Genomic DNA, 57,671 nt, shown 5'->3' on the forward strand with positions numbered 1-57,671 from the left:
AGGCTCTCCACGGCCTGCTGGGCCAGCGCGAAGAGTCGGGCGCCGAGGCGGTAGCGCTGGTCGGACTGGCGGTACACCAGCCCGTGTTCGTGCAGGGTGCGCAGCAGGCGCAGCGCCGTCGACTTGTGCACGCCGAGGCGCTCGGCGACCCTGCCGAGGTCGGCGGGCCCCTCGGCGAGCAGCGGCAGGATGCTCAACGCACGGTCCACGGTCTGGCTCATGGGGCGTCCACCTCCCGGACGGGGCTGTCGGGGCCCTCGGGGCCGGCGGACGCGGTGCCGGGCACGGGAGGCGTGCCCGTCCAGCCCGGCGCGAGGTGCAGGGCGGCCCATCCGGCGGCGTCGAGTGCGGCCAGCCGGTCGGCCTGGGCGCGGGTGGGCGGGGCGGCGAGGTCACCGGGGACGGTCAGGACGGCGGCGGCCGTCAGGTGCCCGTGCCGGACCCGGTCCCGCACCGGCAGACCGCGCAGGGTGGCCGAGAGGAACCCGGCGGCGAAGGCGTCTCCGGCGCCCACCGGGGCCACCACGTCCACACGCAGGGCCGGCACGAAGGTGACGGTGTCCGGCGGCGGGGGCACCCCCGCGCCTTCGGTGTCTTGGGTGCTCTTGGCGCCTTCGGTGTCTTGGGTGTCCTTGGCGCCTTCGGCGCCTTCCGGGTGGTGGAAGACGGTGACGCCGGTGGAGCCCTGCTTGACGACGAGGACACCGGGCTCGGGGAGTGCGGCGCGGACGGCGTCGGGGCCGCCCGTGACGCCCCACAGCGCATGCGCCTCGTCGTCGCCGACGAAGACGACGTCACAGCGGCGGGCCAGGTCACGCAGCACGTCACCGGGGTCGTCGCCGGCGCGCCACAGGCCCACGCGGTGGTTGACGTCGAAGGAGAGCAGCGGACGGTGCACCCGATCCCGGTCGGTGTCCCGGCCGACGTCCCGGCCGGTCAGATCACGCAGCAGGGCACGGCAGTCCGGGGAGAGGGCGGCGGTGATCCCGGTGAGGTGCAGGACCCGGCCGGAGCGCAGCACGTCGGCGGGCATGTTCGCGCACGACATGGCGGAGGCGGCCGACCCGGCACGGTAGTAGACGACTTCGGAGGCCGCTGCCGCGGGCAGCACCGCGGAGGCGTCCGTCGCACCGCCCGCGGCGGCATCCGTCGCACCCCCCGGGGCGGCATCGGATGCGCCACCCGCCGCGTACCCGTCCACCGGCTCCCTCGCGGACTCCTGCGCGGACCCCTCTGCGGGCTCCTGCGCGGGCTCCTGCGCCGGCTGGAGGACCCGTTCGCCCGCGGTCCTGAAGTAGATGCCGGTGGGGCGCTGCGGGTCGCGCTGGACCGCGCGGGTGTCGACGCCGTAGGAGCCGATCGTGTCGACCAGGTACTCCCCGAACCCGTCCGCACCGACCCGGCTCACCCAGGCGACGCGGTGCCCGGCGGCGGCGAGTCCGCAGGCGACGTTCGACTCGGCTCCGCCGATGGCGCGCTCGAAGGACGGCACGTCGGCGAGGCGGCCTGGCCTGGAGGGCAGGAAGGTGACCATGGACTCGCCGAGGGTGACCACGTCGAACCGGTCGGCGTCCGCGCCGGTGGCGGCCGGGCGGCCCGCCGTGGCTCGCGGGTGGCCCTGCGCTGCTCCGGAGCCCGGCCCGGGTCGGGCGCCCTGCCCCGCTCGGGGGCCCTGCTCCGGTCGTCGGTGGTCGGCCGGCGGTGCCGGTCGGGACGGGACGGTGCCGGGCTCACCCGTGTCCACGGGGTCGGGGACCGCGGCTGTGGAGGCGGTCACGGGGATCGGGCTCCTTGCTGGTCGGCTGGTTGACGGCTGGGGGCGGCCCAGCGGCGCCGGCGGGTCGTACGGCTCCGTTGACCCGGCGTGCCTGGGATGTTAGACAGCTGTAAGCGACATACGCAACGCATGTTGCACATAATGCAACAGTCAGGAGGGTCCATGGCGTCCGACCGCCCCGCAGACCGTGCCGCAGACCGTCCCACCGGCCGACCCGACCCGGCGGCCCGCAAGGATGCGGGCCAGGCGCACCCGACCGGCCCGGCACGGGCGGCCGACCTCGCCGCCCCGGTCACCGCGGCCGCCGCCCGGCTGGCAGAGGAGCGCGTGGACCACCGCTTCCGCGGTCTGCCGCCGGACGCCGAGGGCCTGACCGTCGGCGAGCTCGCGGCGCAGCGCCGGAACCTCTTCACGGGCGGCTTCACCACCCCCGTCCTGACCCTTTCCGCGGAGCGCCTGGAGCACAACCTGGCGCTCATGGAGACGTACTCCACGCGGCACGGCCTGTCGTTCGCACCGCACGGCAAGACCTCGATGGCGCCGCAGCTCTTCGCCCGCCAGATCCAGCACGGCGCATGGGGCATGTCGCTCGCCGTGCCGCACCAGGTGCGGGTGGCCCGCGCCTTCGGCGTGCCGCGCGTCTTCCTCGCCAACGAGCTGGTCGACGCGGCGGCGCTGACCTGGCTCTCCGCCGAGCTGGCCGCCGACCCCGGGTTCCGTTTCATCTGCTACGTCGACTCGGTACGGGGCGTGCAGCTGATGGACGCCGCGCTCCGGCGTACCCCCGCGGCGCTGGACGGCACCGCACGTCCCGTGGACGTCGTCGTCGAGCTGGGCGCCGGCGAGGGGGCGCGCACCGGCGCCCGCACGGAGGCGGACTGCATGGCGATCGCGGACGCGGTGGCCGCCGTCGAAACGCTGCGCCTCGTGGGCGTCGCCGGCTACGAGGGCGAGGTGCCGGGCGCCTCACCGGAGCGGGTGCGGGCCTGGTTGCGCCGGCTCACCGCACTGGCCGCCGACCTCGACCGGGCGAGGCGGTTCGCGGACGGCGCCGGCCGCGTGGCGGGACCCGACGAGATCGTGGTCAGCGCGGGCGGCAGCGCCTGGTTCGACGCCGTGGCGGACGTCTTCGGGGAGATCGGCGAACTGTCCCTGCCGGTACTCAAGCTGCTCCGATCCGGCGCCTACGTGTCGCACGACGACGGCCACTACCAGGACGTGACGCCCTTCAACCGGGTCCCCGAGGAGGGCGCGCTGCACCCGGCGTTCCGGCTGTGGGCACAGGTGGTGTCGCGCCCCGCGGCCGACCAGGCGTTCCTGAACGCGGGCAAGCGGGACGCCGCGTACGACCTGGACCTGCCGATGGTGCAGGTGGTGCGGGACGCAGGCGGAGGCGAGCAGCGGGCGGCGTCCGGCATCACGGTGCACAAGCTGTCCGACCAGCACGCGTGGCTGCGGACCGGCGGGGCGGGGTCCGGCTCCGCCGAGCTCCAGGTCGGGGACTGGGTCGGCATGGGGTTGTCGCACCCCTGCACGTCGTTCGACAAGTGGCAGCTGATTCCGCTGGTCGCGGCGGACGGGACCGTTACGGACTACATCCGCACGTTCTTCTGAACTGCGGCTCACGCCGCTCCCCGTCTGGTGGGGCGTGCCGAACGCGTCGGCGGCCGGTGGGCCGGGCACGGCAGGTACTGCCCCTCCGGGACGGTGCCGACCCGACGGTCACGTCGTGGCTGATCGCGCAGTTCCCCGCGCCCCTATGGGTGCGCCGGGGCGCGCCCGGTCCAGGGATGGCGCCGAAGGCGCCTGCTGAGGGGCGCGGGGAACTGCGCGGGCAACCGCCACCCGCCGCTGGTCCGGCAACGACGCAAACAACCCCTCCGGGACGGAAAAGGCGCAGGTACAGCCCATGGACCTAGTCATCCACGACACGCTCGTCGTCGACGGCACCGGAACCACCCCGTACCGGGCCGACGTCGGCCTGACCGGTGGTCGGATCACCGAGATCCGGCGCGCGGGGGAACCGCGCATCTCCGGCCGTCGTGCACTGAACGCGGCCGGCCTCGCCCTGGCGCCCGGTTTCATCGACATGCACGCGCACAGCGACCTCGCCCTGCTGCGTGACCCTGACCACCGGGCCAAGGTGGCCCAGGGCGTCACCCTCGAAGTCATCGGCCAGGACGGCCTGTCGTACGCGCCGGTCGACGACCGCACCCTCGCCGAGGTCGGCCGGGCGATCGCCGGCTGGAACGGCGACGTTCGCAGCGACCCGGCGATCGACCCGACCTGGCGCTCGGTCGGCGCGTACCTGGACCGCCTCGACCACGGCTTCGACGGCGCCGGCATCGCCGTCAACGCCGCGTACCTGATCCCGCAGGGCACCGTCCGGATGCTCGCCGTCGGCTGGGAGGACCGCCCGTGCACCCCGGACGAGCTGGCGCACATGCGGCGCCTGGTCGCCGACGGGATGCGCGAGGGCGCGGTCGGCATGTCGTCAGGGCTGACCTACACCCCCGGCATGTACGCCGAGGACGCCGAGCTGACCGAACTGTGCCGCGTCGTCGCCCGGTACGGCGGCTACTACTGCCCGCACCACCGCTCGTACGGCGCAGGCGCCCTGGAGGCGTACGAGGAGATGGTGGCCCTCACGCGCACCGCCGGCTGCCCGCTCCACCTCGCCCACGCCACCATGAACTTCGACGTGAACGAGGGCCGCGCCCCCGACCTGCTCGCGCTCCTCGACGGAGCCCTGGCCGACGGCGCCGACATCACCCTGGACACCTATCCGTACACCCCGGGCAGCACCACGCTCGCCGCGATGCTGCCGAGCTGGGCGAGCGCGGGCGGCCCCGAGGCGGTCCTGGAGCGGCTGCGGGACGACGCCGTGGCCGAGCGGATCCGCCACCACATGGAGGTGCTCGGCTCGGACGGCTGCCACGGCGTGCCGATCGACTGGGACACCATCGAGATCTCGGGCGTGCAGGACCCGGCACTCGCCGGACACGTCGGGCGGACCGTACGGCAGTCGGCGGCCGACCACGGCGAGCCACCCTGGGCGACGGCACGCCGGCTGCTGCTGGACGACCGGCTCGGCCCGACGATCCTCCAGCACGTCGGGCACGAGGAGAACGTGCGGCAGATCATGCGGCACCCGGTGCACACCGGCGGCTCGGACGGCATCCTCCAGGGCGCGAAGCCGCATCCGCGCGCCTACGGCACCTTCCCCAGGTATCTCGGGCACTACGTGCGCGAGTTGGGCGTCCTCAGCCTTCAGGAGTGCGTCGCCCACCTCACCGCACGTGCCGCCGCCCGGCTCGGCCTGCCCGACCGCGGTCTGGTGCGCCCCGGATACCGCGCCGACCTGGTGCTCTTCGACCCGGAGACGGTCGCGGCCGGCGCCACGTTCGACGCGCCGCGCACGCCCCCCGTCGGCATCCCCCACGTGCTGATCGACGGGCGTTTCGTGATCGAAGACGGGGAGCGCACGGACGTGCTGGCGGGGCGGTCGGTGCGCGGCGCCGCCTTCACGGGCACAGGTGTGCACCGGGCGTAACACCCGTGTTAGGCGGGCCGGTTCATGATGGTGCCATCCGAACCACAAGAGAGGATGCGCCATGAACAAGCGGACTCTGGCCCTGGCCGGAGCCACCGTGCTGTGCGCGGGCGGGATCGCCTTCGCCGCGACAGCGAGCGCCTCGACCCACGGCGCCAGCCCGGTAGCGTCGTCCCAGGGCTCCTCGGACTCCGGTAAGGGCTCCAAGGGCGAGAAGGGCCCGGACCTTTCGGACCTGCCGAAGGTGCTGCACAGCGAGCAGGTGATGCAGGACCCGAAGACCGGCAAGATCACCACGAAGGACGAGCAGACCGGCAAGGTGACCTCGGCGTCCGGCTCCAGCGTCACGGTGAAGAGCGCGGACGGCACCACCTGGGTCTGGAAGCTGACGAAGGACACCTCCATCACCACGGAGAAGTCCGCCAAGGCGAAGGCGTCCGACGTGAAGACCGGCGACTCCGTGCTGATCGCCGGCGACCGCGCCGGCGACACCCGGACGGCCCGCACCCTGAGCGACCCGGCGACGTCGATCACCAAGGGCGTCGGCGAGAAGCTCCGGAAGCGGTTCGGCTCGGACCTCGACAAGAAGGACCTGGACGACCTGCGGAACAAGTTCCGCAAGGAGTTCGGCGGCCTGCCGAAGCTGAAGGACCGCCCGGGCATGTCCGGCATGTTCGGCGGCGGCACCTCGTCGTCCGACGGTTCCGCCGGTTCGGGCGCGACGGACACGGCCGCGGGCGTCTGACGCACGCTCGGGGGTGCCTGACGCACGCCTGGGGACGCCTGACGCAGGCTGCTGCGCCTGGGGATGCCTGACACACGCGGTCGGGCATCCCCGCGGCGGGGCCGGCTTCCTACCCGCACAAGGGCGAGCTGACCCGCACGCCGTCGAATGAGCCGCCCTCACCGGGAACCCATGGTCACCGGGACCCCATGGGCAGGGAGACCGACATCTCCAGCCCACCGTCCTCCCGGGCCCGTGCCGTGCACGTCCCCCCGTGCGCCGCGGCGATCGCCGCCACGATCGACAACCCGAGCCCCACCCCCGTGGGCGGCTTCGCACCGCCCGCCGATCCCGCCGCGCGGGCCGGCGACCCTGACGACGAGCCGGCCCGCGCGGCCACCCCGGACTCGGGTGGCACCCTGACACCCTCCGCATGTCCGGGTGCCGCCCGAACCCCCGACGCACTCCCCGTACCGGCCCCCGTTTCCCCTTTCTCCCGCGCCACGGAAACGTCCGGACCCGCCGTCGGCGCCGAAACCGGCGCAGCCGCGGTCACCGCACCCGCGGTGCCCCGCCCCGAGTCGCCGCGTGGCTCCCCGCCGTACCCCGAGCGTGCGGGGGCCACGCGGTCCGGCGCCAGCCGCCGGAACGGCTGGAAGAGCTCCGCGACCCTCTCCTGCGGGAGCTGCCGCCCGGAATTGCTCACCAGCAGCGTGACCGACCGGGTGTCACCGCCGCTCGTCACGCCGGTCTCGACGCTGATCCACCCGTCGTCGACGTTGTGCCGCGCCGCGTTCTGCACCAGGTTCACGGCGAGCCGTTCGACGAGCACGGCGTCGCCGAGCAGCGTGGCGGGCGCAAGGCTGCGTCGCACGCTCAGGCCACGGTCACGTATCTCCGTCTCGGCACCGGCCAGCGCCCCCTCCACCGCGGCGGCCAGGTCGACGTCCTGGCGCCGCGCCACACCGGACTGGCTGCGGGCGAGCGTCAGCAGGCTCTCGATCACGTGCTCATGGCGCTCGGTGGCGGCCCGCAGCCGCACGGCCATGTTCTTCAGCGACTCCTGCGTGGGATTGGCCAGCGCCACGTCGATGGCGGCGCGTTGCACCGTCAGCGGGGTGCGCAACTCGTGCGAGGCGTTCGCGGCGAACCGCCGTTGCGCCTCGAACGCGGCCGACAGCCGCGCCAGCATGCCGTCGAAGGTGTCGGCGAGATCCTTCAGCTCCCCGGCCGGCCCCTCGAGATCGATCCGCTCGTCCAGGTTGTGCGTGGACAGCCGCCGGGCCGTGGCGGTGATCTCGCGCAGCGGCCGCAGCGCCCGCCCCGCCAGCAGCCAGCCGAGCACGACCGCGATCAACGTCGTGATGCCCAACGCGACGGCGGACTGGGTGAGCAGCTCGTGCAGGGCGTTGGCCCGCTCGGTCTGCTGCGCCTCCCGGATGGCCTGCAAGGGCGACTCCAGGTCGAGCCCCGAGCCCATGCCGAGCCCCTCCCGGAGCCGTTCCAACCGGTCGGCGTCCGGCAGCCGGGCGGCCGGGGCCCGGCTGATCTGCTGGGCCACCAGGCCGTAGGTGATGGCGAGCAGCACGGTGCCGGCGATCAGGAACAGCCCGCCGTAGACCGCGGTCAGCCGCAGTCGCAACGAGCCGGGCATCCGCAGCCGCTCGGCCAACCGCCCAGCCCAGCCGAGCGACGACGCACCGAGCGGCGCGACTCCGGGCGGCGCAGCTCCGGGCGGCGGGGCCCCGGTCACCGCACGCGGTACCCCGCGCCCGTGACCGTCTCGATCAGCTCCGGCTCCCCCAGCTTGCGGCGCAGCCGTGACAGGGTGGTCCGTACCGTGTTGGTGAAGGGGTCGGTGTGCGCGTCCCATACCCGTTCCAGCAGCTCCTCACTGGTGACGACCGCACCGCGCGCGCCGAGCAGGACCTGCAACATCCCGAACTCCTTGCCGGTGAGCGCGAGGGCGCGCCCGGCGCGCGAGGCGGTACGGCGAGCGGTGTCCACGGTGACGTCGCCATGGGTGAGCACCGGAGGCAGCGCGGGCTGCGCCCGGCGGCCCAGCGCCTGGATGCGTGCCACCAGTTCGGCGAAGGCGAACGGCTTGGGCAGGTAGTCGTCGGCGCCCAGGTTCAGCCCCGCCACACGGTCGTCGATGGTCGACGCGGCGGTGAGCATCAGCACCTTGGTGTGCCCTCCCGCCGCGCCGGAGCCGCCGGCGGCCGATCCCCACTCCGCCACCAGCGCGCGGCACACGTCGTCGCCGTGCACGACGGGCAGGTCGCGGTCCAGGACGACGACCTCGTAGCGGTTGACGGCGATCATCTCCAGCGCCTGCGCGCCGTCCTGCGCCTCGTCGACCGCGAAGCCCTGCTCCCGCAGTCCCTGCGCCACGATCTCCAACAGCTCCACGCTGTCCTCGACGACGAGCACCCGCACGGCGACTTCCCCCACCTCTCCGGCTCTCCGCTCACCCGCCTGACGGCCCGTGAACCCCGACAGCCTGGCACGGCACCCATAACGGGGGCGTTACAGCCGGACGTTCTCACCGCACCCCACGCGGCCGGAACTGCACGCTGATACGGGGTCCGGCCGCCCGCACGCTCTTGGGAACGGCGTGCTCCCACGTCCGCTGGCAGGAGCCGCCCATCACGATCAGATCGCCGTGCCCGAGCGGTCGCCGCAGGGAGCTCCCGCCGCGGCGCGGCCGGAGCAGCAGATCGCGTGGCGTCCCCAGGGAGAGGATCGCGACCATGGTGTCCTCCTTGTCCCCGGTGGGGGCACCTCCCACGCCCTTCAGGCGGTGGGGGACGATGCGGTCGCCGTGCCAGGCGACGCTGTCGCGACCGTCCCGGTACAGGCACAGCCCCGCCGTGACGAACGGCTCTCCCAGCTGGTCGGCGTAGTGCCGGGTGAGCGCCGCCCGCGCGTCGTCCAGCACCGGATCGGGCAGCGGATCCCCGTCGTCGTAGAAGGCGAGGAGACGGGGCACGGCCACCGTGTTCTCGTACATCCTGCGGCGCTCGGCGCGCCACGGCACGTCCCGGGCGAGCCGCTCGAACAGCGCGTCGGCGCCGGTCAGCCAGCCCGGCAACAGGTCGATCCAGGCGCCGTCACCGAGCACGGTGCGGCGTATGGCGCCCAGCGAGCCGAGCCGGGCGTGATCGTCCTGATCGAAGAGCGAGCCCTGGAGGTGCACCGACATGACTCCAGCGTCGCACATCTTCGAACACATGAGCTAACAGGGGCCTCCGGGCTGCCGAGAAAGACTCGAGAACCCGAGGGCGGGAGAGCCGGAGTGCCGTGTTCTGGTTCGTCGGTCGCGTCGGTTACGCCAACGAGGGTTGGTATTCGGCCACAATCCGGGCCGCCTTCCGATCCTGTTCGCTCGGGCGGCCTACAGTCGGCGACGGCGTGCGGGGTGGCCGCTTCGCCGGCGGCATGCGTCAGGCCCCACTAGCCGCGCCAGGGACCTCCAGGGAACTCCGAGGAGTGGAATGGACCCGATCGCTCGGTCGGCAGGGACCGCTCTGGTGGGCGCGATGGCCACGGACGCCTGGCACCAGGCACGGGCCGCGACGGTGGCCGTGTGGCGCCGCACCCGCCCCGATCGCGCCGACCACATCGCGGCCGAGCTGGAGAGCCTGCGCACCCAGGTGCTGACCGCCCGGGAGCATCACGATCCCGACACCGAGCAGGCCCTGGCGGGCGCCTGGCGGCTGCATCTGCAACAGCTCGTCGACGCCCACCCCGCCTTCGCCGACGAGCTACGCCGCCTCCTCGACGACCACCTGAACCCCGCCCTCGCGGCCCACGAACGCACCCGCCACGAGCAGGCCCGGCGCGACGGGGCTCCGTACGGCGGCGCACCGTACGGCGGTATGCCGTACGCCGGCGGGCGGCACGACGGTGCGCAGTACCGCGGAATCCAGTACGAGCAGGCCTAGCCGGCGAGCAGGCCCGGCCCGACCGGGCGACGCCCACGCCCCTGCACACCCGGCACCACCCGACACCCGACACCCGGCACCCGGCACCCGGCACCCGGCACCCGAACGGGCGTACGCATGGCGGCTCACGAAGCCGGCGCAGCGCGGGCGCGTGACCGGCGCCGATTCACCTCGGCCACACACCAGCCCATCCGTGACATGGCACACAAGACGGAGCGCACCTCGTTACGCGCCCGTAAAGTTGCGGTATGCAGGTGATCCAATCCACGAAACTCGCCAATGTCTGCTACGAGATCCGGGGCCCGGTTCTCGAAGAGGCGATGCGTCTGGAGGCGGCGGGTCACCGGATCCTCAAGCTCAACACGGGCAATCCGGCGGCCTTCGGCTTCGAGTGCCCGCCGGAGATCCTGGAGGACATCCTCCGCAACCTCGGCGACGCGCACGGCTACGGCGACGCGAAGGGCCTGCTCGCGGCCCGCCGTGCGGTGGTCATGCACCACCAGACACTCGGCGTCGAGACCGACGTCGAGCATGTCTTCATCGGCAACGGCGTCTCCGAGCTGATCGTGATGGCCATGCAGGGCCTGCTCGACGACGGCGACGAGGTGCTGGTCCCGGCCCCGGACTACCCCCTGTGGACGGCCGCCGTCTCCCTGTCCGGCGGCACCGCGGTGCACTACCGCTGTGACGAGCAGTCCGACTGGATGCCCGACCTCGCCGACATTGAGCGCAAGGTCACCGACCGCACCAAGGCGCTGGTGATCATCAACCCGAACAACCCGACCGGTGCGGTCTACGACGAGGAGATGCTGCGCGGGCTCACCGACATAGCCCGCCGGCACAACCTCCTGGTCTGCTCCGACGAGATCTACGACAAGATCCTCTACGACGGCGCCACCCACACCCCCACCGCGGCCGTCGCGCCCGACCTGCTCACGCTCACGTTCAACGGCATGTCGAAGGCCTACCGCGTGGCCGGCTTCCGGGTCGGCTGGCTCGTCATCTCCGGCCCGAAGGCGCACGCCGACTCGTACATAGAGGGTCTGACCATCCTGGCCAACATGCGCCTGTGCGCGAACATGCCGGGCCAGCACGGCGTGGTCGCGGCGCTCAGCGGACGGCAGTCGATCCAGGACCTGGTGCTGCCCGGCGGCCGGCTCAAGGAGCAGCGCGACACCGCGTACGAGTTGCTGACACAGATCCCCGGCGTCACCTGCGTGAAGCCGAAGGGGGCGCTCTACCTCTTCCCTCGTCTCGAGCCCAAGGCGTTCAAGATCAAGGACGACCGGCAGATGGTGCTGGACCTGCTGCGCACCGAGAAGATCATGGTGGTGCACGGCACCGGTTTCAACTGGCCCGAGCCCGACCACTTCCGCGTGGTCACCCTGCCGACGGCGGCGGACCTCACGGACGCGGTGACACGGATCGGCACGTTCCTCGACGGCTACGGGCAGGCATAACGAAACCACCGCCTCCGACCAGAGGGAAACGCCCGCTACAGGGAGGCGCCCACTAGAGAGACGCGGCCACCTGGGGCTGCGCGTCCTCGGTGGTACGGCCACCGGCCGCATGGAGGTCCATGCACTCCGCGGCCAGGATCGCCGCGGCCGTGTCCGCTCGGGACGCCGCCACCACCAGCGCGCGCCCGGCCAGGTCGTGCGCGCGGCGGTGCAGCGCGACGATCCGGGCCTGAGGTTCGTCCTCACCCGTGACGTCGGCGCCGGCGTCCATGCCGTCGACCGATGGCAGGGTCGCCCGAGCCACCGGCCCGCCGGAGCGCAACCGGGACACCTGGGCGACCAACCGCCGACCCGCCGCGTCCAGCTCCGCGGCCGGGGCCACGGCACGGATCTCATCGATGACGGCGAGCAGCGCGGCCAGATGGCCGGCCAGCTGGATGTCCAGCTCCTCCTCGCGCGTGCGATGCGGAAAGTCGGCGCGGGCACCGGCGACCGTGTGCACCGACTTGTGGCGGATCGGCTCGTACATGGGGGCTCCCGTGCCTAGACAGGAAACCATCCTAGCTTAGATTTCGTCTAAACCTGAGTCTGCACCAAGGAAGGGTCGCCGTCTCCGACGGGGCCCGGGACGGTGCACCACACGGTCCATCCCGTCCGCCCCGAGCCCTTCACGTCGGTGCCGCCCCCTCAGCCCAGGCGCTTGACCAAGGCCTCGTGCTGGTCCCACAGCTCGCTCGGCGTGTGGGCGCCGTACGTGTCGAGGTGGTCGGAGATGAGGGCCGCCTCCCGGCGCCAGGCCTCCGAGTCGACGGTGAGCAGGAGGTCGAGGTCCGGACCGGAGAGATCCAGACCGTCCGTGTCCAGGGCCTCCTTGGTCGGCAGCACGCCGATCGGGGTGCGGACGCCGTCGGCCTGACCGTCGAGCCGCTCCACGATCCACTTCAGCACTCGGCTGTTCTCACCGAAGCCCGGCCAGACGTACGCGCCCTCGTCGTTCTTCCGGAACCAGTTGACGTAGTAGATCTTCGGCAGCCGGGACTCGTCGCCCTCCCGCTCGACGGAGGAGCGGCCGACATCGATCCAGTGGGCCATGTAGTCGCCCATGTGGTAGCCGCAGAAGGGCAGCATCGCGAACGGGTCGCGGCGCAGTTCGCCGACCGTGCCCTCGGCCGCCGCGGTCTTCTCGGAAGCCACGTTCGCGCCCAGGAACACGCCGTGCGCCCAGTCGAAGGACTCGGTGACCAGCGGCACGGCGGTGGCGCGCCGGCCACCGAAGAGGATCGCCGAGATCGGCACGCCCTTCGGGTCCTCCCACTCCGGCGCGATGATCGGGCACTGGGCGGCGGGCGTGGTGAAGCGGGCGTTCGGATGGGCGGCCGGGGTGTCGGAGGCCGGCGTCCAGTCGTTGCCCCTCCAGTCGGTCAGATGCGCCGGGGGCTCCTCGGTCATGCCCTCCCACCACACGTCGCCGTCGTCGGTCAGAGCGACGTTCGTGAAGATTGAATTACCCCAGAGGGTCTTCATCGCGTTGGCGTTGGTGTGCTCGCCGGTACCGGGGGCGACGCCGAAGAACCCGGCCTCCGGGTTGATGGCGTAGAGCCGACCGTCGTCACCGAACCGCATCCAGGCGATGTCGTCACCGATGGTCTCGACCGTCCAACCCGGAACACTCGGTTCCAGCATGGCGAGATTGGTCTTGCCACAGGCCGACGGGAATGCGGCGGCCACGTATGTGGCGCCCGCCCGTCGCCCACCACCACCCTCGACCGAGGACCTGCGGTCCGCCGCCTCGTCTCGGGGCGGCGTCAGCTTGAGGATCAGCATGTGCTCGGCAAGCCACCCCTCGTCGCGCGCCATCACCGAAGCGATCCGCAGGGCGTAGCACTTCTTGCCGAGCAGCGCGTTGCCGCCGTAGCCGGAGCCGTACGACCAGATCTCGCGGTCCTCGGGGAAGTGCGAGATGTACTTGGTGGGGTTGCAGGGCCAGGGCACGTCCGACTCACCGCCGGCAAGCGGGGCGCCAACGGTGTGCACGGCTTTGACAAAGGCACCGTCGGCACCGAGCGCGTCCAGCACCGGCCGCCCCATCCGGGTCATGGTCCGCATGGAGACCGCCACATAGGCGGAGTCGGTGATCTCCACGCCCATCGCGGAGAGCGGCGAGCCGAGCGGCCCCATGCAGAACGGCACCACGTACATCGTCCGCCCGCGCATGGCCCCCCGGAAGAGGCCTCCCTGGCCGCCGCTTCCCTGGAAGACGTCCCGCATCTGAGCGGGATCCATCCAGTGGTTGGTGGGCCCCGCGTCCTCCTCGCGCTCCGAGCAGATGAACGTGCGGTCCTCGACGCGGGCGACGTCCCGGGGGTCGGAGGCCGCGTAGTAAGAGTGCGGGCGTTTGACGGGGTCGAGCCTCTTGAACGTGCCTTTCTCGACCAGTTCCTCACACAGGCGCTGGTACTCGGCCTCGGAGCCGTCGCACCAGACCACCCGGTCCGGCTGGGTCAGTGCGGCGATCTCGTCGACCCAGGCGGTGAGGCCGCGGTGGCCGGTCGGGGGTGTGGCGGAGGCGGTGCCGGGACGGGCGGAGGAAGCCGGAGTGGGCTCGGGGGTCCGGACGGTGTCCGAGGTACGGGAACCCGTACCGGAGAGCACAGCATCGCGCGCCACGATTGCTCCTAAATGAGGGTTGTGTGAGTGATGGCCCTGCCGTCAAAGCCGCGGCCCGGATCCCGGCTGCTCGTGCCGCACATGCCCCGCACGAGCATGCACACCCCCGCACGATCGCTCATCTGGACCCGACCGCTCTCATCTGATCCTGCGCCGTGATCGCCCATCTGTCCAGAGGGCCTCACACATGAGCACCGTGACCCTGACCACGCCCCACCGGCATCCACCCTCCACACCCACCCCCCCGGCACAGCCTTGGCCTCCCCCTGACACTCACTTGATCCACGACTTACGGAGGCGTAGGTACCATGCCGTGCATGACTGCGCCCGTCCCCGACGCATCCACCGACCCGGCCAGCGCCGACTCCGAGACGTCCTCTGCCCAGGTGTCGGCGCCCTCGCTGCCGCAGCAGATGGCCCAGCTGCCCCAGCAGGTCAAGCCCCTGCTACGTGGCTGGTTGCACGCCGGGATGTTCCCCGCGGTACTGATCGCCGGGCTGGTCCTCACCGCCCTCGCGGACTCCCCGCGCGGCCGCATCGCCTGCGGGATCTACGTCCTGACGGCCTGCCTGCTGTTCGGAGTGAGCGCGCTCTACCACCGCGGCAACTGGGGCCCGCGCACCGGCCGCATCCTGCGCCGCCTCGACCACGCGAACATCTTCCTGATCATCGCCGGCACCTACACCCCCCTGACATTGCTGCTGCTGCCCGACGGCAAGGGCACCTGGCTGCTGTGGGGAATATGGGGCGCCGCGGCGGCCGGCATCATCTTCCGCGTCTTCTGGGTCGGCGCCCCGCGCTGGCTCTACACACCGTGCTACATCGCCATGGGCTGGGCCGCCGTCTTCTTCCTGCCGGACTTCCTGCGCACAGGGGGCGTGGCGGTACTGCTCTGCGTGCTCGTGGGCGGGCTGCTCTACAGCCTGGGCGGCGTGGTCTACGGCATCAAGCGGCCGAACCCGTCACCGCGCTGGTTCGGCTTCCACGAGGTCTTCCACTCCTTCACGCTCGCGGCGTTCGCCGTCCACTACGTGGGCATCTCGCTGGTCGCCTACCAGCACGCGTGACGGCGGTGGGCCGGGGTGGTCCCGGCCCACCGAAACACGGTGAAATCCGTCCCACCCGCGTGACATCCTGGCCCCGTGAACGGTCCCGAGATCCACATCGAGTTCGCCCCCGAGCTGGACCTGTTCGTACCGCAGGCACGCCGGCGAGGACCCACGGCGCTGGTCACCGACGGTGTCTCCTCGCTCGGCCACGTCGTGGAATCGCTCGGGGTGCCGCTGACCGAGGTCGGCGAGCTACTGGTGAACGGGCACCCGGCGGCCAGGTCGCACGTCCCGGCCGCGGGCGAATCGGTACGGGTACGGACGGTCACCCGTCCCCAGCGCATCGAAGGCGCCCCCCTCCGCTTCCTCCTCGACGTCCACCTGGGCACGCTGGCGCGTCGACTGCGACTGCTCGGGGTGGACACGGCGTACGAATCGACCGACATCGGCGACGCCGCGCTGGCCGGTCGCTCCGCCGCGGAACGGCGCGTGATGCTCAGCCGGGACCGCGGTCTGCTGCGGCGCCGTGAGCTGTTCGCCGGCGGATACGTCTACAGCGACAAGCCGGACGACCAGCTCCACGACGTGCTCGGCCGCTTCGCACCCGAGCTACGACCGTGGACCCGCTGCACCGCGTGCAACGGCGAGCTGAAAGAGACCCCCAAAGACGACGTCGCGGACCTCCTCGAGCACGGCACCCAACGCACGTACGACGTCTTTGCCCAGTGCACGGCGTGCGGGCGGGTGTACTGGCGGGGCGCTCACCACGACCGCCTCGAGCGCATCGTCGAGGCGGCCATGGGTTGCCACGGCGATCCCGGGTGACCCCTGGTCCCACGCTGCCCACGACGCGGCCAGGCTGTTCGTCCGGGTCGCCCGGGTCGCACGTGACCGTGGGGTTTGGCTGGGCGGCTCGTCCGAGTGCCCGGAACCGTTCACGTGACCGTACGGTGCGGCTACGCCGTTCGTCCGGGGGCCCGGTGCCGTTGCACGTGACCGTGCGTCGTGGCCTGTGCCCACCCGTTCCGCCCTGCGGAACGACTGCCCACAGAAGGTTTGGGGTGCCCCCGTCCACAGAGGGGTAGGGGCGGTGTCCCCTTGTCCTGGGCGCCGAAGGGCCGCTTGTCCTGGGTGCCGAAGGGCCGCGTTCGGTGGGGTGGGTGGGTCGGTGTCGCGGGGGTATGTACGTGCTCGGCCGGCGCGATTGCCCTGGACCGTCAGTTCACGGCACCCAGCGGCGGTCCTGCGCGCGCACATACCCCCACGACACCTCCCGTCTCACTCGCGGCTCTCCCCCGGTGACCCTTCTTTTCCTTCCTCCACCCCTTCCGGGGTGTCGCCCCCACGGGCATGGGGCAAGCCCCCACCGGGGTGCAGGTCGCGTACGAGACGGGAGGGGGCGTGGGGGATGTGCGCGCGCAGGACCGCCGCCGAGTGCCGGTGAACTGACGGTCCACGATCATCGCGCCGGCCGAGCACGTACATCCCCCACGCCCCCGACCCACAACGAAACAGAAGGCGACCCCAGCCACAGGCGCACCCGCACTCGCCAACGCGCACCAGCGCACCGGCACACGCCGCGCAATCAACAGCCCGTCCGGCGATTGAGGACGAGGCCGTCAAGGCCGACAAGGGGGGCCTGGGGGCAAAGCCCCCAGTGGGGCAACCACGGGGTCAGTCACGTGGGCCGAGGGCGTCACGGAGAAGCGTCACGTCAGTGACCGGCGCATCGCAAACAAACCGCCGACACACGTACGCCGCAGACCGCCCACCCACAAGCGGCCGCCCCGCAAGAAGCGGAAACTCGTCGTCGTCCGGCCCCCCGGACGCGACGACCGCCCCGGGCGCCGTACCCAACAACGCCGCCCGCCACAACACCGCGGCATCCCCGTCGTCCGGCGCCCCGACGACGGCGACCTCCCGCGGCCCGTCCAACGCCGCCTCCGCCACCGCAAGCCCCCACCCGACGAACCGCGGCACCCGCGGCCCCAGCGCCTGGACGACGGCAAGCGCACGCTCGGCCGCCTCGCGGTGCGGGGCGGAACCGGTGTGCGCGGCGTACGACAGCAACGCCCCCGCCGCCGCGGTCCAGCCCGACGGCACCGCGTTGTCCGTCGGATCCTGCGGACGCCGAATGAGCCGTTCGGCGTCCTCCGCGGTGTCGAACAGATCCCCGTGCTCACCGGTGAAACGCCCCCGCACCTGGTCGAGCAGGACCCCGGCGAGCGTCAGCCAGGAGCCCTCCCCGGTCACCGACGCCAGGGCGAGGAAGCCTTCGGCGACGTCGGCGTAGTCCTCGAGCACGCCCTCGTGGGCGCCCCGGCGGCCGTCCTTCGAGGTGCGGGCGAGCCTGGCCCGGTCGTCCAGGTGCAGGCTGACCAGCAGATCGGCCGCGGCGACGGCGGCCTCGACCAGGTCGGGCCGGTCGAAGTACGCACCGGTCTCGGCGAGCGCGGCGACCGCGAGGCCGTTCCAGGCCGCCACCACCTTGTCGTCCCGGCCCGGCGCCGGCCGCTCGCGGCGCGCGGCGAGCAGCCGCTCACGCACGGAGGCGATCCGCTCGGCGTCGAACACGCCCGTCTCCGCGGAGTCGCCCAGCCGCAGCACGGCAGCCGGCTCACCCGCGACCTCGAACGCATCGTCGTCGCCGACCGCGAAGTAGTCGGCGGCGACCTCGGCGTCCGCGTCACCGAGCACGTCCCGCAACTGCGCCTTCGTCCACGCATAGTAGGCGCCCTCGACGTGCTGTCCGGTGTCCGGCAGTGCGCTGTCGGCGTCGAGCGCGGAGGCGAACCCGCCCTCGTCGGTGCGCAGTTCGCGGATCATGAAGTCGGCGGTTTCCAGGGCCACCCGGCGGGCCAGCTCGGAGCCGGTGGCGCGCCACAGGTGGGCGTAGCTGCGGCAGAGCAGGGCGTTGTCGTAGAGCATCTTCTCGAAGTGCGGGATGTGCCATTCGCCGTCGACGGAGTACCGCGCGAAGCCGCCGCCGAGCTGGTCGTAGATGCCGCCGCGTGCCATCTGCGAGCAGGTGTCGGCGGCCATCTGGAGGGCGCCCTCGGAGCCGGTGCGGGCGTGGTGCCGCAGCAGGAACTCGATCACCATCGACGGCGGGAACTTGGGCGCCCGCCCGAAGCCGCCGTTGCGCGCGTCGTAGTCACGGGTCAGGCCGAGCAGCGCCTGCGCCAGGTCCTCCGCGCCGGGCGGCCCTCCCTGTGCCGATGCGCCGTACACGGATTCGCGTCCGGCGAGGTCCTGCACGATGCGCTCGGCGACGGAGGAGACCTCGTCGCGTCGCTCGTCCCAGGCCTGGGCGATGCCTTGGAGGACCTGGGTGAAGGCCGGCATGCCGTGCCGGGCGGTGGGCGGGAAGTAGGTCCCGAAGTAGAACGGCTCACCGCTCGGCGTCAGGAAGACCGTCATGGGCCATCCGCCGCTGCCGGTGGCCGCCTGGAGGGCCTCCATGTAGACGGCGTCGACGTCGGGCCGCTCCTCGCGGTCGACCTTGATGTTGACGAAGTGCTCGTTCATCACGGTGGCCGTCTGCTCGTCCTCGAAGGACTCCCCCGCCATCACATGGCACCAGTGGCAGCTGGCGTATCCGACGCTGAGCAGCACCGGGACCTCTCTGCGCCGTGCCTCCTCGAACGCCTCCGGGGACCACGGCCACCAGTCGACCGGGTTGTCGGCGTGCTGGAGGAGGTAGGGGGATGTTTCCTGGGCGAGTCGGTTCGGCATGCGTCAATCCTTGCGCATGGTGCCGGTGGCGTGCGGACCCGCCACGGCGGTGAGGAACGGATAGAACCGGAGTGTGTAGTTCCGGTGGGATCCGTGGCATGGCGCGCGGGCACCGTACCCTCGCGTCCTGCGTGCCCGCGCACGACACTGGTCTTCAGACGTGCGGGCGACAGGGGGTATGTCATGCGCGAGGAGCATCGGGCCGATGCGGACCGGTTGTTGGTGCGGGCGGTGGAGGAGGAGGCGCGCCGGTCCGGCGGCCGTGTCGAGAAGGAGGTGCTGCTGGGGCGGGCGCGCGAGGCGTTCGCCAGCCTGGCGGCACCGGCCGCCGAGGAGTACGCCGCGTACACGCGGGCGCTCGACGAAGCACAGGCCGCCCGGCTGACCTTCGGGCGCCGTTTCGCGGCGCAGAAGCCGGCGACCCCGCTGCTGGTCACGGCAACGACGGCGGTCGCCGCTTATGTCGCGGACGTCACGGCGGGCACCGGCCAGGGCACGGCGCTCGGCGTCGGCGTGACCGTCGCCGTGGTGGGGGCGGCGACCACGTTCGCCAAGGTGACCGCGGCACACCTGCCCGCCGAGAACCGCCACGCGGGCGCGCAGGGCCGGCCCGGCGGTGTCGAGCAGCTGCGCCTGGCCTGGCTGACCGCCCTGGAGGTACGCGGCATCCGCCCCTTCATCGACCAGCAGCGCATGCTCACCGCTGCCACCGGCGCCGCGAAACGGACGGCACCCGCGCTGCGCCGTACGGACAAGAGTGCGCAGGCACGGCGACGCACCGTGCTACAGCGGTCATTCGCGCAACTTCCGGACGACAGCGGGGCGTTCACGGGGCGTCGTCAGGAGCTGGCGCAGATCGCGCAGTGGGTGCACGCGGGGCGCGCGGCGCCGCAGACCCGACCGACGGTGGTGGTACTGCACGGCGATCCGGGATCGGGCCGTACGACGCTCGCGTTGCGCGCCGCGGTCGCGTTGAAGGAGCAGTTCCGTGGCGCATGCGTGGTGGACCTGCGGGGCCATGGTCCCGCCGGGTCCGGGTCCGGGTCTGGGTCCGGGTCCGGGTCTGGTCCCGTTCCCGGAGCCGGACCCGGTGCCGGGTCTGGTCCCGTTTCCGACGCGTCCCGGGCCGTGCCGCTGTCGACCCGTAACGCCCTGCTGCATCTGCTCAACCGGCTTGGAGCGCCCCGCGAGCACCTGCTGTTCCGTGAGCGCCCCGCGCAGGACCAGCAGGGCCAGTTGCGCCGGCTTGCCGAGCTGTACCAGCAGCATCTGACCGGCCTGCCCGTGGTGATCGTGCTCGACGACGCGCACGACGTCGAGCAGGTGCGGGCGCTGGTCCCGGAGCGTTCCGAGAGTCTGGTGCTGGTCACCGCCCGGGAGCCGTTGGCCCTGCCCGACGACCTGCCGGCCTGGGTGCACCAGTTGCCGGTGCCGCCGCTGGACGCAGCGAGCTCCGAGGAACTGCTGCGTGCGTCCGTCGACGACGACGCGGCGCCGGGCCCCGTCCTGTGGGACGCGGGGGCGTGCGCCCGGGTGCGGGAGCTGTGCGGTGGGCTGCCGCTCGCGCTGCGTATCGCGGGTTCAGCCCTCGGTCCGCGTTCGGCCAAGCAACTGGCCGACGACCTTGGCGCCTACGGGCCCGTGGACCCGGTCGAGCGTGCCCTGTGGCTGCGGTACAGCGACCTGCCGGAGACCGGCCGCCGCCTTTTGCGCCGGCTTGCGCTGGCGGGTCGGGCGTCGCTGGGCGGCGCGGCGGCGGCGGCGTTGCTGGGCACCGCGGAGGCGGAGGCGGAGCGGGAGCTGACGGCGCTGTCCCGGGCCGGCCTGCTCGACCAGGTGCGTGGCAGCCGCTACCGCCTGCACACCGTCGTACGCGCTTTCGCGCGGGCACGGTTGCGCGACGAGGAGCCGCCCGCGGAGCGCACTGCCGCGCAGGAGCGGCTGATCGTGAACTACGCGGAACTCGCCGACTCGGTGATCCGCCTTGTCGACGGCAAGACGTCGACCCGGGCGGACGCCGCCTTCCACGCCGACGCGATCGGACCGCACGGCTTCCCGTCCCTGGAGGCGGCGTTGCGCTGGCTGGACGACGAGTCCAGCTTCATCACGGCGGCGCTGTGGCACGCGGACGACGTGAACCAGGCGGCAGTACTGCGCCTGCTGGGTGCCCTGTGCGACTACTGCCTGCTCCGCGGCGACCTGTACCGCCTCGGCGAGATCAACGAGCTGGCGCAGGCCGGCGCCGCCCTGCACGCCGGCTCCCCGGGACGCGCGCTCGGAGCCGCCCCTGCGTACACGGGGGAGAGCTCGAGCGCCGCGCGCAGGGCTCAGGGACCGGAAACGGGACCGGAAACAGGAGCGGAAGCGGAGGCGGCAACGGAAGCGGGAGCGGAAGCCGGAGCGGAACCAGCTCACGTATCGGGCATCCCAGCCGGGCCAGGCACCACAGCCAGGCCCGGCCCCGCAGCCGCGCAAGGCGCAGCAAACCTCGTCGACCGGAGCCTGCTCGGGCGCAGTGTGCAGTGGCGCACCGGTATCGCGGCCCGCCAGGTCGGCGACCTGGACACCGCGCGCAGCACGTTGACGTCGGTGGTGGACTCGTACTTCGAGGCGCGCGAGGAGGCGGCGGCCGCCCGTGCGCTCGGTTCGCTCGGGATCACCCTGCACCACCAGGGGAATCTGACCGGTGCCGAGGAGAAGTTGCGGGAGGCGCTGGGCCTCCAGGCCGCCGAGCCGCTGGGCGGTGACCGCGGCTGGACGCTGCACGCGCTCGCGGCGGTGCTACGGGACCGTGGCCGGCTTGCCGAGGCCGTCGACAAGCTCGGCATGGCCCTCGCGCTGCACCGCGCCAACGAGTCGCCGCACGGCGAAGCGTGGACGTTCTTCCAGTTGGGGCAGTGCCGGCTGCGGCTGGGGGACGTACCGGGCGCCGAAGCGGAGTTCGACGCCGCGCTCGACGCGTACGGGCGCGCCCACGACCGGCGTGGCGAGGCCTGGACGCTGACCCAGCTGGGGCGCGCCCGGCTGGTCGACGGGGACGCCCCGGCCGCGTTCGACCGGCTCAGGCAGGCCGCGGCCCGGCATGCGGACACCGGCGACGCCCGCGGCGAGGCCTGGACCGCGTACTACCTGGGCCAGACGCAGGAGGAGACGGGCGACCTGGACCAGGCAATAAGGGACCTGGAGCGGGCGCGGTCGATGTTCTCGCGGATGCGTGACGTCTACGGTCTTGCCTGTGCCCGGCACCATTCGGCGCGGGTGACGCGTGATCTGCGGGCGGCGCAGACCGGCTCGTTGCGCAACAGCGGTTTCGCGCGCCAGCTGCTGGCGGACGCGCGGGCCGACTTCCGGCGGGTCGGTGTGGCGCACGGCGAGGCGTGGAGCTGCCTGGAGCTGGCGGTGATCGAGGCCGGCAACGCCCGCGCGGTGCAGGCGCTCACCCTGTGCGACGAGGCGGCCGAGCTGTTCGGCTCGTACGGCGACCGGCGCGGCGCCGACTGGGCCCGCTTCCTGCGCTGCACCCTGCTGCCGTACGCCTCTCCGGGCGGCGTGGAGATCGGCACGGCGGTCGCCCAGGAGGAGCTGTCCCAGTTGGAGCGCGCCGCACACCCGGCCCGTGACACCAAGCTGGAGGACTGCGTCTCCGCCTACGCCGTGCTCCTGGACCGCGGCGTCGACCTGGACGCCGGCTGGCAGGCCTGGCAGCTGCGCATGGTGCCAGGGCGGCATGCACGGGAAGTCATGGGGGTGCCGGTGCAGGACGGGGGCGTGGCCCAGGCGTGAGGCGGCTCCGGGGCGCGGTGTGGACCGCGCCCCGAGCCGGGTTCACGCCGTCGTGAGATGGTCACGGATCGCCGCCAGCAGCGTGTCCCGGCAGCTGGCGGGGTCGTCGGCGGCCCAGCACACGTACCCGTCGGGACGCAGCAGCACCGCGCCGGCGTCCAGGCCGCCGTCCGGGCAGCCGGCGCGGACCAGGTCGACCCCCTGCGGTGACTTTAGGTCGGCGGGGACGACGCCGGCCAGGTCCAGCAGGACGGCGTGCCCCGTGCCGAACAGCCCGGACAGCCGGGTGGGCCCGTCCGGGGTGACCAGGTCGACGTCGGGCACGCGCTGCCCGATGAGCGGGTGTGCGCCCGGCAGCTCGTACCGGAGCGACAGGCCCGACATCAGGCCCGCAAGGTGGCGGTTGGTGTCCGGCAACCGCATCAGGTCGGTGACGATGTCGCGCAGCGCCACCACGTCGGCGGGTGCGTCGGGGTTGGCCAGGACGCGCTGCGCCGAGGTGTGGTGCAGTACGGAGGCGGCCGCCGGGTGACGCTCCGTCTCGTAGCTGTCCAGCAGGCCCTTGGGGGCGTGGCCGCGCAGGGTCGCGGCCAGCTTCCAGCCGAGGTTGAACGCGTCCTGGATGCCGAGGTTCAGGCCCTGGCCGCCGAGCGGCGGGTGAATGTGCGCGGCGTCCCCGGCGAACAGCACCCGGCCCACCCGGTACTGCTCCAGCTGGCGGGTGGCGTCGCTGAACCGTGAGGCGTTGTACACCCCGCCCAGCTCGGTTTCGGTGCCGTAGAGGTCGTGCAGCGCCGCGGTGATCTCGTCGCCCGTCACCGGAGCTTCCCGACCCGTCGGCCGAACCGTGCCCCGGACCGTTGTCCGGCCCGCCTTCTTCCTCGTGCTGCCGGCCGCCTCCCGACCGCTGCCGCGGTCCGCCCCCCGACCGGTACCGCGCTCCCTCTCCGGATCCGCTTCCTGACCCGTCGCCCGGTCCGGATCCGCCGGGTCCACCCGCCCGAACGTGAACCGGTAGCGTTCGCCGCCGATCGGCACCAGCATCCCCCAGTGCCGGCCGGCCCGCCGGGTCAGCGTGCTGATGTGCCCGGAGCGCTGCGGCACCAGCGAGGACACGGCGGTCAGGCGGACGTCCGTCAGCACCGCCTGGTACGTGCCGGCCCGGCCGGGGAACGGCATCCCCAGGAACCGCCGGATCGTGCTGTGCCCACCGTCGCACGCCACCAGGTACCGGGCCTTCACCTGCGTGTCTCCGGCGGTGACGGTGACCGTGCCGGGCTCGGTGCAGGGCGCCGCTCGACCCACCGCCGACATGTCGGTCACTTCCGCCCCGCGCAGCACCCGTGCCCCGCGCGCCACCGCCCGTTCCTCCAGGACCTCCTCGATCTCCCACTGCGGTATTCCGATCGGATACGGCTGCCGGGTGTGCCAGGGGGTGCAGTCCAACGGCACCGGCAGCATCGCGAAGTGCCCGCCGACCGGATCGCGCGGCATGGCCCGGGTCAGCAGCGGTTCCAGCAGCCCGCGCAGCTGGAGCAGCTCGGCCGTACGGGGCTGGATGCCGCCGCCCTTCGTCTGCACGACGCGCTCCTGCAATTTTTCGAGCACCAGGACGTCGACCCCGGCCAACGCCAGCTCGTGGGCGAGCGCAAGCCCGGTGGGACCGGCACCGACGATGGCGACCTCGGTCTCGATCACCCCGCCCGACGCGTTCCGCACCCCGGCGCCCACCACGCTCGCCCCCGCTTCGGTCACCTGTGCTTGGTTCCCCCGCGCTTCGGTCACCTGCGCTTCGTTCCCCCGCGCTTCGGTCACCTGCGCTTCGGTCCCCTGTGCATCGTTCCCCTCCGCTTCGGTCCCCTGTGCATCGCTCACCTCCGCCGTCCCTCCCGGTCCCGCCTCAGCCGTCTTCCCCGGCTCCGCGTCCCCCGCTGTCCCGCTCGTCGTCATGCCCCAGTCCCTCTCATCACGTTCGCTCCGCCCCTGGGCTGCGCGCAGCACGCCCTGCCCCAGGAAGATATCTACACCCGAGATATTTATACACCAGGTGCAAAAAACGCCCGGGGAACCCTTCTGCTACGGTGGCGCCGTGAGCGGCGAGCCAGGACTGCGGGAGCGCAAGAAGCAGCGGACGCGTGCGGCGATCTCCGAGGCGGCGATCACGCTCTTCCTCGAGCACGGCTTCACTCAGGTGTCGGTGGCGCAGGTCGCGGAGGCGGCGGAGGTGTCCAAGCGCACGCTCTTCGCCTACTTCCCCAGCAAGGAAGACCTGGTGACGCACCGCCTCGCCGATCATGAGACGGAGGCTGCCCGGGTGGTGCGGGCTCGCGCACCGCATATGAGCCCGCTGACCGCACTCCGGGAGCACTTCCTCGCCGGTCTGCACGGCCGCGATCCGATCACCGGGCTGAACGACCGGCCCGAGGTGCGTGCGCTGCACCGGATGATCCTCGACACTCCGGCGCTGGTGGCCCGGATGGAGAGCTTCAAGTCGAGCGCCGAGCACGCCCTGGCCGAGGCGTTGCAGGACACGGCTGGCGTCACGGAACTCACCGCGCGGCTGGCCGCCGTCCAGCTCGTCTCGGTGCAGTGGGTACTGGCCCAGGACAACGCCGCACGCCTCGCCCATGGAGAGTCGGCGGACGCCCGCCATCCCGCGGCGGTACGGGACGCCGAGCACGCGTTCGCCCTGCTGGAGGGTGGACTGGCAAAGCTCTTCCCGCCGGAGTGACGGCGCTCCGGTCACTGTCACGCCGGGGTGAGTGGCGGCGTCCGGTCACAGACGAGCACCGCGTGTGACGTAGCCGATCCTGAGCCTCGGGGAGCTCGGACGGCCGAAGCCCGGACAGCCGGAGGCCCGGACAGCCGGAGGCCTGACAGACCCGGCGCGCCCGGTGGACTCGGCCTGGTCCCGCCTCGGACGACGTCCCAGCATCTCCCCAGGCCCCACCCACGAACGACCTGAAAACCGGCAGCCCAAGACGCTGCCTCCACGCCCGGGAGGGCCGGGGACACCCACGGGGTCTGGGGGCCAGGTCCCCGGGCGGAGGCGCCCCGGGCCCGGGTCTGGCCTCAAGCCTGGGAACGGGACGCTGTCGGCCTCAGGCCTCCGGGGGCCCGGGGGTGCGGGTGGACCGCTTGTCGCCGTCCTCGGGGGCTTCCTTGAAGTCGACCTTCGCCATGTGGCGGTTCATGGACTTCATCAGGCCCCAGACGGCCACGGCCATCACCGCGAAGACGATGAAGCCGAGGACGCCGGGGGTCACCTTGTTCTCATCCACCTCGGCCAGGGGGACGAGATGCGTTATGGCCATGGCTGCGCTAGCGCTCATATCAGGCATTGTCGCGGATGCCGGCGAACAGGTCGTCCTCGGGGAGGGAGGTGTCCACGAGCGCCTTCGCCAGCTCGTACTCCTCGGTCGGCCAGACCTCCTTCTGGAGCTCCATCGGAATGCGGAACCAGCCGCCGTCGGGGTCGATCTGCGTAGCGTGCGCGATGAGCGCCTTGTCCCGCACCTCGAAGTAGTCGGCGCACGGAATGTGCGTGGTCAGCGTGCGCTCCTTGCGCTCGAACTCGTCCCAGCGCTTGAGCCACTCCCCGTACGGCGACTCCAGGCCGCTGGCCAGCATCGCCTCGTGCAGGGCCACGGTACGTGCACGATTGAAGCCCTGGTTGTAGTAGAGCTTCAGCGGCTGGTAGGCCGGGCCGAACTCGCCCTCCGGGTACTTCTCGGTGTCCGCAGCGCCTTCGAAGGCCACCATCGTGATCTTGTGGGTCATGATGTGGTCGGGGTGCGGGTAGCCGCCGTTCTCGTCGTAGGTGGTGACGACCTGCGGCCGGAACGCGCGGATGGATCTGACCAGCCGGCCCGCCGCCTTGTCGAGGTCCTCCAGCGCGAAGCAGCCATCGGGAAGCGGCGGCAGCGGATCGCCCTCGGGCAGGCCGGAGTCGACGAATCCCAGCCATTCCTGGCGGACGCCGAGGATCTCCCGGGCCTCGTCCATCTCCTTCTTGCGCACCTCGTGGATGTGCTCCTCGACGTACTTGTCGCCCTGGAGCTTGGGGTTGAGGATGGAGCCTCGCTCGCCACCCGTGCAGGTCACGACCAGCACGTCCACCCCCTCGGACACGTACTTGGCCATCGTGGCCGCGCCCTTGCTCGACTCGTCGTCGGGGTGGGCGTGCACGGCCATCAGTCGCAGCTGGTCAGTCAAGGTTCGATCCTCAGGATTGGTCGCATCGATCGGTGGCGTTGTGGGGCGCCGCCCCGGGCGGGGTCCGCTCCGGGGTGGCGGGTCTGTGGGCTGGCGGTGGACGGCGGTCGAATGACGGCGCCCTGGGCCGTCCCGCGGGCGCCCTAGGGGAGGGACGATCCGGTGACGGACGGGCTCTTATAGTGACCCAAGCGGGGGGCGAAAAATTCCGGACCCCGCCCCTTGCCAGGAGGACGATCATGAGCGCGGTGCGCACTCCGCCGGAGGGCCGGCCGTCCCGGGCGCCCGGCTCGCTGCCCGAGGGACGCTACGGCGGGGCCACGGACCGGCGCGCCGACCGCAGGCTGCGGATCGTCGGCTCGGTGCTGGGGGTGGCCCTGCTGTCCGTCGTCGGCTGGGCCGGCTACGACTATATCGCCGGCCAGAAGATCAGCGCCCAAGTGATCACTTTCAAGGCGGTCTCCGACCGTGCCCTGAAGGTGCACCTGGAGGTCCACAAGGACGCCGGCGCCCAGGGCTACTGCACGCTCCGCTCCCAGTCCGCCAACGGCCAGGAGGTCGGACGCGCGGACTTCCGCTTCGACCAGCACACCGGACGCCTGGATCAGGTCGTGACTCTCCGTACGACCTCCCGCGGCAGCAGCGCGGAACTCCTCGGCTGCCACGCGGACTGATCGGGCCCCCGGTAGAGAGGGGCCGGGCGCCCCTGGGAGGGGAGGCGCCGAGGAAGCCGGGGGGCGCTCACCTGGGACATCCACGGGGCGCTCGTACACGCAGGGGGCGCATACTGGAGCTGGAGGCGCCCTTCGCCGATCGGTCGCACCACACTCGGGCAGGCATTCACGATCGGACTGCATTGCTCTGCGACCGCGCGCGACCTGGGGCGACGTAATTCTGGTGGGTTATGTCCTCCCTCTTCGGCGTCGTAATTGTTAGGGTCGTGGTTTCGCCCTCCCGTGGGGAGACATCCTTCTTGGGTAGGGCGATGCTTTGTATTCCCAGTACCTACGAGGAGCACCTGTGACCCAGACCAGCGACAACGTCACCTGGCTTACCCAGGAGGCGTACAACCAGCTCAAGGCGGAGCTGGAGTACCTGTCTGGTCCTGCGCGTACCGAGATCGCAAAGAAGATCGAGGCAGCGCGTGAGGAGGGCGACCTGCGCGAGAACGGCGGGTACCACGCGGCCAAGGAAGAGCAGGGCAAGCAGGAACTCCGCGTCCGTCAGCTGACGCAACTCCTGGAGAACGCCAAGGTCGGCGAGGCTCCCGCGGACAACGGCGTGGTGAAGCCGGGCATGGTCGTGACCATCGCCTTCGACGGCGACGAGGACGACACCCTGACCTTCCTGATGGCGTCCCGCGAATACGCAAGCTCGGACATCGAGACGTACTCGCCGCAGTCCCCTCTCGGTACGGGCGTGAACGGCAAGAAGGTCGGCGAGAACGCCGAGTACGAGCTGCCGAACGGCAAGATGGCCTCGGTCAAGATCCTGGAAGCCAAGCCTTACCAGGGGTGACCGCGGGGCCCTCGCCCCTCTCTGAGCAGTCCCCCTCAGGGCAATCCCTCTCTCAGGGCAACCCCTCTCAGAACAATCCCTGGCTGAGCAGTCTCTGACCCTCAAGCCTGACTGATCGAGTTCCGACGAAGCCCCCAGCGGCCCCACCGCCGCCTAGGGGGCTTCGTCAGGACTGAGCACAGGCCCCCGCGTGCCACACGTGTCAGGCACGCGGGGGCCTGGTCAGGGCCGGGGCCGCGCATGCCGCGCGCAGCCCGCCCACTGCCCGCTCACCTCACGCCGTGGCGTTGCGGTACTTCCGGACCGCCAGCGTGCGGAAGACCACGATGATCACGATCGCCCATATCAGCGATGCCCAGACGGGGTGCTGCATCGGCCAGGCCGATGAGGTGGAGACACCCGGGTTCCCGAAGAGGGTCCTGGCCGCCTGCACGATCGCGCTGAACGGGTTCCACTCGGCGATGTGCCGCAGCCAGGGCGTCATGTTCTGGGTGGGCACGAACGCGTTCGACACGAAGGTGACCGGGAAGAGCCAGACCAGGCCACCCGAGGTCGCCGCCTCCGGGGTGCGCACCGACAGGCCGATCAGCGCACCGATCCAGGTGAAGGCGTACCCGAGCAACAGCAGCAGCCCGAAGGCGCCCAACACCTCACCGATGCTGGTGTGGGTGCGCCAGCCGACCAGCACCGCGACTATCGCGAGCACCAGCAGAGTCAGCGCGGTCTGCACGAGGTCGGCCAAGGTGCGGCCGGTGAGGACCGCGCCACGTGCCATGGGCAGGGAGCGGAACCGGTCGATGAGGCCCTTGTGCATGTCGTCGGCGATGCCCGCGCCGGCGCCGGCCGTGGCGAAGGTGACGGTCTGGGCGAAGATGCCGGACATCAGGAACTCGCGGTAGAGCTTGGCATTGGTGGAGCCACCGATGCTCATGGATCCACCGAACACATAGCTGAAGAGCACCACGAACATGATCGGCTGGATGAGCCCGAAGATGACCACTTCGGGGATCCGGGTCATGCGGATCAGATTGCGCCGTGCGACGACCAGGGAGTCCCGGAAGGACTGGCCGATGCCGCCGCCGCCCGCGGGCGCGGCGAGTTTCGGTGATTCGGTCACGGCGGTCACTTGCCGGCCTCCTTCTTGCTCTTCTTCGTGCGGGAACGGCCGCCCTGGCCGCCGGCGTCCTGGCCCTCCTCGTCGTCGACCTTCTCCTCCTCGGCGGCATGGCCGGTCAGGGAGATGAAGACGTCGTCGAGGGTGGGACGGCGCAGTCCGATGTCGTCGATCTCGATACCGCGTGCGTCGAGTTCGCGGATTATCTCGGCGAGCAGCTTGGCGCCACCGGTGACGGGGACGGTGAGCCTGCGGGTGTGCTCCTCGACCGTTGTCTCCCCCTTGCCGTAGCCGGACAGCAGCTCGGAGGCCGCGGTGATGTGCTCGCGCTCGTGCACCACGACCTCGACGCGCTCGCCGCCGGTGGAGGCCTTGAGCTGGTCGGAGGTGCCGCGCGCGATGACACGGCCGTGGTCGACGACACAGATGTCGTGGGCGAGCCGGTCGGCCTCTTCCAGGTACTGGGTGGTCAGCAGGAGCGTCGTACCGCCCGAGACCAACTCCTGGATGACCTCCCACAGGGCCTGGCGGTTACGCGGGTCGAGACCGGTGGTCGGCTCGTCCATGAACATCACCGGCGGGGAGACCACGAGCGCGGCCGCCAGGTCGAGCCTGCGGCGCATGCCGCCGGAGTACGTCTTCGTGGGGCGGTCGGCGGCGTCGGCGAGTCCGAAACGCTCCAGCAGCTCGCCGGCCCTGGTCTTGGCGGCCTTGGAGCGCAGCTGGTACAACTCGCCGACCATCTGGAGGTTCTCACGGCCGGTGAGGTACTCGTCGACGGCAGCGAACTGGCCGGACAGACCGATCGAGCGCCGCACCTCGTTGGGGTTCTTCACGACGTCGATGCCTGCCACTATCGCCTTGCCGCTGTCCGGACGCAGCAGTGTCGTCAGACAGCGCACGGCGGTGGTCTTGCCCGCGCCGTTCGGCCCGAGCAGGCCCAGCACGGTGCCCTCGGGGACATCGAGATCGACGCCGTCCAGAGCCCTTACGTCGCCGAAGGTCTTCACCAGACCTTCGGCGTAGATGGCGCCTGGCATGGGGGTTTCTCCAAGAGTTCAGGTCGCCTCGAACGGGCGACTGTTGACGAAAAGCTCAGATCCTCGCAGCAATGGCATGACGCATGCGAGGAAATAAAAGGGAACTGGGAATGACGTGTGGGACGACGCGGCAGGGACCTGCCCACCCTCGGAACTATAACGCGATACATCGCGTTCCTCAACGGCTTGCGCGACGCGACCGCGCGCCCGGCCACGTGCTCCGGCACGCGCCCGTGCGCCGGGGCGACGCCGGCCGCCGGCCCGTCACTCCATGACGCGATAGCCCGCCTCCAGCAGCGCCGCGTGCACCTGGGTGCGGTGCTCGGGCCCCTTCGTCTCCATCTGTAGCTCGACCTCCGCCTCCGTGAGCCCCAGCCGCGGATCGGTCCGGACATGACTCACGTCCAACACATTGGCATCCGCCACTGACAACACCCCCAACAGCGTGGCCAGCGCGCCGGGGCTGTCCGTCAGACGCAGCCGCACCGCGAGATAGCGGCCCGCCGCCGACATGCCGTGCCGCAGGATCCGCTGGAGCAACAGGGGATCCACGTTGCCCCCGGACAGCAGGGCCACGACCGGCCCCTCGAAACCCCCCGGATCGCTCATCAACGCCGCCACCGGGCTGGCCCCCGCCGGCTCCACCACCAGCTTCGCCCGCTCCAGGCAGTGCAACAGCGCGCTGGACAGCTCGTCCTCCGTGACCGTGCGGATCTCGTCGACGAGATCTCCGACGATCCGGAACGGCACGTCGCCCGGCCGCCCCACCTTGATGCCGTCGGCCATCGTCGCCCGCGGCTCGATCGACATCGGGCGGCCGGAGGCCAGCGACGGAGGATAGGCCGCGGCGCCCTCCGCCTGCACCCCGATCACCCGGACGTCGGGGCGCAGCGACTTCACCGCCACCGCCAGGCCGGCGATGAGCCCGCCGCCTCCGACGCCCGTCACGATCGTGCGCACTTCGGGGCACTGCTCCAGGATCTCCAGGCCCACCGTGCCCTGGCCGGCGACGACGTCCGGATGGTCGAAGGGGTGGATGAAGACCGCGCCCGTCTCGGCCGCGTACTCCTGGGCGGCGGCCAACGTCTCGTCGACCACATGACCGTGCAACCTCACCTCGGCGCCGTACTCGCGCGTGGCGGCCACCTTGGGCAGCGGGGCGCCGACCGGCATGAACACCGTGGAGCGCACACCCAGCAGCGACGACGCGTGCGCCACTCCCTGGGCATGGTTGCCCGCGCTCGCGGCGACGACGCCCGCGGCACGCTCCTCGGGCAGCAGTCCGGCGATCCGCACGTAGGCACCGCGCAGTTTGAACGAACCGGTGCGCTGGAGGTTCTCACACTTGAAATGGACGGGGCAGCCCAGCAACCGGGTCAGGTGCCTGCTGCCCTCCATGGCCGTCATCCGTGCCACGCCCGAGAGCATCTTCTGGGCGCCACGCACATCGTCGAGGGTCACCGACGAGACAGCGGCGGCTTTGTCATAGGTCATGGCGGCAGTCTTGCAGTTCATGCCGGACAGCTCCTGGGATGGCACACTTCGGAACACGACCCGGATTGCGCCCTGTGCCCGAAGCACTCCGCAGGGTTTGCGCGGCTCGGGCACCACGCGCGCCTCAGCCGCGTAACCTGTCCTCCACCCAAACACGTCTTCCATGAAGTGAGCTCCCGGCCATGCCCACAACACCGGAAATGTCGATGGACATGACGACAGCCGGCGACACCGGCCTTCTCGACACCCTCCAGCACCAGGTGGCGGTCTTTGCACGCCGCGCCGAACAGACCCGGCTAGGTGGTGTCGGACAGGTCCGCAATTCCATGGACCGCGCCGCCTACCTGCTGCTCAACCGCCTCGACAACGAGGGCCCGATGGGCGTCAAGGCGCTCGCCGCAAGCATGGGCATCGACTCCTCGACGGTCACCCGTCAGGTCGCGCCGCTCGTCGACACCGGGCTGGTCAAGCGCACCTCCCATCCCGAGGACGGGCGCGCGGTCGTCTTGGAGCTGTCGCCGCGCGGCCACGCCCGGCTCGCCGAGGTCCGCTGTTCACGGCGCGAGCTGATGGCGCAGCTGACCCGCGACTGGGATCCGGCCGAGCGCAAGCAGTTCTGCGCGCTGCTGACCCGCTTCAACACCGCCCTGTCAGCCCGTCAGGCCGCGCACAACACCGGGTCCACGGCACCGGCTGAGGCCGATACGGCGCCTGCCTCGACCGCCCCGGCCATCGGGACGGTGTCCGCGTCCGCCGCTGCACCGCACACCGGCACGACGCCGGTGTCGGACACCGCGGCGACCGCGGGGGACCCTGCGGGCGCCTGACGGCACCTCGGGCGCCCGCTCGGGGCCCGGCTGCCGAGGCGACGGAGCGGGGCTCCGGCACTCCCCTGGGACGCGCGTCGGCGTCCAGAGAGCCGGCGCGTCGGCTCGACTGTCCTTCCGGGTGACGAACTCTTGACCCCAGCCCGCACTTGGCCTGATATGAGACCGGGAATCCGTACCTCTGAGATGTGGCTGACTCCGTGCGGTGTGCCGGAACCGTGCGTCCAACGGGAGGGTCGGTGCACGAACGGCATGCAGTGCGGGACGCCCGCCGGGCCCGGGAGTTCGAGGCGTTCGTCGCCGGCGCGGGCGGGCGACTCCTGCATGCCGCCACGCTGCTCACCGCGGAGTCCCTGGACGACAACCCGCGCGCCCGCCGCCTCCTGACCTCGGCGCTCGCGCACACCTACGCCGCCTGGGACGGGCTACGCGGCGAGGACCCCTACGAGCACGCTCGCCAGTCGCTCGCACTGCGCTTCGCACGTGGCGCCTGGCGTCAGTACCACGGTCGGAGCCAGTGGTACGCCGGCTGGTACGAGGTGGGAGAGGCGCTGGGGCATGTCCTTAGGGAAGCCCTTCACAACGTCCTCCATAGGCACATCCTCCAACGCATCCACCGGACGCCGCACCGGCCGGACGGCGACACCCCCCTTGGCGACAGCGGGAACGGTGGCGCGCCCGGCACCGGAGACGGTTCCGGAAGCAGTTCTCTGACGACCGCCTTCAGAGAGCGTCTGCAACGCTCCCATCCCAAGGGCGTACTCAAGGGGCTCAACCCCCAGGAACGCCTCATCCTCGTCCTGCGGATGTACGAGGGCGTGGCCGAGGAGCAGACCGCGGCCCTGCTCGGCCTGCCCAAGGAGCGCATCCGAGCGATCTGCGCCCGCGCCATGTCGACCCTGCTGCACCCGCCGCCCAACCGGACCCGTTCGCTGCCGAAGGTGGTGCCGTCATGACGCGCAGGTACGGGGGCGCCCCATGAGCCCGAGCCGCCAGGACCGCGAGGCAGCCGTTCGCGACCTCCTCGAAGGCCCGCCGGCCACCGTGCCGCCGGAGCTGTACAGCATGGCCATGCGGCGCGGGCACCGGCTGCTGCACCGCAGGAAGACGGTGCGGCGGGCGCTGTGGGTACTGCTGTGCGCCGCGGTGGCGGCATGCGCCGTGTGGGCGGCGGTGGACCGGCCGTGGTCCCCACCGCCGTCTGACACCACACCGTCCTTCACCCAGTGGTGATCGGGCACGGCCCTGGGGTCGGTTTCCCGTCCCAGGGCCATGCTCAAGGGCCACGTCCTAACACCTGGCCCTAGGACAGCTTCCGTTCCGGAGCCGCTCCCTATCCGAGGGCTTGCTTGACGTCGGCAATCAGGTCGTCGGCCGATTCGATGCCCACGGAGAGCCGCACCAGGTCGCCCGGGACCTCCAGGGCTGAGCCGGCGGCGGAGGCGTGCGTCATGCGCCCGGGGTGCTCGATCAGCGATTCGACGCCGCCCAGCGACTCGCCCAGCGTGAAGATCCGGGCGCGGTCGCAGACCTCCACGGCCGCCTGCTCGCCACCGTCGACCCGGAAGGACACCATGCCGCCGAACGCCTTCATCTGCTTGGCGGCGATCTCGTGGCCCGGGTGGTCGGGGAGCCCCGGGTACAGCACCTCGGTCACCCGCGGGTGGCTGGACAGCATCTCGGCGATCCGGGTGGCGTTCTCACTGTGCCGGTCCATGCGCACGCCGAGGGTCTTGGTGCCCCGCAGCACCAGCCAGGAGTCGAAGGGACCGGCGACCGCGCCCATGGCGTTCTGGTGGAAGGCCAGCTCGTCCCCGAAGGCGTCGTCGACGACGACGAGGGCTCCGCCGACCACGTCGGAGTGGCCGCCCATGTACTTGGTCGTGGAGTGCACGACGACGTCGGCACCGAGGGCGAGCGGCTGCTGGAGGTAGGGGCTGGCGAAGGTGTTGTCGACGACCAGCTTCACGCCGGCCGCGTGTGCGACCCCGGCCAGCGCGGCGATGTCGCTGATCCCCAGGAGCGGGTTCGACGGCGTCTCCACCCACACCGCCTTGGTGTGCGGGGTGATCGCGGCCCGGACCGCCGCCGGGTCGCCGGTGTCGGCGACCGACCACGCCACGCCCCACCGGGAGACGACCTTGGCGAACAGCCGGAACGTGCCTCCATAGGCGTCGTTCGGGATGACGACGTGGTCTCCCGGGGAGAGCAGCGTACGCAGCAGGCAGTCCTCAGCGGCGAGACCCGAGGCGAAGGCGAGGGCGCGCCGGCCGCCCTCCAGGGCGGCCAGGTTCTCCTCCACGGCGGCCCGGGTCGGGTTGCCGGAGCGGCTGTACTCGTAGCCGCCGCGCAGCCCTCCGACGCCGTCCTGCTTGTATGTGGAGACCTGGTAGATCGGGGGCACCACGGCGCCGGTCGTGGGATCCGGGGTGTTGCCCGCATGGATGGCCACCGTTTCGAAACCGTGCCCGGCGTGTTCCGCGGGTCCGGCGTGCGGCGCGGGCGTGGCGCCGTCGGTGTGCCCTGGGGTGGTGCGCCCGGTGTGTGCGTCGCTCATGGGACTGAGCGTAATGCGGTGATGCCCGGTAAGGCGCCGACGACTTCCGGCGTGTGCCGGGGTTCGCCAAGTGTCACACCCGTCTGGTTCGCTTGGGGCATGGACATTCTCTGGGCCCTGATGGCTGTGGTCCTGCTGGGAGCGGTTCTCGGGCCGCTTCTCCTGCGCAGAGGCGGCGGAATCAGCCTGACCCATCCCGGCGCACCGGACGCGGCCGATCCTGCGCACTACGACTTCGTTCGCCAGGAAGAGCTCGACGTCCGCGTGCCGGGCCCGGACGAGGACCTGATGGACGTCCTCGACCTCGTGCAGCGCACCCAGGACTGGCACGCCGCCGCCCAGCTGCTGACCGGCACGGAGACCGCCGGGGAGGTGCGCTGGCAGCGCGTCCAGGCCTTCGCGGGTGCCGCGTCGCTGGAGCTCCAGCAGCGGCCCGGCGGCGTCAGCGAGACGCCCGGCGGGCAGTGGCTGCGGGTGTGGCGGGCCGAGGCGCCCAAGGACGCCGGCGGCGCGGCCGTGCATGCGGAGTTCCTCGTCCAGCAGGCCTGGCGCTCAGCGGCGTACGGCACGGACGAGTTCCGGATCATCCTGGAGGAAGCCAGGGAGGCCTGCGCGGAGGCCGCGCTGCTCGCCCCCGGCGACCCGGTGCCGTACATCATCGAGCTCTCCGTGGCGCGCGGACTCGACTATCCCCGCGAGAAGTTCGAGCAGCTCTGGCTGAAGGTCCTGGACCGCGCGCCGTCGCACATAGGGGCGCATCTGGCAGCCCTGCACTACTGGTGCGAGAAGTGGCACGGCTCGCGCGAGCTCGCGTACGTCTTCACCGAAGCCGCCGCCGCTCGCGCCCCGCGGGGTTCGCTGCTCTGCGCGCTCCCCCTCTTCGCGGTCTACGAGCACCTGCCCGAGGTCAACCTGGTGAGGTCGTTCTACCAGAGCGAGGTCGTCACCAAGGCCGTGGAAGGGGCGCTCTACGCGGTGCACTCCGCGCCCGCGCACGATCCGATGCTCGCGCACGTCCGCCACATGCTGGTGTTCTTCCTGGTGCGCAGCGAGCGCTGGGGCGAGGCCATGCACCAGCTGGTCCGTATAGACGGCCACGTGGGCGCCCTCCCCTGGACCCTCTCCGAGGACCCGGCGGCCGAGTACGCCGTCTACCGCGCCCTCGCGGTCGCCGGCTACGAGGCCAACGGCGGCAGCCCGGCGACGTTGCCGCGCTGAGGCGACACGGCACCTCGTCCCCGTCCCCGTCCCCGGGCCAGGCCCAGGGCGAGCCCTCCCAGGGCGACCGGCGTCTGGCCCCGACGTGGGTCGGCGCCGACCGGGAATCCATCGCCTCCGTCGGACGTTGACAGTCACGTCCCCCGTGTCTGAGGAGAAGCGATGTTCTTCGGCCGAACCCCGACCCTGCCCGCTCCCGGCGAGGCCCTGCCGGGCCGCTCGGAGCCGGCCTTCACCGTGCGCGACCGCCACACCGTCCTCGGCACCCCGCTGACGGGCCCCTACCCCGACGGCCTGGAGATCGCCGACTTCGGCCTGGGCTGCTTCTGGGGCGCCGAGCGCGCCTTCTGGCAGACCGACGGTGTCTGGACGACCCTGGTCGGCTACCAGGGCGGCCAGACCGAGAACCCGACGTACGACGAGCTCTGCAGCGGCCTCACCGGCCACACGGAAGCGGTCCGCGTGGTCTACGACCCGGCCAAGGTCTCGTACGAGACCCTCCTGAAGACCTTCTGGGAGGCCCACGACCCCACCCAGGGCTTCCGCCAGGGCAACGACGTCGGCACCCAGTACCGCTCGGCGATCTACACCCACACCCCCGCCCAGGCCGCCGCCGCGCAGGCCTCCCAGGCCGACTACCAGCGCGTCCTGACCGCCTCCGGCCACGGCACCATCACCACGGAACTCCTCCCCGCCACCGACAACCCGTTCTATCCGGCGGAGAGCTACCACCAGCAGTACCTGGACAAGAACCCGTGGGGCTACTGCGGGATCGGGGGGACGGGGGTGTCCTGTCCGATCGGGGTTGCGCCCGCTCGGGGCTGACGTCTCCGGGTGAGCTTCGGAACCCACGCCCGCAGGGTCCGGGACGGTCACCTGCCTCTTGCTCGACGGCACACCGCGCTGAGGTGCGCCGTCGAGCGTTACTGCCCACTCGGCTTCAACGCGACGTGGGCCTATCTCGCCGCGACGGCACGTCCTCTTCCCGACATGCGGCGGGATCCAGCGGCACTGCTGCGCGCGCTCGACATCCTGGAGGTGAGCCGCTCGACCTGGCTGGAGCAGGTGGACGCCTTCGCCACCGTCCGTCGCGCCGGCAAAGCGGCCGGCCAGCGCACGCCACACCCCTCACAGACCGTGCACCTGCGCCGCCCCTGCTGGCCCGGCGAAACCGCACCCGCCCGTCTCGGCCTGGTCGCCGCCGTGGCGAACCGGCGCACGTGGTTCCGGCGACTCCCCTATCCCGACGGCACGCTCTACAGCGACGCCCTGACACCACATCTGGCCAAACTGCACTCCGACCTCGACGCCTGCGCCTCCACCTACCTCGAACGCCTCGGCCACCCGGACGAGGCAACTCAGGAAACCCTGACCGCCACGGCGCGATCGGTTCGCGCTCTCCTGCACCCGGGTACGCCCCTCTGAACGGCTACCTGATCCCCTGGCTCCGCTTCGCCGACCTGCTCACATACGCCACGAGATGCCATCTCGACCGGTCGGCGTGACCGCCTCGACCGGTGGGCGTGACCGCCGGCAGTGCCTGGACCACAGCCACTGCCGGTCCTTCAGCCGGCGTGCTCCGGACGGTACGGGATGACACTGCCCGTCCTCCATTCTGGCGGCCGTCCGTAATCTTCCAAGCAGAGCCCGACGTTATTACCGAACTTGATCGGATGATGTCGGAATGGTTTGCCTGACCGTGGCTGGGTGTCGGTGATGGTCCGGGGGCGTGAGATACGCGCAGGGCGGCGGGTGGAACGACGCCGGGAAGGCCGCGTGGGAGCGGATCCGGTTGCAGGCACGGTGGAACGCTTCGCGGGCGGGGAGAAGAACCGCGAGATCGCGCCTCGCGCGATGACAGCACCGGTCTGCCCGTCAACGACCGGCGTCTGACAGCGGGACGGGCTACATGGCAGCGCAGGATCGGGGGACGGCGGTGTCCTGCCCAGCCCCGCCTCCAACCACAAGCCCAAGCCCAACCCCCAGAAGCCAAGCTCGGCCGAAGCGGAACGCTCCCACGTCTCCGTCATCACCCAACCCGGTCATCGCCCAACCCGCCGCTCACGCCGGGTTGGTCGGCCGAGTGAGTGCCCGGCCCAGCGGCGCTCGCCGCCCCCCATAACGCGCATCCTGTGCGGGCCTTGTGTCGGCCTCCGCACAGACGGGCGCTTCGCCCAGGGCGCCGTGCTACTTTCCCGGCTGCCTTGATTGGGTGTGGCGACGGAACGGGGAGAAGCATTGGGTACGGGGGGCGGTTACCGGGTTTCGCATGCCGGATTGTCCGGGCAGGCCACGGAACTTGACGGGTGTGGCGACGACGCGGACAGGATCCGCAACGCCATCCGCCCGACCGCGTGCTACGCGTCGGACGCCCTCGGTGGTTCCGACTCCGCACCGGCTTTCGACAGGTTCGCCGCCGGGTGGGAGGCCGAGGCCCACACGTTGCGAGACGCCCTGCACGAACTGGCCGACAAGGTGCACCTGGCCAAGGGTTCCTACCACGGCAGCGACCATGTGGTGGAGAAGCGGACCAACGGTGTGCACGTGCCGGACGGGCAGCGCTCCACCACGTCCCCCCAGCGTCCCTCGGCGCTGGGGACGTACTGAGGGGCCGCCGTGTCCGACGTCGAGTCCACCACCGACCGCCGCCGCAAGCTCGCCGATCTCTGCGATCAGATCTCGTCGGCGGGCAGCAAGAACGACCTGCTCGACGCGATCGACGACGCCCTCGGCGTCTGCGCGCCGGTGGGTGATGTCGCGACTCTGGAGTCGCTCCACAAGCGCTACAGCGACCAGGTCGACGATGCCGAGCGGCTCGGCAAGCGGATCGGCAAGGTGGCCAAGCAGGGCCTGCCGCAGGCGTGGGTCGGCGACACCAGGGTGCTTGCCTCCCAGGTGGTCCTGGCCGCCCAGCGGGACGCCACGCAGATGGTGGAGGCGTTCCGGGGCGGCGCCAAGGCACTGTTGCAGTTGGCCGACGCACTCGGCGACGCCAAGAAGAAGGACAGTGACGGCCGGGCCGCGCTGCGCAAGGCGCGCACCATGCTCGGCGACCGAGACGGCTGGTTCGACGACCTGGTGGAGAAGGACGACGAGGAGGAGGCCCGGCTACGGGCCCGCTCGGTCGCCTCCACCGGCGTCGACCTGGTGCACCAGGCGGCCGTCACCGCCGACGACGCCGCCCGCGCGGCCGCCCGGGACCTGGACAAGTGGGCCGCAGAGGCCCGCGCGGGCAAGATGGTGACCGGCGACATCACGGCGGCCGACCGGCTCATGCTCGCCGACACCAGCACCGGCGGCGGCGATCCGGAGCTGAACGAGATCCTCACCGCGAACGACCTGGAACGGGCCGGCCAGCGGATGGATCAGCTCAGCGACCAGGACGAGGCCGCCATGGAGCGGATGCTGGCCCGGGCCGGCACCCCGCAGGAACGCGCCTACCTGATGAAGTCGCTCGCGGCGGGCCACAGCGTCCACGACATCGAGACGTTCGACGGGAAGATCCACGGCAAGGACCGCGCGTGGCTGCAACGGCACTTGTCACCTGTGGTCATGCAGACGGACAGCACGGGTGTCACGACCAACGTGGACTTCGACGGGCAGGGCTGGACCCAGGGTGGAGACGGCCAGGAGGGGACCTGCGTGGCGTCCTCCACCGTCACCGCCCGCGCGATGGCCGATCCCCTGTACGCCCTGAACCTGACCGGCGGCCCCTCCGGGCAGGAGGACGACCCGGCGACCTTCCGGAAGCGGCTGATCGCCGAGCAGCACAGGCTGCACGAGGAGGGGGACGGCGGGGACGACTGGGACGGCATGGACACCGAGGGCCAGGAGCACATCGCGGACTCCACCATCGGGTCGGCCACCGGCGACGACTACGCCAAGCAGGACCTCGACGACGCCGATGCCCGCCGCGACGTCCTACCCGACATCGAGAGGGCGGTGGCAGAAGGCCGCCCGGTACCGGTGGACGTCAGGGGCGACGCCGACGAGGGACACGCCATGATGATCATCGGCCAGGAAGGGGACAGGCTGGAGATCTACAACTCCTGGGGCACCACGACCTGGGTCACTGAGGACGACTTCATCAATGGACACATGGACAAGGCCTCCGACAGCAGGCTCCCGAATGCCGACACCGTCTTCCTCCCGCAGTAGGGCGGGGGCGTCCCGCGACCGGGCAGGAACATCCCGCGACCGGTCGGTGGCGCGCACCGGAGGCGACCGGTCGGTGGCGCGCACCGGAAAGGGGCGGCTCGTGCCCCTCGCCGCCGTCGCTGCCGCCGTCGCGCTGCTCCCCCTGGCCACCGGGTGCGGGGCGGACTCGCCGCACAGCTACTCGACCTCCGAGACCAGGATCAGCGCGGAGGTGGGCGAGACGTTCACGCTCACCGTCGACGAGAACCCCAGCACCGGCGAAGAGTGGTACGTCGCCGCGCCGAAGCCCGACGGCTCGGTGGTGCGCGGCGTGAGCGACCGGTACGACGCGGACGACGACTCCAAGGACCTGATCGGCGGTGGCGGCACGCACACGTTCACCTTCAAGGCGACCGGCGTCGGCCACGCCAAAATCGTCCTGCTGGACTGCCCCGTGCACACCTGCACCGGCCAGCCGAACTCCCCGACCCCGGCGCCGCCTTCTCCCTCCGCCTACCGGCCCGCCACTCCCGAGCGGATCACCTACACCGTCACCGTCCGCTGATCCGAGGCACCGCATGAGCCCCACCCACCCTGCCCGTCCCACACCCCCCGACCGCAGCGACGCGGAACTGGCCGAGCTGGACGTTCCCATGCTGCTGCGTTACGGCCTGACCGCCGAGCAGCCCAGCCCGCTGCGCACCGCCCTCTACGGCGACGGGGCCGTGGGCGCGGCCGTCGTCCTCGACCGGCTCGGCACCCAGCCCCGCTCGGTCGCCTTCCTCGCCGAGACGGTGCGCGCCGCCGGTCTCGCCGCCGCCGTCGAACTCCCCGCGCCCTTGCCGCATCCCGAAGCGGCGGCGACGGTCCGCCCGTGGCTCGAGGCCGCGGCCTCCCTCGCAGGTGGCATCGGCACGGACGAGTCGACGGCCCGCTGGCTGAAAGCGGTGGCCGCCATCATCGAACTGCGGCAACGGGAGCGGGCGCGAACCTGAGGAGCCGCAAGCCACCAAGTCCGCGAAGTCGCCAGGCCCGCGCGGGGCCACCAAGCCGGCACGCGATCGCCGAGCCCGCGCGCGATCGCCGGCCCGCACACGATCGCCGAGCCCGCGCGATATTGCCAAACCGTGATTCCCCGGGTACTACCACCGGTAACTTACCGGTAAGTAAGGTCCGAGCGACCCTTCCGCGGCACCGTTCCCCCAGGAGGTTCGCCATGCCCGCACGCCATCGGCTGTTCGCCACGCTGGCCCTCGCCACGGCCTGTGTCGGCGCCCAGACGCTCGCGGCCACCGCCTCCACGGCACAGGACGCCACGGCACAGGACGCCACGGCACAGGACACGGAGGTGTCCCGAGGCGTCGCCATCCCCGCCTTCTACACCCCGCCCGACACGTTGCCCGCGGCCAACGGCGCCCTCGTGCGCACCGAGGCTCTTCCGCTGGCCCTGAGCCTGCCCGCTCTTCCCGGGCCGCTGCCCGGGCGGGCAACCCGTCTGATGTACCGGACCACCGATTCCAACGGCCGGCCCGCGGCGGTGACCGGGGCCTACATCGAGCCGGCGGCCGCCTGGCGGGGCGGTGGGCCGCGCCCGCTGGTCGCGCTGGCGCCCGGCACGATGGGGCAGGGCGACCAGTGCGCCGCGTCCATGGGCCTCGAACACCCGCTGTTCCTCAACGGCCGCACGGTGTCGGTCGGCTACGAGGACCTGGCGATCTACCGGCTGCTGGCATCCGGAGTGGCGGTCGTCGTCACCGACTACGTCGGCCTGGGCGGCACCGACCGGCTGCACACCTACGTCAACCGCGTCGACGAGGCGCACGCCGTGCTGGACGCGGTGCGTGCGGCTCGTTCGGTGAACGGGGCGTCGGTGGCCGCCGACTCGCCGGTGGGCCTCTTCGGCTACAGCCAGGGCGGCGGGGCGACCGCGGCGGCGGCCGAACTCCAGCCCTCCTACGCCCCCGACGTCACGCTCGCCGGGACCTACAGCGGGGCACCCCCGGCCGACCTGCTCGCGGTCACCAAAGGCATCGACGGCAGCGAACTGGCCGGTGCGCTCGGCTGGTCCCTCAACGGCTTCCTCCAGTCCGACCCGGACCTGAAGCCCATCGCCGACGCGCACATGAACGACGCCGGGAAGGCGGCCCTCACCGACCTGTCGACCATGTGCGTCGGCGACGCCATCCTCCGTTACGGCTATGCGAAGAGCACCGGCTGGACGACCGACGGAGAGTCCCTCAGCGACATCATCGCCGCCACCCCCGCTCTTGAGGACTTCCTGAACAGCCAGCGCATCGGCACGAGGAAGCCGGCCGGCCCGGTCCGGGTGGCGACCGGGGTCAGCGACGACCTCGTCCCGCATGCGCAGGCCCGCCGGCTCGCCGTCGACTGGTGCGGCAAGGGCGCCGACGTCACGTACGAGGGGGTCGTCCTGCCCGATGTCGGCAGCGCCCTGCTCAACCATTTCGGCCCGCTGCTGACCGACCAGGGCAATGCCGTCTCCTGGCTGAAGGACCGTCTCTCCGGCAAGCCCGCCACCTCCACCTGCGCGAGCCTGCCGGCACAACCCTGACCCGGGGCCGAAGGGCCGCACGAATGCCGAAGGGCCGCGCGAATGGCGAGGTCCGCGAAGTGGTGCGAGCATCGAAGCAGCTCTGGGCCGGCGGGCCGCGGCGCACACGGACGCGCGGGACGGACCCGGGCGACGGCATCGTTGATGTGCGGTTGCTATTCCTCCCCGGAGGTGGCTGCCATGGCCAAGAATCTGGTCGTCTGCTGTGACGGCACGTGGAACTTCGCCGACCAGCCCAGCATGACGAACGTCACCAAGATCGCCCTGGCCGTTCGACCGCAGGCCGACGGCGTGGGGCAGCGCGTGTACTACGGCAGCGGTGTCGGCACACGCCGATGGGAGCGGCTGGGCGGCGGCGCCTTCGGCGCGGGGTTGTCCAGGAACATCATGGACGCCTACCGCTTCCTCATCGACGCCTACGAGCCCGGCGACCAGCTGTACCTGTTCGGGTTCAGCCGGGGGGCCTTCACCGCCCGCAGTCTGGCCGGTCTGGTGCGCAACTCCGGCATCCTGCGCCGGGAGCACGCCCATCGGATCAAGGAGGCGTGGGCCCTGTACCGCAACCGGATCGAGAAACCGACAGGCACGGCCGCCACCCTGTTCCGCCAGACGTATGCGCACGAGCCGGGGATCCGCTTCATCGGGGTGTGGGACACGGTCGGAGCCCTCGGCATCCCGGTTCCGGGTCCGGGATGGCTCAAACCGGTCGTGGCCTCGGTCAACCGTCGGTGGGCGTTCCACGACACCGAGCTGAGCAGCCGGGTGAAGGGGGCCTTCCACGCGCTGGCCATCGACGAGCAGCGCGAGCCGTTCATCCCGACGCTCTGGCACCAGCAGCCCGGTGCGGCCGAGGCCGGCCAGGAACTGAAGCAGGTGTGGTTCGCCGGAGTGCACTGCGACGTCGGCGGCGGCTACCAGGAGACGGCGCTGTCCGACATCACCCTGCTGTGGATGGTTCGCCAGGCCCGCCGCCACGGGCTGGAGTTCGACCCCGAGCTCCTCAGCGCAACCGGGCCGCACGTCATGATCCCGCAAACCGACATCGGCTTTCGCGTGCGGCCCGACGGCAGGGGCACGATGCACGACTCGCGTTCCGGGTTCTACCTGCTGAGCCGGCCGTGGCACCGGCCCATGGGAGAGCCCGCGGACGCCTCAGGGGGCCTCGACGGGTGCGAATACCTCTCGGAATCCGCCCACGCACGCCACGACGAGGACGCGTCCTATCGGCCGCCCGAACTCGACCGCTATCTCGCGCAGGGACGCCCACGCCTCGAACAGGTCCCCCTGACCGCTTCCGACGCACACGTGCCGCCCGCCGGCAGCCCCCGCCGTCCGGCAAAGCGGTGAACGGCCCCCTTCCCGTTCCCCTTCCCCCTTCCGCCTTCCCCCTTCCCGCTCCGGGTTCCGCCTTCCCGCTCCGGGTTCCGCCTTCCCGCTCCGGGTTCCTCTCCGGCTCCCGTACCGCTTGATCGTCAGCGGCGAGGCACGATCGTATGCTGGGAGGCATGGCCGTTCACCGGATGGACAACGTCGGCATCGTCGTCGACGACCTTGACGCCGCCGTCGCCTTCTTCACCGAGCTCGGCATGGAGCTGGAAGGCAGGGCGCAGATCGAAGGCCGCTGGGCGGACCGCACCGTCGGACTCGACGGCATCCGCAGCGAGATCGCGATGATGCGGACCCCGGACGGCCACGGCAAGCTGGAACTGGCCAAGTACCACGCCCCCACGGCGGTCGGCGCCGACTCGGGGGACCCGCCGCCCAACACGCTGGGCCTGCACCGCGTCATGTTCGCTGTCGACGACATCGACGACACCATCGCCCGGCTGCGCACCCACGGCGCCGAACTCCTCGGCGACGTGGCCCAGTACGAGAGCATCTTCCGGCTCTGCTACCTCCGCGGCCCCGCGGGCATCATCGTCGCCCTGGCCGAACAGATCGGCTGACGCGAGCCTGACACGAGCCTGCCGCGGGACGGCGGCCGAAGAATGATCGGCGCGCGCGGGCGACGACCGGCAGCATCGTCTAGGACGAAGACGGGGTCTGTGAGGGTGACCGCGGCGCCGGCAGTGACAACCGGTGCTTGACCAGGTCTTCCAGGTCCGCCCGGTCCAGCGCTGCCCTGTCCGAGCGGATCACGAGGGTCGGGTAGGCCCGGTCGGCCGGGGTGTCCGGCATGACGAGGGCCACCGGTTCGCTCCAGTGCTTGCAGGACTGGGTGCACTCGAAATACGGCTGCTCGAAGGTGACCACCGTGCCGGAGCCGATCGAGAAGCGGTGCGCCTGGGAGAGCTGGTCCTTCGTCAGGTCCGCGGTGGAGTGGAACAGCGGGCGGCGCCCGTTGCCCGACGTGGGCGGGCTGGTCCCGCAACGCGGCGGGTCCACCTCGAACGTTGCCAGGTAGTCCCCGTTCCGTTCCAGGTTCGCCCAGTCCGCCGGCGAGTTGGCCGGAGACGACTCGTCACAGTCGGGTGGGGCAGAGGGCCCCGTGGGCGTGGCATCAGGGCTGGTGCTCGGGTCGGATGAGGTGGCTCCCGCCGAGGGGGAGCCGGACGCCGACGCATGCGACTGCGAGTGATCCAGCTTCTCGTCCGCCGTCAGGTGCAGCCTGAAGGCCATCACGGGGCTGTCGACCGCGACGTACCGTCCACCGGCCGCATCCGAACCGGCCGCATCCGAACCGGCCGTACGCGAGCTGGTCGAGCCTCCCGTGCTCCCGCCGCTCGAGCCGGGGCCGTCCGGCGTGCCGGACGACCCGCAGCCGCCCACCACCAGCACGGCCATCCCCGCGGCAGCCGTCATCGCCATCCGCCGGAAGCTTCCCATCCCCATCCCCGTCCCCCGTCCCCCGTCGGTGCACGCTGCTGCGCCTTTGGCCTTACGGTGCCTCAGAGCCAGTTGACGATCGCGAGGGCGATCAGCGTGGCGACCGCTCCGAGGCCGCCCAGGATCCCGAAGCCCAGGGCGACCTTGACGCTGGCGGGCTGCGTCTCGCGCCAGCCCAGCGCGCGTGCCGCGTCCCGGATCAGCCGGTGGCCCTCCGCGGTCGAGAAGGTGTACTGCTCGGTGCCGTCCATCGTGCGGTACGAAGTCCTGGACAGGCTGCGCCCCATGGCCACCCCCGTCCCCAACCGCACCCCGCCCGGGCCCACCTCGTACTCGACGGTGTGGACGACATCCGTCAACGTGTAGGTCTTCTTCTCCGGGTGCAGCGCGACGCGGTACGTGTACACCTGGTTGATCCGGCGGCGGGTCAACAGCTCCTGCCACTGCGGGACGTCGACGTCCACGATCAGGTCGAATCCCGGCTCCGTCCGGCACAACCGGTAGGGCGTGCCCGCCGCGGCGGCCTGAATACGGGCGTACAACGCATCGACCGACCCGTCGGCGCCGCTCGAACCGTTGTCTCCCACCATGAGTACGCAGAGTAACAGCGGCCCACGGGAACGCCGTCACCGGGAGGATCTCCCGCAAGGATCTCTCGCATTGGCCGGTCATTGGCATGGACCTTTCAGTGACCCTCCGCTATCGTTCTCGATCCGAGCGTCATCTGAGAGCGCTTTCAAAACGCTCCCCTGTTCCACCCCCACAACGCTGGAACGCAGAAAGGTGACTTACGTTGCGACGTAGATCCCTGATAGGTGCAGGCCTGTCCGCCCTCCTTGTGCTCGGTGGTGTAGCGGTCACCGGGTTGCCGACGGCGTCCGCCGCCCCCGCAGTCCCCACTTCCGCCTCCACCTCCCAGTCCACCTCCGCCTCGGCGCCGGCGTCCGCCGCCCTGCTCAGCGCGATGCAGAAGGACCTCGGCCTGACGAAGACGCAGGCCGTCGCCCGTCTGACCGCCGAGCACAAGGCCACCGCGATCGAGGGCAAGGCGCACAAGGCGGCCGGGGCCGCGTACGCCGGTTCCTGGTTCAACCCGGACAGCGGCACCTTGACCGTTGCCGTGGCCGACCGGGACAAGGCCGCGTCCGTGCGGGCCACCGGGGCGACGGTCCGGCTGGTCGAGCACAGCGCGCGCGAACTCGATGCGGTCAAGCGCAGGATCGACCGGCTGCACGCCCCCGCGGGCGTGAGCAGCTGGCGGGTCGATCCCCGGACGAACCAGGTCGTGGTCGACGTCGTCGCCGGTCACCAGAGTGACAACGATGTCCGGACGTTCCTGTCGCAGAGTCGCGCCGCCGGCCCCGTCCACGTGGTGGAGACTGCCGAGGCGCCGCGGACGTTCGCGGCCGGAACCGTGGGCGGAGACCCCTGGTACACCGGCAACGTCCGCTGCTCCATCGGCTTCTCCGTGGTCGGCGGCTTCGTGTCGGCCGGCCACTGCGGCCAGGCGGGCCAGTCGGTGAGCGGCTGGGACGGCTCGTACATCGGCAACATCCAGGGGTCGACGTTCCCGGGCAACGACTGGTCCTGGGTGAACGTGGGCAGCGGCTGGTGGACGGTCGCCGTCGTGCTCGGCTGGGGAACGGTCTCCGACCAGCTGGTCCACGGTTCGGCCGAGGCGCCGATCGGCGCGTCGATCTGCCGTTCCGGATCCACCTCGCACTGGCACTGCGGTGCCGTCCAGGCGAAGAACGTCACCGTCAACTACAGCCAGGGAGCGGTCTACTCGATGACCCAGACCTCGGTCTGCGCGGAGCCCGGCGACTCGGGCGGCTCCTACATCAGCGGTGACCAGGCGCAGGGCGTCACCTCGGGCGGTTCGGGTGACTGCACGAGCGGAGGAACGACCTTCTACCAGCCGATCAACCCGATCCTCAGCCACTTCGGTCTGACCCTTCTGACCGCCTGAGGAAACCGGCACCGGCCGCGGCGGGCCGCACCGCACGCCCGCCGCGGCCGGTCAGGCCGGCGCCGGCGAACTCAGGCCCGCAGTCCCTCGCACATCGGCTGGTCCCGATGGGTCGCGATGTCGTGGGAGTCGAGATGGACGAGGAACACGGCGAGCACCAGTGCCACTGCCGCCAGGCCGGCCAACACCGCGAACGCGCCTGCCAGCCGGCCCTGCCACGTCTCCTTCTCCTGCCCGCCCCGGCCGCACGCACGTGCGTGCCGGCCAAGGACGGTGTACAGCGCGATGGCCAGGAGTGCGGCCACGAGCCCGCCGTAGCTGGTGGCCCAGATCGTCCACGGCAGCGGTATCCACCGGCAGGCGTGTGACTCGTGGTGCAGGTGGTCGTCGGAGAGCCTGAGGAACACGGCGCCCAGCACACCCGCCAGGACCACCAGTACCGGCACCGCCAGCGCGGCGTACCGCCAGGCGCGCGACGGAGGCGCACTCGTGCCGCCGCCGTCGGGGAGTTGGTCGGTGACGGTCTGTTCCAAGGCCGGGGCCAATCGTCGGTGGGGATCCGTGCGGGGTCCGTCAGCGGGGACCCGCCCGTGGGGACCCGTCTGTGAGGGCCCGTCTGTGAGGGCCCTCCTCTCGCCGTCGTCGATGATGCTCCGGTCAGCTGCCGCACGGGAACCCTTCACGGCCTCGTGCTCTCTACGGTGTCGACGGTGTCGAGCGTGGCCGCAGGGGTGGGAGGCAGTGTGGATGTCAGTGTGAACGGCAGTGTGGACGGCAGCGGATACGTCGAGTGGACGCGACGGTTCCGGGTGGAGCGGGAGCGCAGGGCGGACGAGGGCGATCCGCCGTGGGACAAGGGGGCGTCCCTGGACACGGTCGTGTGGGCCAGCGTGCAGCGGTTCCAGGTGGGCGAGGACGGGGACGGGGCGCACCTCATCGGCAAGGCGGACGCGGCCGGCGACGGCGACTACGCCGAGGCGGTGCGGTTGTTCGTGGCCGAGGAGCAGAACCACGCCCGGCTGCTCGGCCGGCTCCTGGCAGCGGGCGACATGCCGACGATCGCCGGGCACTGGAGCGACAGCGCCTTCGTGTGGTTGCGCCGGCTGCTCGACCTGCGCACGGAGCTGCTGATCCTGATGCTGGCCGAGGTGGTGGCGCTCCGTTACTACCGGGCGTTGCGGGACGGCAGCGGTGATGCGCTCACCTCGGAGGTGGCGGCCCGGATCCTGGCCGACGAGCAGCGCCATGTGCCCTTCCACTGCGAGCGTCTGCACGCGTCCCTGAGCGAACTGCCCCGGCCGCTGCGCCGACCGGTGATGGCCGGCTGGCGCCTGCTGCTGCTCGGCGCCGGCCTCGTCGTCGTCGTGGACCACGGCTCGGCCCTACGCCGTCTCGGGGTGCGGCGGCTGCGTTTCGTCGCCGACGTGATGCGCTCGTCCGGCGCGGTGGTCGCGGCGATCCTGGGGGCGTAGCTTCGCTGGCTCCCGGGGCCCCCGTGGCTCCCGGGGCTTCCGTGATTCCTCTGCCGGCGTTCCCCCACCTCGCCCCACTCGTGCCTACTTGTTCCTCCTCGTTCCTACTCGTACATCAGGTACTCCGGCTGGGGCTTGAGGGCCAGCACGTCCTTCGGGGACATCAGGCGGGTGCCGCCCCGGGTGTCCTCGTCATAGAACAGCTTGAAGCCGGTGTGCAGGCAGTCGGGCAGGCCACGGACGAGCTGGTGCCAGGTCGCCCGCTTCAGGCCAGGTGAGCCGATGCCGTCCGCGCTCATGATGGGGACGACGCCGGGATGCGCCCGCAGGGAGCCCCGGTCGCCGACCACGGACATGGCGACCTGGTGGAAGACCAGCGGCTTCTCGGGCAGGTCGTGGTCGTCGACGAGGTCCGACAGGTAGTGGGCGACGTCGTTGAGTTCGCCGCCGTCGGTGTGCCCGTAGGTGTTGCCCGGCACCTCGCCAGGGCCCATCTCCCACTCCGGGTCGAGCGCCACGCCGACGTCGGCGTGTACGAGCCACTTGTGCAGCGCCTTGACCTCGTCGAGCACGGAGGCCCTGCCGGGCTGGACGTTCAGCAGGAGCATCGCGTGGTGTTTGCGCGCGAGGTCGTGGAAGCGCTCGATGGTGTCGGACGGCGTCCGCGTGCGGTAGGTGCCGCCCGGGCCCGGGCTGGCGTTGGCGACCGTGGCGAGCAGTTCGAACACCGGGAGGGGCTCGCGTCCGTCGGCGAACTCGTGGGCCCGCTTCTCTATCTCGTCGGCCCGCTGCTCGAGATCGCCCGTGCCGAGCCGGCCGAGCGCGCCGGCCCCCGGCAGTCCGCAGTAGCCGAAGAGCCGGTGCACGGGGAACAGCGTGCGCCCGCCGCGCGGCAGTTCCGGCGGTCGCCTGGTGTGCGTCGGCGACGGGGAGGCGGAGGGCGAGCGAGGGTGTGCGGAGGAACCCGGTCCGGGAGAGTCGCCCGCCTTGGCGCCCGACGAACTCGTCTCACCGCCCTTCTCACCGCACCCGGTGAGGAGCAGGCCGGTCGCGCCGAACGTGGCCGGCAGCGCCGCCGCGAGGAGGCTCCGCCGGCTCGGGGTGAGGCGCCGGTCGTGCCCGGCCGGTGCGTCCGGGGCGGGCCGGCCGCTGCGGGGGCCGGTCGCTTCGTGCCGTCCTGTGGGCTTGCCGCTCGCTGCGTCAGCCACGTCGCCTCCGTCTGCCGTCGATGCGTTCCTCGATCACTTCCATAGAACTCGGAGCTGCGCTCCAGCGCCGCACCCCGCGCTGCACTCCCGTGCCGGACTCCCGAGGGAGCGCCCGTGCCGACGCCTCCGTGCTGATGCGTCTCTCCACCCGCTGCCAGGAGAAACGATGTTTAAAGACGACCGGAGAACGGGCCGCGGCCCGCAAGGTCGAACGCCCTTGCGGTCCTGCCGGCCCCGCTGTCCTCGCCGCTGTCCTCGAACACCGGACCACGCGGAAATGCAGCGCCCGGCGGCGCCCACCTCGGTAACGTCGCCGGATGGGCTTCGGGACCTACGTGCGTCGGGTGCGTGACGAGGGTTTGTCGGCCGCTCAGCGGCACAGGGCGCTGCGGCATGCCGTGGGGCAGTACTGCCCGCTCGGGTTCCACGCGACCTACGCCTACCTGGAGGCGACGGCGGATCCGTCCCCGGACTTCTGGAGGGACCCCGCGGCGCTGGTACGAGCCGTCGACGCGCTGGAGCGGAGCCGGTCGGTCTGGCTCGTGGAACGGGCTGCCTTCGTCGCCGTCCGCCGTGCGGAGAAGGCCGCCGGGCGGCGCAGCCCTCGGCACGCCGACTCGGCCCGCGTGCACGAACCGCGTTGGCCGGGCACGGAGCCGCCCGCCCGGCTGGGCCTGCTGGCGGCCGTGGCCCAGCACCACATCCTGCTCAGGTCGCACCGCACTCCTGACGAGACGCTCGTCGGCGCTTCCCTTGACGAGACGCTCGTCGGCGCTTCACGTGACGACACGCTCGCCGGCGATGGCCGGCTACGCCGGCTCGACGACCTGCGCGCCCGTCTCGACGCCTGTGCCTGCGCGTATCTCACCGACCGCGGTCACCTGGACCACTCGACGCGGATCGCGCTGGCCGGCACGGTCCGCGGCATCAGCCGGCTGGTACGACCGGGATACGCGCCGTTGAACGCGTACCTGTTCCCCTGGCTGAGGTTCGGGCACCTGCTCGCCTACGCCTCCGAGGTGGACGCGGGCGACTGAGCCGGGCGGCCGGTGCGGCGGTGCAACCGCATGGGCAGGGTGCGCGGGCAGAGCACGCTGCGGGGTGCCGCCCGAACCTTTCCCTTCACCGGCACCAGCTCCCAGCGGGCGGCGATGGACGCCAGCGCCAGCACGGCCTCCGTGAGGGCGAAGCCCTCTCCGAGGCACCGGGTCGAGCCCGACCCGAAGGCCAGGAAACTGCCCCGGGGTACCTGCGTGGCGCCGTCGGCGCCGCGTCGCCACCGGTCGGGCCGGAACCGGTCCGCGTCCTGGTGCAGGTCCGACCGGCGGTGCACGACGTACGGGCTGTAGGCGACGATGCTGCCGGCGGGGATGCGCCGCCCGGCCAGCTCGGTGTCCCGCACCGCCGTGCGGGGCAGCAGCCAGGCCGGCGGCAGCAGGCGCAGCGTCTCGCGGACCACGCGGGTGGTGTGCTCGAGCCGTTGCACGTCGTCCCAGGTGGCCGTCCGGCCGGCGAGCACGGTGTCCGCCTCGGCATGCAGCCTGGCCCGCTCGTCGGGTGCCCGGGCCAGCAGGTGGAGTGCCCACGCCAGCGTTGCGGAGGTGGTCTCGGCGCCGGCCAGGACCAGAACGGCGACCTGGTCGTGCAGTTCCTGCTCGGTCAGGGCACGCCCCTCCTCGTCACGCGCGGCGAGCAGCGCGGAGAGCAGGTCCGAGCCGTCGGTCCCGGCCCGCCGATGCCGGTCGATGATCCGGCTCACCTCGGCCCGCCAGTGCGCGAGGGCGGCGGCGTACCGGCGATTGGCGGGCAAGGGCAGTCTGTCCAGGTTCGGGAGCAGCGCACGGGCGTACGAGCCGCGCAGGAAGACGTCGAGGCTGTCCCGGAGCACCCGGGCGGACGTGGCGTCGAGCCCGTGGGAGAAGAGGGTGCGCACCGCGACCGCGGTGGTCAGCGAGAACATCTCGTCCACCACGTCGACGACGTGTCCGTCCTGCCAGCCGTCGAGTACCGCGGCGATCTCCTGCCGCATCAACGGCGCGTAGGCGCGCACCCGGTCCTGGCGGAACGCCGGCTGCACCATCGGGCGCTGCCGGGCGTGGTCCGCGTGCGCACAGGTCGCCAGGCCGTTGCCCATCGCCGCACGGACCCGCTCGTGGAGCGGTCCGACGCGGTCGAAGGTGCGGTCGTCGGCCAGCACCTGGCGGGCCAACTCGGGGCGGCAGACCACGAAGCCGCGCCGCCGTCCCAGTCGTACCTCGACCAGGTCCCCGTACCGGGGCAGCCCGCCGAGGAACGACAGCGGCCGGGCGCACAACTGCGGCAGATGCCCCAGCAGCGGCCAGGCGCCCGGAGCCCGTGCGGCCAGGGCGCCGGCCCGGTCATGGGGGCATTGCGGGTGGTGCGCAGCAACCGGAGACGTGTCCCCACTCGACGTCATACGACCTCCCGGTCGGACATCGCGACCTCCCGGTCGAATCGCTGGCCGTTGACGGTGCGGCCGGCGGTCGCTTTCGCATCGGCGACCACCGTCACCGGCCCCAGTATCCGGTCGGGCCACCGCCACGACCAGACGACCCGCCTCTGGGGGAGCGGCTTCCGGCCGCGTGGGAGGGCGTGGGGTGCGCGGGAGGGCGCGTGGGGTGCGCGGGAGTGCATGGGGCCCGCGCATCACCGGAAACACGCGTGTACGTCAGCAACCGGGCGGCGTCCACAGATGGGACGTGGCGGTGGTCGCAGCGCGGAATCCCAGGCGCTGGAGGGTCGGGGCGCTGTCCTGTGACGCGTCGACGTGCAGGTACGTGATGCCGCGTGCCACGGCCAGCCGGGCCCGGGCCGCCACGAGGGCCCGGTAGATCCCCCGGCCGCGCCACGCCGGCACCGTCGTACCGCCCCGAAGCCCCGCGAAGTCACTTCCGGGGCTGAGGACCAGCCATGCGGCGGAGACGACCTCGCCGTCCGCCTCGGCGACCAGGACGACGATGTCGTCCGGCGCCGCCGCGATCCGTCCGATCAGGAAGTCGTGGAGTTCACGCCAGCCCATCCCCCAGACGCCGGCCTCCATCATCGCGATCCGGCGGATGTCCGCCTCGTCGGCGACACTTCGCAGGACGACGCCCGCCGGCAGCACCGGATCTGCCGCGGTGTCGACCGCACGGCCGAGAAGCACGGTCTCCGTGCCGCCCGGGACGAAGCCGGCAGCCTGGAGGCGATCGCCGAGGTCCGGCGGTGTGTCATGCCGTCGGGTCCGCCAGTCGACCGCCTCGCCCCGTTCGGCGAAGTAGTCACGCTGTCGGACGATGAGCCGGTCAAGGTCGCCACCGCTCAGCCCGAGGTCGCGCGGGCTGATGACGAACCCGCGGGCATGGCCCACCATGCGCAGGAGCGGCCCGTCCCGCTCACATCTGACTCCGGCCGGGAGCGTCGAAGGTGCCCGGCGCAGCTGTGCGTCGTACCCGGCCAGCAGCGTGTCGATGGTGTCCGTCACGCCGTCGAGCGTATGCGGCCCGAGCGGTCGGTGGACGGCTCCCGCCGAGTGACGTGACCGGCCCGGCTCGGCGTGTCGCGGTCACCCGGACACCGGAGCCCGTTGTCATCGGAGTGTGACTAATCCGTACTTATCAGGGTGTGACTAAGGTGGCGCAGGGACCGCATGACGGGCATCCGCCGGGGAGCGGGTCCACGGCCACGTCGGCATCCGTGCCCGCGCCGGCCACTGCCGCCACGGCCGCCGTCACGAAGCGGGTGGGGTGGTTGCCGCGCGCCGCCGCGGCTGCTCCGGTGACCGGTGCGGCTGCTCCGGGGACCCGTGCGCAGGATCTCGGCGGGGTGACGGTCGCCGTCGTCGGCCTGGGGTACGTGGGCCTGCCCACGGCGCTCGGGTGCTGGCGCGCCGGCGCCTCGATCATCGGCCTGGACAGCAGCGCGCAGCGGCTGCACGACATCCGCACGGGTGCCGTGGACCTGCTGCCCGACCAGCACGCGACCCTGGCGTGCGCCCGGGCCGGTGCCGCCATCGGCGACGGCTTCCTCCTCACCTCCGACGCGGGCGCGTTGCGGCGTGCCGACGCCGTGGTCATCTGCGTGCCCACGCCGGTGACGGCCGATCAGGAACCCGATCCGGCGGCGTTGCGGGCGGCGTGCGCGTGCGTGGTCGACCACGCCGTGGCGGACCAGCTGATCGTGCTGACCTCCACCAGCCAGGTCGGCACGACACGCGCGTTGCTGCTGGAGCCGCTGGCGGCCCGGGGTCTGGTGGCCGAGGAGAACGTGCTGGTGGCCTTCGCGCCGGAACGGATCGACCCGGGGAACGAGCGGCACCGCCAGGAGGACACCCCGCGCATCGTCGGCGGAGCCGGGCCGCGCAGCTCGCGCGCCGCGGCCCGGCTGCTCGCGTCGACCGCCTCGTCCGTGCACCAGGTCGCCGATCCGGAGACCGCGGAGATGGCGAAGCTGTGGGAGAACGTCTTCCGCGCCGTGAACATCGCCCTGGCGAACGAGCTGTCCGACGCCTGTCTCCACCTCGGTGTGCCACCCCTGGCGGTGATCGAGGCGGCGGCGAGCAAGCCCTACGGGTTCATGCCGTTCTTCCCCGGTCCGGGTGCGGGCGGGCACTGCATCCCCTGCGACCCGTACTACCTGCTGGGGCAACTGCCGGTGCAGAGCGGCGCAGCGCCCGCGGCGAGCACCGCAGCGCCCGTGCTGAGCACCGCGATGGCGGCCCTGCGGGACCGGCCGGTGCGGGTCGCCCGGCTGGCCGCCGAGGCGTTGCAGCGCAGCGGGGTCGCCGTGCCGGGGGCGCGGGTCCTGGTGCTCGGCGTCGCCTACAAGGAAGGCGTGTCGGACGTGCGGGAGAGTCCGGCGCTCCGCATCCTCGCGCTGCTGGCCGCACAGGGCGCCGAGGTCGCCTACAGCGATCCCCGTGTGCCCACCGTCACGGTGGACGGCGTCGTCCTGGGCTCCGTGCCCGAGCCCGGTGCCCTCCCCTGGGACTTGGTGATCGTGCACACGGCACACCCGGGGTGGGACCTGTCCTGGCTGGACGCGGTGCCGGGGCCTCGGGTGCTCGACACCCGGTTCCGCCGCGCATGGCCCGCACCGGTGGCGGTCCCATGAGCCGCGCGGCCGGCACACCGCCCAGGACCACCGCCCGCCGCAGGCCACCGGCGCCACGCTCCGGCCGCGGCACGGACACTCCCACCGCCCCGGCGCCCGCACCGCCCCTGACACCACCACAGACACAGGCCCAGGCACATACCCAGGCACAGGCCCAGGCGCAGATGCAGACGCAGACGGCCGATTCCAGCGCGCGACGCCGCCCCGGCCGGGTGGGCAGGCAGCTGGACCAGTCGGCGCGTGACGGGCTGGCGCGGCTGGTCACCGTCGTCGCGCTGGCGCCGGTCCTGCTGCTGCTCGCGCGCCGCGCCGTGCAACTGCCGTACGGCGCGGGACCCGCGGCCCTCTACGGCACGACCGCGCTGGCCGGCACCGCGGGCATGCTCTACCTCGCGTACGCCCGGTACGACGACCCGGCGCTGCGGGTGCTGCGCCGCCGCCCCCGGACCCCGGGGGCGTTCCCCGCGCTGCCGCCGCGGCCCCGCGTCAGCTTCCTGCTCGCGGTCAAGGACGAGGTCGCGGGCATCGAGGCATGCGTCCGGTCGATGGCGGCCTGCGACCACCCCGACCTCCAGGTCATCGTCGTCGACGACGGCTCCCAGGACGGTACGGGCGAGGTGCTCGACGCCCTCGCCGCCGAACTCGACATCACCGTCATCCGGCTCGACCACAACGTCGGCAAGAAGGCGGCCCTGGTGCGCGGATGCGCGATCGCCGACGGCGACATCCTGCTGTTCACCGACTCCGACTGCATCATCGCGCCGGACGCCGTCCGCCTCTGCGTGCAGGCCATGACCCGCCACCCCGAGCTGGGCGCGCTGAGCGGGCACTGCCGCGCCCTCAACGCACAAGACACGCTGCTGACGCGCATCCAGGACGTCTGGTACGAGGGCCAGTTCCGGGTCGCCAAGGCCGCCGAGTCGGTCTTCGGGTCCGTGTGCTGCGTGTCCGGACCGCTCGCCGCCTTCCGGCGGGAGGCCGTCCTGGGCTATCTGCCCGCCTGGGCGGAGGACCGGTTCCTCGGAGCGCCGTTCCGCTTCGCGACCGACCGCCAGCTGACCGGCTACGTGCTGGGCCAGGCCTGGCGCGGCCGGGCCCTGAAGCGCCGGCACGCCGACTCCCCCTTCGTACGCGGCCAGGACCACCCCGAACGACGCTGGCTGGTCGGCTACAGCCAGGCCATGCAGGTGTGGACGACCGTGCCCGCGCGCTGGCGGCCCTTCCTGCACCAGCAGGTCCGGTGGAAGAAGAGCTTCATCCGCAACCTGTTCTTCACCGGCGGGTTCATGTGGCGCCGCGGGCCCGCCCCCGCGCTGCTCTACTACGGGCACGCCCTGTGGGTCCTGGCGGCACCCGCGATGGTGTTCTGGCACCTGGTGTGGGCCCCCCTGCAAGGCGCCGCCTGGTTGACCCTGCTCTACCTGTGCGGGGTGCTGCTCAAGGGCTCCATCTGGGGCCTGGCCTACCGCATCGACAACCCCGGCGACCCCCGCTGGCGCTACCGGCCGCTGATGAGCCTGATGTCCTGCTGCGTCCTGGCCTGGCTGCTGCCCTACGCCGCCCTCACCCTGCGCCGCGGCATCTGGACCAGGACGGCGAGATGAGAACCACCAGAGACGAGAACCACCAGAGGAGGACCGCCCGGTGAGGAGGACGCACGTGATGAGCAAGGCCCGGTACGCCCTCGGCCGGGTCGC

At 71.9% G+C, this 57,671-nt stretch carries 47 protein-coding genes and 5 pseudogenes (1 of these 52 running past the window's edge); 31 read left to right on the top strand and 21 right to left on the bottom strand.

Annotated features, from left to right (window positions below; translation table 11 throughout):
• Together NQO67_RS19025 and NQO67_RS19030 are read right to left on the bottom strand one after the other, a co-directional pair.
• A protein-coding gene (locus NQO67_RS19025; protein ID WP_255951241.1) for an IclR family transcriptional regulator crosses the window boundary here: on the bottom strand, positions 1 to 221 show its 5' portion. The gene continues 604 nt to the left of window position 1, outside the view; the window shows 221 of its 825 coding nt (coding positions 1–221); the start codon lies at positions 219 to 221; its stop codon lies off the left edge, out of view.
• Positions 218 to 1,534, bottom strand: coding sequence for a sugar kinase (locus tag NQO67_RS19030; protein WP_255951311.1), 1,317 nt, complete (start codon positions 1,532 to 1,534; stop codon positions 218 to 220). The genes NQO67_RS19025 and NQO67_RS19030 overlap by 4 nt, the downstream gene beginning before the upstream one ends.
• A 405-nt stretch (positions 1,535 to 1,939) precedes the next feature.
• On the opposite strand from NQO67_RS19030, the gene NQO67_RS19035 reads away from it, so the two are divergent.
• From NQO67_RS19035 to NQO67_RS19045, 3 genes and pseudogenes are all read left to right on the top strand, one after another.
• A complete protein-coding gene (locus NQO67_RS19035) occupies positions 1,940 to 3,391 on the top strand; it encodes an amino acid deaminase (RefSeq protein ID WP_255951242.1) in 1,452 nt (483 codons plus the stop codon).
• A gap of 289 nt (positions 3,392 to 3,680) precedes the next feature.
• Positions 3,681 to 5,330 (top strand): annotated as a pseudogene (locus tag NQO67_RS19040) (N-acyl-D-amino-acid deacylase family protein); the annotation flags it as partial.
• Between the two features lie 61 nt (positions 5,331 to 5,391).
• Complete coding sequence (locus NQO67_RS19045) at positions 5,392 to 6,075, top strand: hypothetical protein (RefSeq protein WP_255951243.1); 684 nt, start codon at positions 5,392 to 5,394, stop codon at positions 6,073 to 6,075.
• A 175-nt stretch (positions 6,076 to 6,250) separates the two neighbouring features.
• Here the strand turns inward: NQO67_RS19045 and NQO67_RS19050 are convergent, their stop codons facing one another.
• From NQO67_RS19050 to NQO67_RS19060, 3 genes are all read right to left on the bottom strand, one after another.
• On the bottom strand, positions 6,251 to 7,807 hold the full coding sequence (locus NQO67_RS19050) for an ATP-binding protein (protein ID WP_308295675.1): 1,557 nt from the start codon (positions 7,805 to 7,807) through the stop codon (positions 6,251 to 6,253).
• Complete coding sequence (locus NQO67_RS19055; protein WP_255951313.1) at positions 7,804 to 8,493, bottom strand: response regulator transcription factor; 690 nt, start codon at positions 8,491 to 8,493, stop codon at positions 7,804 to 7,806. Before NQO67_RS19055 ends, NQO67_RS19050 begins: the two co-directional genes overlap by 4 nt.
• 106 nt (positions 8,494 to 8,599) lie before the next feature.
• The gene (locus NQO67_RS19060) at positions 8,600 to 9,259 is read right to left on the bottom strand and encodes an alpha-ketoglutarate-dependent dioxygenase AlkB (RefSeq protein WP_255951244.1); all 660 of its coding nucleotides are present in this window, start codon (positions 9,257 to 9,259) and stop codon (positions 8,600 to 8,602) included.
• 292 nt (positions 9,260 to 9,551) lie between these two features.
• Here NQO67_RS19060 and NQO67_RS19065 point away from each other — a divergent pair, with 292 nt between their 5' ends.
• Complete coding sequence (locus NQO67_RS19065; RefSeq protein ID WP_255951245.1) at positions 9,552 to 10,001, top strand: hypothetical protein; 450 nt, start codon at positions 9,552 to 9,554, stop codon at positions 9,999 to 10,001.
• A gap of 248 nt (positions 10,002 to 10,249) precedes the next feature.
• Positions 10,250 to 11,461 (top strand): pyridoxal phosphate-dependent aminotransferase, encoded by a 1,212-nt coding sequence (locus NQO67_RS19070; protein WP_255951246.1) that lies wholly within the window; start codon positions 10,250 to 10,252, stop codon positions 11,459 to 11,461.
• Positions 11,462 to 11,513: 52 nt separating this feature from the next.
• Here NQO67_RS19070 and NQO67_RS19075 read toward each other — a convergent pair whose 3' ends face one another.
• Positions 11,514 to 11,990 carry an SCO4983 family protein gene (locus tag NQO67_RS19075; protein WP_255951247.1) on the bottom strand — a complete coding sequence of 159 codons (477 nt, stop codon included), beginning with the start codon at positions 11,988 to 11,990 and terminating at the stop codon, positions 11,514 to 11,516.
• 158 nt (positions 11,991 to 12,148) lie between these two features.
• Positions 12,149 to 14,128: a phosphoenolpyruvate carboxykinase (GTP) gene (locus NQO67_RS19080; RefSeq protein WP_255951248.1), complete on the bottom strand. Its 1,980-nt coding sequence runs from the start codon at positions 14,126 to 14,128 to the stop codon at positions 12,149 to 12,151.
• 317 nt (positions 14,129 to 14,445) lie between these two features.
• On the opposite strand from NQO67_RS19080, the gene trhA reads away from it, so the two are divergent.
• Both trhA and NQO67_RS19090 read left to right on the top strand, forming a co-directional pair.
• The gene (trhA, locus tag NQO67_RS19085; RefSeq protein ID WP_374119030.1) at positions 14,446 to 15,195 is read left to right on the top strand and encodes a PAQR family membrane homeostasis protein TrhA; all 750 of its coding nucleotides are present in this window, start codon (positions 14,446 to 14,448) and stop codon (positions 15,193 to 15,195) included.
• 75 nt (positions 15,196 to 15,270) lie between these two features.
• The gene (locus tag NQO67_RS19090; RefSeq protein WP_255951250.1) at positions 15,271 to 16,002 is read left to right on the top strand and encodes a Mut7-C RNAse domain-containing protein; all 732 of its coding nucleotides are present in this window, start codon (positions 15,271 to 15,273) and stop codon (positions 16,000 to 16,002) included.
• A gap of 849 nt (positions 16,003 to 16,851) precedes the next feature.
• Here the strand turns inward: NQO67_RS19090 and NQO67_RS19095 are convergent.
• Positions 16,852 to 18,912 carry a thioredoxin domain-containing protein gene (locus NQO67_RS19095; RefSeq protein WP_255951251.1) on the bottom strand — a complete coding sequence of 687 codons (2,061 nt, stop codon included), beginning with the start codon at positions 18,910 to 18,912 and terminating at the stop codon, positions 16,852 to 16,854.
• A gap of 183 nt (positions 18,913 to 19,095) precedes the next feature.
• On the opposite strand from NQO67_RS19095, the gene NQO67_RS19100 reads away from it, so the two are divergent.
• Positions 19,096 to 22,695, top strand: a complete 3,600-nt coding sequence (locus NQO67_RS19100) for a tetratricopeptide repeat protein (RefSeq protein ID WP_255951252.1) — start codon at positions 19,096 to 19,098, stop codon at positions 22,693 to 22,695.
• Positions 22,696 to 22,737: 42 nt separating this feature from the next.
• Here the strand turns inward: NQO67_RS19100 and NQO67_RS19105 are convergent, their stop codons facing one another.
• A complete protein-coding gene (locus NQO67_RS19105; RefSeq protein WP_255951314.1) occupies positions 22,738 to 24,390 on the bottom strand; it encodes an FAD-dependent monooxygenase in 1,653 nt (550 codons plus the stop codon).
• Between the two features lie 394 nt (positions 24,391 to 24,784).
• On the opposite strand from NQO67_RS19105, the gene NQO67_RS19110 reads away from it, so the two are divergent.
• Positions 24,785 to 25,426 carry a TetR/AcrR family transcriptional regulator gene (locus tag NQO67_RS19110; RefSeq protein ID WP_255951253.1) on the top strand — a complete coding sequence of 214 codons (642 nt, stop codon included), beginning with the start codon at positions 24,785 to 24,787 and terminating at the stop codon, positions 25,424 to 25,426.
• Positions 25,427 to 25,796: 370 nt separating this feature from the next.
• On the opposite strand, the gene NQO67_RS19115 is transcribed toward NQO67_RS19110, so the two are convergent.
• Entirely contained in the window at positions 25,797 to 26,036 is a 240-nt protein-coding gene (locus NQO67_RS19115) for a hypothetical protein (RefSeq protein WP_255951254.1), read from the bottom strand.
• Positions 26,029 to 26,910 carry a mycothiol conjugate amidase Mca gene (gene mca, locus NQO67_RS19120; RefSeq protein ID WP_255951255.1) on the bottom strand — a complete coding sequence of 294 codons (882 nt, stop codon included), beginning with the start codon at positions 26,908 to 26,910 and terminating at the stop codon, positions 26,029 to 26,031. Before mca ends, NQO67_RS19115 begins: the two co-directional genes overlap by 8 nt.
• A gap of 239 nt (positions 26,911 to 27,149) precedes the next feature.
• On the opposite strand from mca, the gene NQO67_RS19125 reads away from it, so the two are divergent.
• A complete protein-coding gene (locus tag NQO67_RS19125; protein ID WP_255951256.1) occupies positions 27,150 to 27,584 on the top strand; it encodes a DUF4307 domain-containing protein in 435 nt (144 codons plus the stop codon).
• Between the two features lie 346 nt (positions 27,585 to 27,930).
• Positions 27,931 to 28,428, top strand: a complete 498-nt coding sequence (greA, locus tag NQO67_RS19130; protein ID WP_255951257.1) for a transcription elongation factor GreA — start codon at positions 27,931 to 27,933, stop codon at positions 28,426 to 28,428.
• Positions 28,429 to 28,702: 274 nt separating this feature from the next.
• Here the strand turns inward: greA and NQO67_RS19135 are convergent, their stop codons facing one another.
• From NQO67_RS19135 to ilvA, 3 genes are all read right to left on the bottom strand, one after another.
• Positions 28,703 to 29,554: an ABC transporter permease gene (locus NQO67_RS19135; RefSeq protein WP_255951258.1), complete on the bottom strand. Its 852-nt coding sequence runs from the start codon at positions 29,552 to 29,554 to the stop codon at positions 28,703 to 28,705.
• Positions 29,551 to 30,582, bottom strand: coding sequence for an ATP-binding cassette domain-containing protein (locus NQO67_RS19140; RefSeq protein WP_255951259.1), 1,032 nt, complete (start codon positions 30,580 to 30,582; stop codon positions 29,551 to 29,553). The genes NQO67_RS19135 and NQO67_RS19140 overlap by 4 nt, the downstream gene beginning before the upstream one ends.
• Positions 30,583 to 30,846: 264 nt before the next feature.
• Complete coding sequence (gene ilvA, locus NQO67_RS19145; protein WP_255951315.1) at positions 30,847 to 32,076, bottom strand: threonine ammonia-lyase; 1,230 nt, start codon at positions 32,074 to 32,076, stop codon at positions 30,847 to 30,849.
• 200 nt (positions 32,077 to 32,276) lie between these two features.
• On the opposite strand from ilvA, the pseudogene NQO67_RS19150 reads away from it, so the two are divergent.
• From NQO67_RS19150 to NQO67_RS19165, 4 genes and pseudogenes are all read left to right on the top strand, one after another.
• Positions 32,277 to 32,762: pseudogene (locus NQO67_RS19150) on the top strand (MarR family winged helix-turn-helix transcriptional regulator); the annotation flags it as partial.
• Between the two features lie 380 nt (positions 32,763 to 33,142).
• Positions 33,143 to 33,406: pseudogene (locus NQO67_RS44790) on the top strand (RNA polymerase subunit sigma-70); the annotation flags it as partial.
• Positions 33,407 to 33,652: 246 nt separating this feature from the next.
• Positions 33,653 to 33,859, top strand: a pseudogene (locus NQO67_RS44795) (sigma factor-like helix-turn-helix DNA-binding protein); the annotation flags it as partial.
• Between the two features lie 22 nt (positions 33,860 to 33,881).
• Positions 33,882 to 34,136: a hypothetical protein gene (locus NQO67_RS19165; RefSeq protein WP_255951260.1), complete on the top strand. Its 255-nt coding sequence runs from the start codon at positions 33,882 to 33,884 to the stop codon at positions 34,134 to 34,136.
• 100 nt (positions 34,137 to 34,236) lie between these two features.
• Here NQO67_RS19165 and NQO67_RS19170 read toward each other — a convergent pair whose 3' ends face one another.
• Positions 34,237 to 35,460 (bottom strand): cystathionine gamma-synthase, encoded by a 1,224-nt coding sequence (locus NQO67_RS19170; protein ID WP_255951261.1) that lies wholly within the window; start codon positions 35,458 to 35,460, stop codon positions 34,237 to 34,239.
• A gap of 99 nt (positions 35,461 to 35,559) precedes the next feature.
• Here NQO67_RS19170 and NQO67_RS19175 point away from each other — a divergent pair, with 99 nt between their 5' ends.
• From NQO67_RS19175 to NQO67_RS19220, 11 genes and pseudogenes are all read left to right on the top strand, one after another.
• Positions 35,560 to 36,678 carry a hypothetical protein gene (locus NQO67_RS19175; protein WP_255951262.1) on the top strand — a complete coding sequence of 373 codons (1,119 nt, stop codon included), beginning with the start codon at positions 35,560 to 35,562 and terminating at the stop codon, positions 36,676 to 36,678.
• Positions 36,679 to 36,840: 162 nt separating this feature from the next.
• A complete protein-coding gene (msrA, locus tag NQO67_RS19180) occupies positions 36,841 to 37,503 on the top strand; it encodes a peptide-methionine (S)-S-oxide reductase MsrA (RefSeq protein WP_255951263.1) in 663 nt (220 codons plus the stop codon).
• 9 nt (positions 37,504 to 37,512) lie between these two features.
• The gene (locus NQO67_RS19185; protein WP_255951264.1) at positions 37,513 to 38,103 is read left to right on the top strand and encodes a hypothetical protein; all 591 of its coding nucleotides are present in this window, start codon (positions 37,513 to 37,515) and stop codon (positions 38,101 to 38,103) included.
• 304 nt (positions 38,104 to 38,407) lie between these two features.
• Positions 38,408 to 38,523 (top strand): annotated as a pseudogene (locus NQO67_RS44800) (IS630 family transposase); the annotation flags it as partial.
• A gap of 432 nt (positions 38,524 to 38,955) precedes the next feature.
• Entirely contained in the window at positions 38,956 to 39,285 is a 330-nt protein-coding gene (locus NQO67_RS19190; protein WP_255951265.1) for a hypothetical protein, read from the top strand.
• A 9-nt stretch (positions 39,286 to 39,294) separates the two neighbouring features.
• Positions 39,295 to 40,836 carry a peptidoglycan-binding protein gene (locus NQO67_RS19195; protein WP_255951266.1) on the top strand — a complete coding sequence of 514 codons (1,542 nt, stop codon included), beginning with the start codon at positions 39,295 to 39,297 and terminating at the stop codon, positions 40,834 to 40,836.
• Between the two features lie 100 nt (positions 40,837 to 40,936).
• Positions 40,937 to 41,380, top strand: coding sequence for a protease inhibitor I42 family protein (locus NQO67_RS19200; protein WP_255951267.1), 444 nt, complete (start codon positions 40,937 to 40,939; stop codon positions 41,378 to 41,380).
• 13 nt (positions 41,381 to 41,393) lie between these two features.
• Positions 41,394 to 41,810, top strand: coding sequence for a hypothetical protein (locus NQO67_RS19205; RefSeq protein WP_255951268.1), 417 nt, complete (start codon positions 41,394 to 41,396; stop codon positions 41,808 to 41,810).
• A gap of 221 nt (positions 41,811 to 42,031) precedes the next feature.
• A complete protein-coding gene (locus NQO67_RS19210; RefSeq protein ID WP_255951269.1) occupies positions 42,032 to 43,387 on the top strand; it encodes a lipase family protein in 1,356 nt (451 codons plus the stop codon).
• Positions 43,388 to 43,567: 180 nt separating this feature from the next.
• Positions 43,568 to 44,734: a T6SS phospholipase effector Tle1-like catalytic domain-containing protein gene (locus tag NQO67_RS19215; protein ID WP_255951270.1), complete on the top strand. Its 1,167-nt coding sequence runs from the start codon at positions 43,568 to 43,570 to the stop codon at positions 44,732 to 44,734.
• Between the two features lie 158 nt (positions 44,735 to 44,892).
• Positions 44,893 to 45,333, top strand: a complete 441-nt coding sequence (locus NQO67_RS19220) for a VOC family protein (RefSeq protein ID WP_255951271.1) — start codon at positions 44,893 to 44,895, stop codon at positions 45,331 to 45,333.
• Positions 45,334 to 45,412: 79 nt separating this feature from the next.
• Here NQO67_RS19220 and NQO67_RS19225 read toward each other — a convergent pair whose 3' ends face one another.
• Positions 45,413 to 46,213 (bottom strand): hypothetical protein, encoded by an 801-nt coding sequence (locus NQO67_RS19225; RefSeq protein ID WP_255951272.1) that lies wholly within the window; start codon positions 46,211 to 46,213, stop codon positions 45,413 to 45,415.
• A gap of 62 nt (positions 46,214 to 46,275) precedes the next feature.
• Complete coding sequence (locus NQO67_RS19230; RefSeq protein ID WP_255951273.1) at positions 46,276 to 46,803, bottom strand: hypothetical protein; 528 nt, start codon at positions 46,801 to 46,803, stop codon at positions 46,276 to 46,278.
• Between the two features lie 218 nt (positions 46,804 to 47,021).
• Here NQO67_RS19230 and NQO67_RS19235 point away from each other — a divergent pair, with 218 nt between their 5' ends.
• Positions 47,022 to 48,182, top strand: coding sequence for a S1 family peptidase (locus tag NQO67_RS19235; RefSeq protein WP_374119034.1), 1,161 nt, complete (start codon positions 47,022 to 47,024; stop codon positions 48,180 to 48,182).
• A 71-nt stretch (positions 48,183 to 48,253) separates the two neighbouring features.
• Here the strand turns inward: NQO67_RS19235 and NQO67_RS19240 are convergent, their stop codons facing one another.
• Positions 48,254 to 48,715 carry a hypothetical protein gene (locus tag NQO67_RS19240; RefSeq protein WP_255951275.1) on the bottom strand — a complete coding sequence of 154 codons (462 nt, stop codon included), beginning with the start codon at positions 48,713 to 48,715 and terminating at the stop codon, positions 48,254 to 48,256.
• Positions 48,716 to 48,937: 222 nt separating this feature from the next.
• On the opposite strand from NQO67_RS19240, the gene NQO67_RS19245 reads away from it, so the two are divergent.
• Entirely contained in the window at positions 48,938 to 49,654 is a 717-nt protein-coding gene (locus tag NQO67_RS19245) for a ferritin-like domain-containing protein (protein ID WP_374119032.1), read from the top strand.
• 104 nt (positions 49,655 to 49,758) lie between these two features.
• Here the strand turns inward: NQO67_RS19245 and NQO67_RS19250 are convergent, their stop codons facing one another.
• The gene (locus NQO67_RS19250; protein ID WP_255951276.1) at positions 49,759 to 50,862 is read right to left on the bottom strand and encodes a hypothetical protein; all 1,104 of its coding nucleotides are present in this window, start codon (positions 50,860 to 50,862) and stop codon (positions 49,759 to 49,761) included.
• Positions 50,863 to 51,179: 317 nt separating this feature from the next.
• On the opposite strand from NQO67_RS19250, the gene NQO67_RS19255 reads away from it, so the two are divergent.
• A complete protein-coding gene (locus NQO67_RS19255) occupies positions 51,180 to 51,899 on the top strand; it encodes a hypothetical protein (RefSeq protein WP_255951277.1) in 720 nt (239 codons plus the stop codon).
• Here NQO67_RS19255 and NQO67_RS19260 read toward each other — a convergent pair.
• Entirely contained in the window at positions 51,869 to 53,299 is a 1,431-nt protein-coding gene (locus NQO67_RS19260) for a cytochrome P450 (RefSeq protein WP_255951278.1), read from the bottom strand. The genes NQO67_RS19255 and NQO67_RS19260 overlap by 31 nt on opposite strands.
• A gap of 252 nt (positions 53,300 to 53,551) precedes the next feature.
• On the bottom strand, positions 53,552 to 54,346 hold the full coding sequence (locus tag NQO67_RS19265) for a GNAT family N-acetyltransferase (protein WP_255951279.1): 795 nt from the start codon (positions 54,344 to 54,346) through the stop codon (positions 53,552 to 53,554).
• 341 nt (positions 54,347 to 54,687) lie between these two features.
• On the opposite strand from NQO67_RS19265, the gene NQO67_RS19270 reads away from it, so the two are divergent.
• Positions 54,688 to 55,974, top strand: a complete 1,287-nt coding sequence (locus NQO67_RS19270) for a nucleotide sugar dehydrogenase (RefSeq protein WP_255951280.1) — start codon at positions 54,688 to 54,690, stop codon at positions 55,972 to 55,974.
• Positions 55,975 to 56,138: 164 nt separating this feature from the next.
• Positions 56,139 to 57,578: a glycosyltransferase family 2 protein gene (locus NQO67_RS19275; protein WP_255951281.1), complete on the top strand. Its 1,440-nt coding sequence runs from the start codon at positions 56,139 to 56,141 to the stop codon at positions 57,576 to 57,578.
• Positions 57,579 to 57,671 lie beyond the last annotated feature (93 nt).

Source organism: Streptomyces odontomachi, from assembly GCF_024435355.1.
GTDB classification, from domain to species: Bacteria; Actinomycetota; Actinomycetes; order Streptomycetales; family Streptomycetaceae; genus Streptomyces; species Streptomyces odontomachi.

Bases quoted from the DNA above. Each gene is read 5' to 3' on its own strand.
- NQO67_RS19220 (WP_255951271.1), top strand. From the start codon at position 44,893: ATGGCCGTTCACCGGATGGACAACGTCGGCATCGTCGTCGACGACCTT.
- NQO67_RS19140 (WP_255951259.1), bottom strand. From the start codon at position 30,582: ATGCCAGGCGCCATCTACGCCGAAGGTCTGGTGAAGACCTTCGGCGAC.
- NQO67_RS19030 (WP_255951311.1), bottom strand. From the start codon at position 1,534: ATGGTCACCTTCCTGCCCTCCAGGCCAGGCCGCCTCGCCGACGTGCCG.
- NQO67_RS19100 (WP_255951252.1), top strand. From the start codon at position 19,096: ATGCGCGAGGAGCATCGGGCCGATGCGGACCGGTTGTTGGTGCGGGCG.
- NQO67_RS19045 (WP_255951243.1), top strand. From the start codon at position 5,392: ATGAACAAGCGGACTCTGGCCCTGGCCGGAGCCACCGTGCTGTGCGCG.
- NQO67_RS19225 (WP_255951272.1), bottom strand. From the start codon at position 46,213: ATGGGAAGCTTCCGGCGGATGGCGATGACGGCTGCCGCGGGGATGGCC.
- NQO67_RS19095 (WP_255951251.1), bottom strand. From the start codon at position 18,912: ATGCCGAACCGACTCGCCCAGGAAACATCCCCCTACCTCCTCCAGCAC.
- NQO67_RS19115 (WP_255951254.1), bottom strand. From the start codon at position 26,036: ATGCCTGATATGAGCGCTAGCGCAGCCATGGCCATAACGCATCTCGTC.
- ilvA (WP_255951315.1), bottom strand. From the start codon at position 32,076: ATGACCTATGACAAAGCCGCCGCTGTCTCGTCGGTGACCCTCGACGAT.
- NQO67_RS19175 (WP_255951262.1), top strand. From the start codon at position 35,560: ATGGACATTCTCTGGGCCCTGATGGCTGTGGTCCTGCTGGGAGCGGTT.
- NQO67_RS19275 (WP_255951281.1), top strand. From the start codon at position 56,139: ATGCAGACGCAGACGGCCGATTCCAGCGCGCGACGCCGCCCCGGCCGG.
- NQO67_RS19205 (WP_255951268.1), top strand. From the start codon at position 41,394: ATGAGCCCCACCCACCCTGCCCGTCCCACACCCCCCGACCGCAGCGAC.
- NQO67_RS19065 (WP_255951245.1), top strand. From the start codon at position 9,552: ATGGACCCGATCGCTCGGTCGGCAGGGACCGCTCTGGTGGGCGCGATG.
- NQO67_RS19035 (WP_255951242.1), top strand. From the start codon at position 1,940: ATGGCGTCCGACCGCCCCGCAGACCGTGCCGCAGACCGTCCCACCGGC.
- NQO67_RS19260 (WP_255951278.1), bottom strand. From the start codon at position 53,299: ATGACGTCGAGTGGGGACACGTCTCCGGTTGCTGCGCACCACCCGCAA.
- NQO67_RS19070 (WP_255951246.1), top strand. From the start codon at position 10,250: ATGCAGGTGATCCAATCCACGAAACTCGCCAATGTCTGCTACGAGATC.
- NQO67_RS19060 (WP_255951244.1), bottom strand. From the start codon at position 9,259: ATGTCGGTGCACCTCCAGGGCTCGCTCTTCGATCAGGACGATCACGCC.
- msrA (WP_255951263.1), top strand. From the start codon at position 36,841: ATGTTCTTCGGCCGAACCCCGACCCTGCCCGCTCCCGGCGAGGCCCTG.
- NQO67_RS19230 (WP_255951273.1), bottom strand. From the start codon at position 46,803: ATGGTGGGAGACAACGGTTCGAGCGGCGCCGACGGGTCGGTCGATGCG.
- NQO67_RS19075 (WP_255951247.1), bottom strand. From the start codon at position 11,990: ATGTACGAGCCGATCCGCCACAAGTCGGTGCACACGGTCGCCGGTGCC.
- NQO67_RS19125 (WP_255951256.1), top strand. From the start codon at position 27,150: ATGAGCGCGGTGCGCACTCCGCCGGAGGGCCGGCCGTCCCGGGCGCCC.
- NQO67_RS19210 (WP_255951269.1), top strand. From the start codon at position 42,032: ATGCCCGCACGCCATCGGCTGTTCGCCACGCTGGCCCTCGCCACGGCC.
- NQO67_RS19255 (WP_255951277.1), top strand. From the start codon at position 51,180: ATGGGCTTCGGGACCTACGTGCGTCGGGTGCGTGACGAGGGTTTGTCG.
- NQO67_RS19165 (WP_255951260.1), top strand. From the start codon at position 33,882: ATGAGCCCGAGCCGCCAGGACCGCGAGGCAGCCGTTCGCGACCTCCTC.
- NQO67_RS19170 (WP_255951261.1), bottom strand. From the start codon at position 35,460: ATGAGCGACGCACACACCGGGCGCACCACCCCAGGGCACACCGACGGC.
- trhA (WP_374119030.1), top strand. From the start codon at position 14,446: ATGACTGCGCCCGTCCCCGACGCATCCACCGACCCGGCCAGCGCCGAC.
- NQO67_RS19215 (WP_255951270.1), top strand. From the start codon at position 43,568: ATGGCCAAGAATCTGGTCGTCTGCTGTGACGGCACGTGGAACTTCGCC.